This is a genomic window from Paenibacillus sp. FSL A5-0031, from assembly GCF_001956295.1.
In the GTDB taxonomy this organism is placed as follows: Bacteria; Bacillota; Bacilli; order Paenibacillales; family Paenibacillaceae; genus Pristimantibacillus.
Map to the genome: position 1 here is coordinate 346,029 of NZ_MRTD01000004.1, position 57,671 is coordinate 403,699.

The following is a 57,671-nucleotide window of genomic DNA, read 5'->3' on the forward strand; positions in this document are numbered from 1 at the left end:
GCCGATACATTAGGAAAATAATTATACTGCTGGATCACCTTCATAACTTTCTCACGCGTCTGTGTTGGAACGTTGGAGTAGTTATTAATAACTCTGCTGACCGTGCTGCGAGATACGCCAGCCAAGCGGGCGACCTCTACACTATTTATGTCTGCCTTTTTCAATTGTTGCTAGCCTCTTTCGTGAACGCGTGTTTATGCCATTATCATATACATTTCATAAATTGGCTGTCAATCCCTTTGCAGCAACAAAATTTTATTTTTTCAATGTGCTCATCCTCATCAAAAAGATTGATCTTGTATAAACACGTGTTTATGTTATACTTTGCTCAACATAAGTTATTCCTGCTAGCGAGAAAATATTCGAACAAAGGACGGGGTTTCGATGAGGCTTGGAGGTCAGGTTTTTCTAGAAAATAAAAATCCTGAAAGTTGGTCAAATGCACTTATACAAGCGGGCTTCCGCGCAACAACCTGCCCCATAGACGGCAATGAAGATATTAGCGAGCTGGATGATTACTTAGCCGCAGCAGCAAAACATGATATTCTAATTTCCGAGGTCGGCGCATGGAGCAACCCTATTAGCCGAAATGAGGAAACAAGACGCAAAGCAATTGCATACTGCACGCAGCGTCTGGAACTTGCAGAACGAATGGCTGCGCAGTGCTGCGTAAACATTGCCGGCTCACGCGGCGAACAATGGGACGGACCCGATCCAGAAAATTTCAGCGATGAAACCTTTGAGCTCATTGTAGAGACGACGCGTGAAATTATCGATGCGGTTAAACCAGAGAGAACCGTATTTGCCTTGGAAATGATGCCGTGGGTGTTCCCAGATTCAGCTGACTCCTATCTTGCCTTGATCAAAGCGATCGATCGCAAAGGTTTTGGCGTACACTTCGATCCCGTCAATATCATTAGCAGCCCTCGGGCCTATTACCAAAATGGCGAGATGATCCGTGATTTCTTTGCAAAGCTTGGGCCATATATTCGGAATTGCCATGCGAAAGATATTTTGCTGCGCGGTCAATTGACCGTTCATATGGATGAGGTCATCCCTGGCCAAGGCTTGCTTGATTACCGTACATTTCTTACCGAGCTGAACAAGCTGCACCCGGATACGACGCTCATTATCGAGCATCTATCCACCAATGAGCAGTATCAGCAAGCTCGGGAGTACATAGCAAAGACGGCTTCAGAGCTTAATATATCGCTGTAAAGGAGATCGGCATAATGAATCATGAACAACTCCTAGAGGAATTAAAGCGGGAGGAAGAGGAGCTGCAATTCGACTCCTTCACGAACGAAACCGCGCTGCAAATCGGACTTGGGCTCATTGAGCAGGCCAAATCGGAGAACAAGTCGGTAACGATTGATATCCGAAAAGGCGAACAACAGCTGTTTCACTATGCTTTTCCCGGCACCTCGGCAGACAATGATGACTGGGTCATGCGAAAAGCACGCGTCGTCAATCGTTTTGGAGTCAGCTCCTATCATATGGAAATCGAGCTGCGCGCTGCCGGTACAACACTTGCCGAGCGTTATTCGTTATCCCCTTCGCTCTACGCTCCTTATAACGGAGCGTATCCCATCTACGCTAGAGGCTTCGGGGTAATCGGAACCATTGCTGTATCCGGATTGCCGGATGATCAAGATCATAAGCTGATCACTTCTGTGCTCCGAAGTATACTTAAACGAGCCTAAATATAGGCTCCAATAGAAAAAAGGCAGCAGCGAAAGGATTTCTCCTCTAGCTGCTGCCTTTTCGTATCCAAGCATGAATGATTATGCGTTATAAAATGCTTCTAATTGGCTAACGACCGCTGCAAGCGATCCGTCTACGCGAGTCTGACGCTGTTCTTTGCTGAACAGCGAAGCGATTTGCTCAGGGAATTGCTGCTCGATGCCGCAAAGCTCGATGGCTTCGTTGAACTTAGCTGGATGAGCCGTCGCAAGCGAGATTGTGATTCCTTGTTCATTGCTGTATTTGTCAGCCGCAGCGACGCCGCAAGCTGAATGCGGATCAAGCAGGTAGCCGTTTTCCGCTTCATATTTCTTAATCGTGTTCAGGCACTCTTGACCTTGTACGCCATGCGCGCCAAACTCGGCTTGCACTCTGCTCAGCGCATCGCCGGCAATGACGATTTGTCCTTCGGCTTTGAACTGATCCATCAGACTGCGAATTTGAGCAGCATCCTCCCCAAGCACATAATACAAGTAACGCTCAAAGTTGCTGGCTACTTGAATGTCCATCGATGGGCTGTACGTGCTGCGGAAGTCTCCCGGCTTGTACACGCCCTCAAGAATAAAGCGCTCCAAAATATTGTTCTCATTCGTAGCTAGAATAAGCTTGCCTACAGGAAGTCCCATACGCTTCGCTAGGTAACCTGCAAAAATATCACCGAAGTTGCCTGTCGGTACGCTAAAGTTAACCTGCTTCGCATCCGTCTGCTTCGCCACTTGGAAGTAGGCATAGAAATAGTAAACCGTCTGCGCCAAGATTCGAACAAAGTTGATGGAGTTGATCGCCGCAAGCTGATTGTTAGCTTTAAAATCAAGGTCAGCGAACAAATCCTTAATCATGCGCTGGCAATCGTCGAAGTTGCCATCTACAGATAGATTCAGTACATTGTCGTCCTGAACCGTCGTCATTTGCAGCTCTTGTACTTTACTTACTTTGCCATGTGGATGTAGAATACAAATCTTAATGCCGTCTTTGCCTTTAACGCCCTCGATTGCTGAAGCTCCTGTATCGCCGGAAGTAGCACCGAGTATATGAATTTTTTTATTTTGCTTCGCTGCAACATACGTGTAAAGCTGGCCCATAAACTGAAGCGCGATATCTTTAAAAGCAAAGGTAGGACCGTGGAACAGCTCCAGCAAATAAAGATCATCCTTCAGCTTGCGGACAGGCGTTACTTCCGGGTCACGGAAAGTAGCATAGCTCGCGTACACCATGTCTTTCAAATCCTGTGCTGGAATCTCATCATTCGTAAAATGCGAGAATATAGCAAGTACAAGCTCTTGATAGCTAAGATTCTGCCATTCCTTCAATGTTTCAGCTGAAATAACTGGAATTTCGCTCGGAACAAGCAGTCCTCCATCGTTGCCTAAGCCCATCATAAACGCATCGATAAACCCTATTTTGCCAACATTTCCTCTTGTACTAATGTACTCCATCTGTAAATAGCCTCCTACATGCGCACAATTATCGTCAAATTTCGTTATCTAAATCATATCATCGTTTTCCATAATAATCGATTGTTTTCACAACAGTATATCATTTTTATCATCTAACAAGCTAAAACGCATTCGGCGTTCTTTAGAAAAAAAATATACTGTCTTGTATTTAAATAAACGAAAGACATCCCTTATTTAGGGATGTCTCGCGTTAAACCAGCTATTTGACGAAGTTTGCTACAATCGATGCAATCTCGGCGCGTGTAATCTTTTCCTTTGGCCGGATGGAACCATCCTCATAACCTTTAATAATGCCCGCTTCTGATAATGCTGCTATAGCTTCTTTAGCCCAGCTGGACACGCCTGGCTCATCCGCAAAGGATGGTTTGGCTGCTCCTGAGGCAACGATTATTTGGTCTTTAACCGCTCTATACAAAATAACGAATGCTTCCTCTCTCGTCATTTCCTGATTCGGCTTGAAGCTGCCATCATCAAAACCAGTTATAATTCCATTGGCATACAAGCCATTCACATATTTACTATACCAAGCCGTCGGCGTAATATCTCCGAAGCCAGGTTCGCTGTTTTCTGCTTTGAGGCCTAACAATCTGTAAATAACAGCTGAAAATTCCGCTCTGCTCATTTCCTGATTAGGCTTAAAGCTGCCATCTGGAAAACCGCCCAAAATGTTTTGGCCCGCCAGCTTGTTAATCGATGCTGCTGCCCAGTGCCCTGCTGTATCCTTGAAATGCGGCTCTGGGTCCGGACTTGGTGTTGGGTTCGTTCCAGGGTTTGGCGTCGAACTAGGCGTTGGATCTGGACTCGGACTTGGTGTAGGGTCCGGGCTAGGGCTCGGTGTTGGATCTGGAGTTGGGCTAGGTTCTACGCCAGTGTCCTTCTTTTTCTCCACCGTTACGACAACCTTAGCTGTAAATCCGCCGTCTACCGTCACAACCGTAAGGGTAGCTGTTCCTTCTTTTAGAGCTGTAACAATGCCGTTTGTATCGACTGATGCAATGGCTGCTGCATCGCTAGACCATAACACGGCTTTATTATCCGCATTCAGCGGTGCAACTTCTGCAGTCAATTGCAGCTGCTCTTCTTCCTTCAACGTAACCGCATCCATGTTCACCGTAATTCCTGTTACATGAACAGCCGTATCCGGCTGCTTTAACACAGTGAACGTGAACGTTCTTGTTACAGTCGATTTTCCATCGGATAGAACAGCGGTCAGTGTTACAATCTGATCTCCATTTTCAAAAACAGGCCGTGCAACAGTACCGCTATTACTAATGATTGACTCATGATCTGATTGCCATGTAATGGTTGCTCCATGCAATCCAGTCGTTGGCAGCTCGAGATCCGTCAGCACTGCATCCTTGCTGCTATTCTCCCCAAGGAAGCTCAGGTCGTCTAATTGATCGGCCGCATGTTGTAGCAGCAGCACCTCCATGCTTGCCAGCTTCTCATTTGCCGCCACATTAAGCTCGCTCACTTCAGAGGCAAGAAGTGCGCCATTATAGATTTGGAAGTCTGCGATCATACCGCCAAAATAAGCGTCTCCCGCATAAAAGGATTTCCCAATAAAACCGCTGATGCCGTTTTTATTGTTAATTTGATCGAGAGTAAAGCCGCCAGCATTACCAGTCGAGACTAGCTGGCCGTCTACATACAGCGACAGCTTGTTGTCTGTACCTGACATTACTGCCGTAACGAGCTTCCAATCAGCTGATTGGAGCAGCGGCGCTTTTGTCGCCACTTCATTGCGCCAGCCATTCGTTGCGATACCGAATCGCGCCGTGCTGTCTGCATTATATTTTGGCGTCATATACAAATAATTCGTATCGCCTTGTCCAAGCGCAAACAGCCATTCTGCACTGTTCTTGCCTTTCCAATTGACAAGGGCAGATACCGTGACATCCGTCAGCCCATCCAAAATACCCTGCGGCATTTCAATATAAGAGCTTGTATTTCCGCCAGCAAAGCTGATGGCTCCTGCTGCATCTGTCTTAATCCACTCCGCATTTGCAGGATTAACCCATTTGCCATTGTATTTGCCAGTCTGGTCAATGACCGAAGTACCTTCCAGCTTGCTCATGTCATAATGGACAATTAGCTCTGCAGGAGTCTCAACAACATCGCCTTTGCTATCCGTTATCATAATCCAGCTAATTTGCGGATCAGAGCTTGTTGCACCTGCGTTCGCCGCTCGATGCACCGTCAGCTCCAGCTTTCCGTTATCAACGGCTACATTGCCATAGCTAAGCACATCTTTTGCTGCGGAGAAAACATACCCGCTTGTTTTTACTTCTCCGTTCAGCAAAATATCAGCTATCCGTTTGCCGTTCGAATACTGGGACCACGGGTCGTACAAGCCTACATAAACATCGTAGCTTCCATTATCGATGTCGAAGCGGTACGAGAGATCATTGCCGGCATTGCTTTTCAAATAACGCAATCCATCAAAAATATTGCCGCTGTTCGTACCGGATGTCAGCGTATTGTCTCCGATATAACCCCAAGTTTGATTGTTCGCCGGATCGTATTTCTGATCGATAACGTTTCCGTTTAGCAAATGATCTTCGCCAATCAATTGAGTAATATCTTTATAATCTGACGTTTCCGCACCGCCTGCATGAACAAAATAAGTGCTGCCCTCTGGAATGACATACATCTGATGTTCGATGACCTTATTGGAGAGCTCTGTCAGCTTGCCGCTGACGCGCACCGTCCCCGGAATTTTGAATGACGCTTCATTTATGCTCCAGCTCATCGGTGTATCCTTTACCGTTCCATCTGATAAGGTCACTTGTACAGTCGTCGGAAGTGCTGGCGCTTTGCCAATTGTTGTACTTGCAGGAAGCGGAGTATTCAATGTCACCTTCCCCATGCTGTCAAGCAATTCAAGCGACCACTCATCATGCCATTGAAGGGCAATTTCATCATTTTGACCAAATTCAATCGGCAGCCAAATATAGCGGGAATTCGCAAGATCGTTTTGATTCCAGCGGTCACCCATATAGATGAATTTCCCAGCTGCTGCGTCTACAGTAATCACTTGAGTGCTCTGCGAGCCAAAGGTCGTTGAGCTTCCAGGCGCAACATCGCGCATCGTTTTCCACGGTCCCATCATGCTGTCGGCAACCGTATATTTGCCCACGTTCGGAGCCCAGCCCGTCGCACCGGATGAAATCATGTAATATTTCCCTTGGTACTTAAATAGTGCCGGTGCCTCGCGCTGAGCTAGCGGGAATACGCGCACATAGTCCTCGCCATGCACTCCCTTGTACTCCGTATCTCGCTCTTCGTTGCCGTCTTTATGCCAACCAACAACATCTGTATACGAATCATTGAGCTTGGAGATGTACATCGTTAAATTTTCTTCACTCGAATAAATCAAATAACCGGTGCCGTCGTCATCCTTGAATAACGTCATATCCCGAGCCATGCCTGGCTGGTTTGGCTGGCCGTTATCAGTTGCTCCCTTAGGCGCTTGGTCCATGCGATGGCTCTCCTGATAGACAAAAGGTCCGAGCGGAGAGTCGCTAAGCGCATAGCCGGCTTCTGCTTTCGCATAGTTGGCTGTCGATGTCTCACTTGGGCCATCCGTGTGCATCCACATCACATATTTTTTTGTATGATCGTTATAAATGACTTTAGGACGTTCAATGATGCGATCCGTACCGATGTCGTTCAAAATATCGGCTTGATCTGTCCGGCCAGCATATAGCTCTGAAATAAGCGGATCATTCTCAAAGTCATCTATCGAACCGATCGCTGTCAGGGCGAGTCCATGATCCTCCCAGTTGTACAAATCCTTGGACGCGTAAACCCTTACCCCTCTGGCAGGCAAATAACCGTAGGTTTTATCCTCACCGTACCAGTAATAGGTTTGTGTATTCTCATCAAACATCATGCCAGCGCCGTGCGCTTGAATGAGCGCCCCGTTCGTATCTCTCCAAACCGCACCGGGCTTAAAAGAATTGTATATCTCTTTAACCGCCAGCTCTGATATCGCCTTTGATAATGCTGCGATAGCCGAAATAATCTGCTCTTGAATTGCGAGATCCGTAATATCCGCACCGCTGCCCACTAGGGATTGCAGAACGGAATCACTCTCTTGAATGACCTCGTTCAGTACTGCGAGACTGTATGGCGTATATTTCGTGTTTGCTGCTTCAGCTCTTGCTGCTGCAATCTTGTCTTCTAAATCAGAGAGCGGAACCGTTCTGTTCTGTCTAATGATGAGATAATTAACGAGTGGATCGTTATAGTTTGAGAGCGCAGCTGTTGCCGGCCCTTGTATCCTTACGTTTAACATCCCATCGGTAACGCCGATTTTGCGATAAGTAACCGATTTCTCAGCCCCTTCACCGCCAATTGCAAAATCACCGCCAGAAACGTTATTCCCTTCCAGCAGCAAGTTCACGCTTCTTCCGCTCCACGGATTATTGAAGCCAAAGGTCACGTCATATTCGCCTGTTGGCAGCTCAAAATCATAAGCCAGCGCCTTCTCTCTAACCTGCGTACCGTTATAATATCTTAACGTTCCGGATTTGGTCGTTGCATCCCAGACGTTTGTGCCGCTCGTTGTCGTCACCAAGCCCCATGATTTAGAGGTTAGGGGATCAATTCCATATACCTGCTCCGTAACCGAGCTATACAAGCCCAGCTTGTCGTTCCCTTCAACCGTCTTCGGGGTTGAATCACCTGCATTAACGAAATATAAAATATAATCGTTATCCTTCAGCTCCTGCTCTGTAAAATCGTCGGTGACAGCTAAAGCTTCCTCTAGCCCTTCACTTGCTGCATTTACAGGGGCAAGCGAGGTTAGAAAACTTGCTAATAGAGAGAAGCATAGCGCCAAAGACAGCCATTTCTTTCTTTTCAACAATTGAATTCCTCCTTTGAGTTTGGGTATCCGCTCTTTATGTATGCGTTTGCATATCATGCTGCTTAGAACGTCTCCATGAATGTTAGCCTAGGTGTACTGTCTCTTCAACTGAACAATTTAGACAGCAATGAACTTCCATTAGACCGCCTAATTCTCCCGGAAATGAAGCGGTTATGTTCACTCAGGTATGATTTTTTCACCTGCTCAAAACGGTGTGCACACATGTAAAAAAAGAAAAAAGACTGCCCGCGGGCAGCCTCTACTTCTATCCTATTTATGCAAATCTCGTCTCTTGATAAGCCTTCGATTATTGGAAACGATACGAATAATACCATAAACAAACAACCCAACAACGATCATATACAAACCTAAAATGATTAATGACCATGGGTTGAACATTTGTAACGGAAAAATGTTAATCAGTATAATGGGAAACTGTGCGAATAATACGACTGAAAGCAGTGACAAAATTCTTTTGTTGCGATCAATTAGAGAGTCCAGATCGGAGTAGATTTCAGGCCGCACCTCACTGTAGGGCATTCGCCAAATATACCAGCCTGCGCCGGAATATACGAGCTCCCAGCCTGCTTCTTTAAACAGCTGCACATAGTTTGGGTCTTTGTTCATCTGATAGTCGAGGCAATATCTTAGCTTCCTAGTCTCACCCTTCTGGAAATGGAAACGAACGACATTGCCGCTTACTTTCCTCAGATGCCATCCTTTAGCTTCCTCTTGCTCAAGCCATCTCTCTATTTTTTCCGAATCCCAGCTTACCCACCATTTCGTCACCCGTTTCTCGTTATTCATGAAGTTTCCCCTCCACTTTTAAACTATTATGATACAGCTCTCCGATCCGGTTCATCTCTAGTTTGAGCAAGGTTTTACCGTCATCCGTGATGCGATAAAATTTACGCCTATCCTCTTCAAGCACAACTTCAATTAATCGGTCTTTTTCCATGCGCGCCAGGCTTCCGTACAAAGTCCCGGCGCCTAAATGAATTCTGTTGTTCGTCAATTCATCTACATGCTGCATGATCCCGTAACCATGACGAGTCTCTATAAGCGACAGCAAAATATAAAAAGCCGTTTCCGACATTGGCAAATAATTGCGAAGTAATTTCTCCATTGTGACTCGGCTCCTTTTGTGTGGAACTACCGAAAGTGTATATCACCCGATGTTATATCGCACCTCGATATATCATGATGTGATTGTATCACGACACGATATATAAGTAAATCATTTCCATGCAAAAAAAAGACCACTGCTCGTACGCAGTGATCTTCTTTGTTACCATTTTGGCGTTAATATGCTGCTCGCCATTATGTTCCATCATTCACAACAAGCCCCAAAATTGTCGCCATTGTAATCGCCTGTGCAGGCGAGATGATGCAGCGCCGCAAATCCTCTAGCGAAGCGCCTAAGCTGTTAAATTCACAGCTGCTAATATCGACGCCGCCAAGCTTCGTCTGTGAAAGCTGCGCTTGATCGATATTTGTTTCATGCAGATAGAAATTAACTAATGTCATATTGGACATGTCTGCTTTGGCTAACGAGCTTTTCTCGAATTTAACGCCTTTGGCATTGGCGAAGCGCAGTACGGCATAATCCGCAACACATTGCTCGAACCTTACGTTGCGCAGCATTGAGCCAGTCAAATCCATGCCAAGCAGCTTGCAATTAAGGAATGTGACCCTATGAAATACCGCTTCGCTTAGATCGATATTTGATAAATCGCAGTTGTCAAAACGAACATCGGTAAATTCCGCTTTTCGCAGGCTTGTCGCCCGAAACGATACGTTATTAAACACTACGCGATCAAAACAAGGCTTATAAGCCGATTGATTATGAACACCGCTGTCTTGAATGATGCTGTCGCTAATCTCGATCTCATCCGCCCATTCGTAATCAGGAACGTCTAAAGATTGCAATTCGCTTGATATTTTAGGAGCTTCAATTTTCTCTTTTTTGCTGGACATAAGTAGGAGGACCTGCCTTTATTATGAAATAAAATCTATACAACCTCAGCTTCTTTATATTATACACTTTCAAATCCTGATAGGACGAATTCGTTTTTTAAGCAACAAATCTTAAGGATGCGGATTGAACATTATGAAAAAACGGGTAATGAGTTGTATAGTTTGGCATCGCTAATGACTTCTTGTGCTCCCCCATCTATAATGTGAATAAATAAAGTATGCCATAAAGGGGGACTTCACTCCCTTTTTAGACGGAATAGAGGTGTGTTATGAAATACGAGATGTCGCTGGAGCAGCGCGATAACATAATGGGAACGCTCACGGAGGAGCAGCGTCATTTTTTGCACCATGAGCTAGTGAGAGGCAGAAGAACGTTGTTCGCACGACAGCTTGCCCGAAAAAAATGCCAGTTCATTCCCGAGGACGCTGAATTCGAGGATATTGAATCGTTTATTGAAGAATGGGACTATATCGGGTTCACCGATAGCGGCGAAGTGTCTCCTCATACAAAATGTGAATGCGGCCGATCCTTGCGCTACCAGCATCAGGTGCTTCATCTCCCTACCAATACGATTCGCTACTTCGGTATCGAGCATTTACAGCTGCATACCGGAATTGATGCGAAAGCCATATCGGATATTATGAAAGGTTTCGACATCCTCGATGGCGAGTTGAATGAGATGTTATGCAAATATAGAGATGGCTGGCAGCTCGATCAGCATCTTTTTTTGCCGCTGCCATCGGAGCTTGAAGTGCCTGCCGACATTCAAGCACATATCGATGCCAATCTTCCGCTGCTGGAGAGACAGCTGTCTCGGATTCGCAGAAGACTGCATGAGCTCGACCTTGCAAGCAGGAAGAAGCGGATAGCAGCTGCTTTAACCTATTATGATCAATCGTCTTCAGAAGACGATCAACAGCAAATACCGGAGACCACGAACTTTCATAGCGACTACCGTTCCGACAAGGACATCATGGAGAACAGTATTCAGCCTGTTGACCATCCAGAACATTCACAAGGCTCCTTCGATTTTGGAGATAACGATGTAACGCAAGGCGTACTCAGCTTTGACAATTCCAATGATGGCCAAGGTGCATTTGTATTTGATGAAATCGAAAACAGTCAAGGCGCATTCGTCTTTGATGAGATTGAGGAGAGTCAAGGCGCGTTTGTGTTCGATGAGCCTCCGGTGAACCAAGATGCGTTTGCATTCGAGGAGGCTGGCAAAAAATTAGGCGCTGCCGCAATGCGAGAATCTGAGCTAAGCAGCTCGAATGCCAAAACTACAAGTCCCTTTTATTTGTCGCAGCCGGCTCAGCGTGTCGTTGATGATGCGCTCAAATACGGACGTATCAGCACATTAGCGATCTCTAACTTTTTAATTGAACAGAAGCTTGTACAAGATTTACGAATGTCTACTGGAAAACCAAGCATCTACATTGCAGTGGCAGCCTATTTGGACAAGCTTTCAGCTGCAGGCCAATGTGAGCTCGTGCTCGGCAATTCCGAGGATCGCGTTTATTCGAATTCGAAGACTTCGTAATTGCTTTTTGTACCGAGCGTTCATCCAGCTTTCTTCCCACAACGAATTTCTATTTTTGAGTCCACTTTATCGACCTCGTTTTTTGTGAGAGCTTGACCATCGATATATCGAAAAGCATTGCTGCATGGTCAAGCCTCTCCTCTATGGCAAAAACTCCGCGTAATCACTCATTTTTCTCGTTTAATAAATAATCATATTCTTATGAATTATTAACGTTATTTTTTACCATAATAATTAAACCTGCAACATTAATTTAATAATTTCCGTTTTTAAACTTGATAACAAAAATGACACCGAGGAGATTGATTACGATGAAAAAAAGATATTTTGCATTTATGCTTGTCATTGCTTTAGGTTTGGTGCTGACGGCATGCTCAGGTTCAAACTCAAATTCAGGAGCTAACTCCAATACATCAGGCAACAAAGAAGAGCAATTCGTAACAACAAAAACGACAAAAGAGATGGTTGACGGCATGTTGGCCAAAATCGAGCAACCCGCGTTAGCAGAAATGACAGGCGACATGGTGAAACAAATGTATTACTTCGATCCATCTATTCTGGAAGAATATACAATTATGTCACCTTTAATGAATGTTAAAACAAATGAAATAGCTGTTTTCAAAGTGAAGGATGCTAAAGATATTGCTGCTGTTGAGGACGGAATCAAGAAACGTGCTGCGGATGTTCAAAAATCTTTTGAAACTTATTTGCCAGATCAGTACGAAAACGCCAAAAACTATAAGCTTGTAGCGAAAGGCAATCACGTCTTTTTCGTCATTTCTGAACAAGCGGATAAATTTGTAACTGAATTCGATTCCTTCTTCGCTAAAAAATAAGCAATATGGTATTCAGCAGTCTACTTTTCCTATTTCTATTTCTGCCTGCTGTATTGCTGCTGTATTTCGTGTCTCCGTGGCGAATTAAAAACTTCGTTTTGTTCGCCACAAGCCTCGTATTCTACGCATGGGGCGAGCCCGTGTACATCGCAATCATGCTGCTCTCGACGGTTACTGACTACAGCTTCGGACTTGCTCTTAGCAACCCGAAGCGGAGCAGCCTGCAGCGGAAATGGATTGTCGTCGCCTCTGTCGTCGTAAACTTAACCTTGCTAGGTTATTTTAAATACGCTGATTTTCTCATTAACAATGTGAATGCACTATTAGGTACACAAATACCATTAACTGAATTGGCGTTGCCAATCGGTATCTCCTTTTATACTTTTCAATCGATGTCCTACATTATTGATGTTTATCGAGGTACAGCAAAGGCACAACGCAACTGGATTGATTTCGGTACGTTTGTCGCTTTGTTCCCTCAATTGGTCGCAGGACCAATCGTGCAATATTCTACAATTGCGGAGCAATTGCGCCATCGCACAGTGAACATCGAGCTGTTCGCTGAAGGTGTTAGACGATTTATTATCGGTTTAGCGAAAAAGGTACTGCTCGCAAACAATATCGGACTGTTATGGAATACGATATCAAGCACAGGCGCAGATACGATGCCTGCCTTGACCGCTTGGCTCGGCATTATCGCCTTTGCTTTCCAAATTTATTTTGATTTCAGCGGTTATTCCGATATGGCCATTGGGCTTGGCATGATGTTCGGCTTCCGGTTTAACGAAAACTTTAATCGTCCTTATACGGCGCAAAGCATTACTGATTTTTGGCGCCGCTGGCATATATCGCTCAGCACATGGTTCCGCGACTATGTGTACATACCGCTTGGCGGCAACCGCAAAGGTCCGTGGATACAGCTTCGCAACATTATGATCGTATGGCTGCTGACCGGTATTTGGCATGGAGCCAGCTGGAACTTTTTACTTTGGGGCTTATACTTCGGCGTCGTTCTTGTATTCGAGAAATGGTTCGGTCTAAAGCTGCTGCAGCGAATGCCAGCTTGGGTTAGGCATGTGTACGCGCTGCTGCTTATTTTGATCGGTTGGGTATTTTTTGCCTTTGACGATTTAGGCAATATGGGTACTTACTTTGCTGCGATGTTTGGCGCCAATGACCAGCCATTATGGAATAATGAAACTTTCTATTTGTTGTACACAAATGCCATTTTACTCGTATTATTAGTGCTCGCATCCTTGCCTAAGCGCAAGCTCAAGGAAGACAGAAGTGCGCGACCCGTTTTACAGCTTGGCTGGCATGCTTTGTTGTTCTTTATGTCCGTTGCTTACTTGGTTGATGCGACGTTTAACCCATTTCTTTACTTCCGTTTCTAATGTAAAAGGAGGCTGGCGGTTTTGAGCAAGAAGACGGACCACGTTTTTGTGTGGGGCTTCGTCGGTGTCCTATTTGCTATGTCGTTATTATTTTTTTTACTGCCCGTACAAGCCTTCTCGGACGTTGAGAATCGCACGCTCCAGAAGTCGCCTGAGCTGACTTGGGATAATCTTTGGTCTAAGAAGTTTGCCGATGATACGGAAAACTACGTAACCGATCATTTTCCTTTCCGAACCAACTGGGTATGGACGAAGTCTGTATTTGAGCAGCTTCGCCTGCAGCAGGAAAATAACGGCATCTACAAAGGCTCTGACGGTTATTTGTTCGAGAAATTTAATGAACCGAACGATAAAGATATAGAAGAATACACTGCTGCGGTGAATAAGTTTGTACAAAACCATCCAAACGCCAACATCACCTTTATGCTTGCTCCGACCTCCATTGGCCTGTATCCAGAACGGCTGCCGTGGCTGGCTGATGCTTATCCGCAAACGAAGGTAAACAGCTTTATCGCCGATCAGGTTAAAGGGAGCTTGTCATTTATCGATGGATTCGAATTTCTGAAGCCTGAAGCCGGCAGCAGCAGACCGCTTTATTACAAAACAGACCACCACTGGACGACTTATGGCGCCTATCTAGCCTATGTTACTTACGCAGAGAAGATGGGCTGGACGCCAATGGCCGTAAAGGATTTCGACATCGAGACCGTTACCAACTCTTTTTTAGGCAGCTATCATACTCGCGGTCAGTTCAGCGGTTTAACACCTGATTCCATTGAAGCGTACAAAGCTAAAAACGGAATTAAAACAGACATGTATGTCGCTGATACGGACAAAACCTTTACGACCATGTATGATTCAAGCTATTTGGAAAAAAAGGATAAATATTCGTATTTTCTTGGCGGCGTGCACGCTTTAATGACGCTTCACAGCGAGCTTCCTCCAAAGCAAATCGATAAGAAGAAGCTGCTTGTCATTAAAGATTCATATGCGCACAGCTTCCTCCCTTTCCTGACGCAACATGTCGAGGATATCCACGTGATCGACATTCGCTACTATAACGGCAACATTAGTGACTATATGGAAGCCAACGGGATTGAGGATGTGCTGCTGCTGTTTAATACAACGACCTTCATTGCGGAACGTAATTTATTGAAGCTGAAGTATTAATGGTGGGTGTAAGTTCAAATAATAGATTCGCAAAACAAAGGAGCAACCGTGGTGGCTGCTCCTTTGTTTATTTGGCGTTCCTCTCAGAGGTAATTTGGCAGCTGCTGAGCCGTTTAACAGGAAATACTCCCGTTAATTAAAACGATTATTCTCTCTCAAAGCCATTAGATGGAAAAACTCCTGTTATTTTTAGCAAATCCTTATCAAATGGGCCTATTTGACGAATATAGCAGGAGAAATTCCCGCTAATGGGGCAAAAAGCAATTTATTTATCGAATTAACGGGAGGTTTTCCTTTAAATAAGCTTTGGTCTCAAACGCTCGAAGCAAAGTTTAGTTACCATTCCTAGTGAAATAAGCCTCACCAGAAAAAGGGAAATGAATAAAACGAAGCGAATTTAATGTTAGAATCCAAATGTTTGGAGGTATAACAAGTGAAAATGAACGCAAATTTCAATTTTTGCTGTCTGAAACCAAGAATGATCCGTCCTTATTCATTTTAAATTTAGGGAGGATCTGTACATGAGCAAACAAAAAAGATTAATTATTATTGACGGTATTCCTGGCTCTGGAAAAACGACAACAGCTAAATCCATTTTAGATAAACTAAATTCAAAGCAAGTAGCAACAAGGTGTTTTTTAGAAGAGGAAGCACTGCATCCCCTGCTCTTACAAGGACCGGAGTTCAGTTCTTTCACAAATGAAGCAGAAGCAGATCAGTTCATACAGCTTCTCACCACTCGTTATCTTGACTTTGTTCAAGCTGAGCTAAACAGTGCCCATGAAGTCATTATTATTGAAAGTGTGTTTCTACAAGACACCATTAGTGTCGCTCATCTCATGGGCATGGATAAACAGAAGCTTCTCACTTTCTCTTCTTCCTTACAGCAGATACTGGCACCACTGGCACCAAGCCTTATTTACTATTATCAAGTGGATGTTGAGAAACAATGGCGGTTTATTTGCAGCGTAAGAGGAAATGAATGGGGTCCCGTCTCCTTGCATACGGATGAGGATTTCAAACAAGCTGCAGAGGTGTGGTCACGGAGTCAGTCCTTTGTCCGTGCGATTGTTAATGCGTGGGACATCCCGAAATTAATCATCGAGAATAAAGACTATCTCTGGGATGAGTATCACCAGCAGATTAGTGAATTCATTGATTCTCTGCTTCCAGTTCAATAAATAAGCTCCTCTAATCCCAAAAGAGGCTGTTCTAAAAGTAGATAAATCTACGTTTAGAACAGCCTCTACTTCATTTAAAGCAGCTATAGTTTAGAAGAACCTCTTCTTCCAAAAGATAACGGCTGTGACACTCGATAAAATAACAGATATGGTCATCGCGATAAAAAAGGCATGAGGGTAATCCTGAAACGGTATTTTAACGTTCATCCCATAGAAGCTTGCGACCATCGTAGGCAGCGATAAAATAATCGTAATCGAGGTCAAAAACTTCATAACAATATTCAGATTGTTGGAGATGACCGAAGCGAAAGCATCCATCATACCGCTTAATATCGTCGTATGCGTTTCAGACATTTCAATAGCCTGTTGGTTTTCTACAATGACATCCTCCAGCAATTCTTGGTCATCCTCATACATTTTCATGTATTTGCTTTTCAACATTTTTTGCATGACGATGTTGTTTGACTTTAATGAGGTTGTAAAATAGACCAAGCTTTTCTCCATATTCAATAAGGAAAAAAGTTCTTTGTTTTTCATCGACTGATGCAATTTTTTCTCTATTTCGTCTGTCATTTTGATAATTTGCTTAAGGTACTTCAAATAAGAAGTCGCTATTAAATATAAAATTTGAAATGAAAATCTTGTTTTTTTGTACGTGTAAAATTGCTTTATTTTATTTTGTGCAAAAACGTGGAAAATCGGATTGTCTTTTAGACACACTGTAATAAAACAATCGTCCGCTATAATCATCCCTAGTGGAATCGTATCGTACATGGGAATACCCTTGTCATCCGTCGAAACCAAGGGGAGATTTACAACGATTAGCACATTGCTATTATCATTTTCAATCCTTGATCGTTCTTCTTCATCTAATGGGTCCTTTATAAAATCCAAAGGAATTTGTGCTTTAGCAGCTACTAGATTCATTTCTTGCTCCGTTGGAGCTACAAGATTGACCCAGCATCCTGAAGTAATCTCATCCGTTTCTTTCAGTATTCCGTGCTCGTCAGTAATATAAATATTCAACATGGTTATAACCTCCTCAGATTAATGAGGAAGCCAGAAATGCCCCTGCCATACAAAAGAGTTGACCTTCAGTTCAGTAATCAATCTTCTGAAGATTGGTTTGTTCATGACTTCCCCCTGCAACAAGCTTGGCTCGGGTTCGGCGCTACTTCGACTATCCATTACAGAACTCAACTCCTTTTTTTTCGCTATGGTTAAGCACGCTCATTATAATACGCCAAATAAATGAAAATGTCATGAAATTAAAAAAATCATAAAAAAAGATGGCCCCGCGCTTGCAGGGACCACCTCTTGTACGCCTAAATATGGCATTTGCTTATTCAAGCGCTATCCTCCGACAGCGCTGCTTTTCACGATTCAACCTATTCATTTAACGCTGGAATTTCCGAAGGAACCCATAGATTAGCAACGTCGATCCCTTTTTCATCTCTACTCTTTAAGTCTCTCAAAAATTCAAGAAAACCGTATGCCGGTTTCCATCCAAGCATCTCCTCTGCCTCCGATAGATCATGCTGCTCAACTTGTTTTGGCAGCGTCAACTCATACTTCTTCAATAGGCGGCTTGCACCCGGCACTTGTGTCTCACACCATTCTGCGCCAAGCTCGCTGAAGATCTGAACAACCTCTTGCGGCATATGATGATTGGTATGTACGATTGTGCGAAATAGCCCAATCTTCTTTTCCAAAGCTGCTTTGACCGATGCCACTGTGGCTGCCGCCACATCCCGTCTATCTACCCCATTGCGAAGCAATCGTTCCCCAAACTCTAAATATGGCCGAGGAATAAATTCATGATAACGCAGCATTGCAATCGATGCGCCTGTCATTTCATGATAAGCCTTGCAGAGGTCTTCCCCGATGACTTTGCTTACTCCATAAACCGAGCCCCATCCGAATGCCATCGAGGAGGCATAGACAATCGCTTTTATACCAGCTTGCTTGCATGCTTCTAATAGATAAAAAGTACCATCGACATTAACAGAAAAAATAGTTTCATCACTAACTGGCGGATTGTGTGCACAATGCCATGCTGCTAGGTGAACAACGGCATCCATGCCCTCCACCGCACGCTGTACATCGCCTGGCGTTCTAATGTCACATCTAACAAACTCAAGCTGCTTCAAATCTTCAGACTGAGGAGGCATAACGTCTGCCATCCGAACGGTATAACCAGCTTGGGCCAATGCTTTGCATACGGCCTGACCTCCATTGCCCGCAGCTCCTGTCACAACAACTTTCATTTCGTTCACCTCGTCAGTTTTATCGTAATTTAAAATGGTATAGCTTGGTTGGTTACTATCATGATAACGCTTCCAGAAATATCAGAATCATTTGTTTATTCATCTGCTTAAGCCTTACAAGTCTAATAATAGTACAACGATATACAAATATGAAGTACGCAATTTCTTTTTACTTAGTAACCTAAAAGTAACCTATGAACACGCATGACAGTTACCAAGTATGCAAATCAGAGGAGATTCTCATCTCCCCCTGGTTTAATGTCCGTTGGATTGGACGGTTCCCATACTTGAATTTCCTTATCTTGTTTAAAATATTCAATAATTTTTTTCTTCTATTTTATTAAGATCCCCCTAATTTCATCCGGTTGATCGACTAAATAATTTGGATCCTCACCCAGCAATGATTCTTTTGTATCCAATCCCCAAGACACTGCAATGACATCGATTTCGCATTTCTTGCATGCAATAATATCCCGTGTTTCATCACCGATATAAATTACATCTTCACGATTTAATTGATTATCTTTTAAATATTTTTTTAGCGTTTGATGTTTTCCGAATAGTCCATTTGACGATCGAACTTCATGGATACCCTTGAAATTTTGAGTATGTAAAAAATTAGAGACATTCGCTGCCGAGTTCGATGTAATGATTGCGATTTTATAACCTTCACTTTGAAGTGCATTTACCACTTCTCTCATCTGATCAATAAATAATATCGAGTTAAGATGCTGTTTGTAGCGCTCCTTAAATTCCTTTCCTATTTTTCTAATCAAAAGGAACTTATACATCGGAACGTTTAAAGCTTTAAACCGTTCTTTTAATGATAAATGGTTTAATAATTTGTATTCTTCATGATTTACGTTTTTAAAATTATATTTTACTGCTAATTCGTTATAAACCATCATAATTTCCGACGTTGAATCTACTAGTGTGCCGTCAAAATCAAATATTATATGTTTATACATCTATTAAATGCACCCTCAATCTATCACTGCTGCTTTAGGTAGTTGAACCTCAAATTCATTAACGTAAATAGCGATGCCAGTAATCTCAATATCGAGCTGATCAACATTCCTTGTTACCGATACACCAACTCTGCCATTACGGCCAATCTCTTGCCCTTGTTCAACAACAAGATGAATTGTTTTTTCCGAGTTGTTATCTATGTACTTCGCGTAGTATGCACCCATTACACCGGAAGCCGTACCTGTTACGGGATCTTCAATCGTTCCTGAAAATGGCGATGAAAAATGACGGGCATGCATCTGCGCATTCACATCGTATGTTTCTAAACAAAACGGATGGATGGACGCTCTTGGCATTTCTTTTAAAATATGTGGAAACAATGAATTGTTTGGCTTCATTTTACTGAAAGTGCTCAGGCTTTTTATAGGAATTAATAAGGTCCACGCACCGGTACTTCCATACAAAGTGGGGAGCCCCGTCTCGATCTCACTTTCATCGATGCCCATAGAATGAGCCAGCTCCAAAAAAGAACCATGGAATGGCTGAAATTGAGGAGCGGCTTGCCGCATCGTAACAAGAGGTTCACCATTTGCATCAAAATCGATTTTTATCGGCAATACTCCAGCTTTTGTTTCAATCGTGAATGCTGAAGGATGATCCAGCAGCCCTTTCGTTTGCAGCGCATAAATGGTTGCCATCGTTGCATGACCACAAAGATTTATTTCATGGCCTGGCGTAAAATAACGAATTCGAAGATCAGCCTTATCCGATTTCAGCGGAAATGCCGTCTCATTGAAGCCAACTTTTTCTGCAATGGTCAGCATCTGTTCTTCGGAGAGATCATCACCATTAAGTACGACTCCCGCAGGGTTTCCCATGTTTGGAATATTGCTGAATGCGTCATAGTGATACACATTGATCGTTCTCATAACAGTCCCCCCGCCTACTCAGCTACTCAATTTTTATTAAAGTGGAGAATAAAGTTGTACTCGCTTATTGTAGAGAATCGGACTCAAACCAGTTGGTTATACTTTTCGTTTTCGTAAAACCTAAATATTTGTACGTGATCGTTACGTTCTGTATGGGTTGATGTTCATAGCGAATTCGGAGACCGTATTGCATTGGTGTATGTTCTTTTCTCTCTAGTGCTGCTTGAATCTCACCCCGAGAAAGCGCTGGATAAATAGAAGAGGCCGATAGTTCCATAAACTGGGTAGCAGGATCTAAACTTGGTAGAACCTGCACCATATGAGTAGAATCATAAGAGATGCCCAGTTGAACGTCATCCGAGCGATCTTCACCATTCACACTGACCTTCTTAATGTCGATTTTCTGAAACCCTTCATTGCTGAGCTCAACGACATACTCTTCTACCTTACCATCATGATTATTGATTCGTTGAAGTCCGTTATTTACTAACGGGTCCGTTATTCGATACCAAATAATTACGGATAAAACCAATGCGATAAGAATGAACAAGCTGAAACTTACAACTGTTCTCTTCACGCTCCATCTCTGGTTCATATCAAGCCTCCTATCACATTAATTGGATGATTTTGTATTTATTAAATTATATTCGTCAATCTAAAATAAATCCAACTGCTCAATAATCGGGGGCGGCGGCCCATTCGGACTTTCGCCGTTCGGGCGAGTCAGTCCCAGTATCTCCATCATCCGCTTCGCGTTGTCAGCTGCGTCCCCTCCGGAATTGTTATTAAAAATGACGTAGATATGCTCGCTCTGCTGCTCCAGCAGCCGCAGCTTATTCGCCCAATCTTGCAGCTCTTCCTCGCTATAGCGATACAAATACCGAACTTCGCGCCAATTCGGCGCACTGGCTTGATTCCAGCCAGACACATTGCGTCCATGGAACCTGACAATAGTTGATTGTGCATCGGTTGCTGTGAGAACGATCGGTATGGAGCCTATTCCTGCCTGCGGCTCATCACAAACACTATGCATCCACTGCTCCTGCCTCATGAAATCCAGCGTTTTCTCACAGTACTCCTGTGTAAACCAGCTTTGATGACGGAATTCCAGCGCGCAAGGAATGCCGTTCATTCTTGCTTTCGTCTCCCGCAGAATTCGCACATTGGCTGCTGTACAATCAAACCACGGCGGATACTGGAACAAGGCTGCCGTCAATCGGCCAGTCTCCATCACGGGCTCCAGCATTTGCCGGAATGCACCGAACATTTCATTTGTCTCCGAAGCCGGAACTGTAGGCCCGCGTTGATGTCCGGTCATCCCTTGATAAGCTTTAACGACGAAGTGAAGGGATTCCGGCGTATCTGCCAGCCATTTGCTGAATCGCTCTTTAGATTGTATGGCATAAAAGGTGCTGTCTACCTCTACAACCGGAAAATGTTTTGCATATTGCCGCAGCTTGCTGCCCGCTTTGCTAACTGGAACATACAGCTGGTCATGATCGCCCCATCCTGCAAGGCCTATTGAAATCATATCTTCACCTCTTTTATACGTTCATTCAAATCTAATGATTTCTATTAAACGAATACAAATACTCATTTTTCACTTCCGCGATCATCGTTGTGAGCATTAATAGAATAAATGGTAAAAGCGAATAAAGCAAAATCTGTCGGATTTGGATATTTAGTTGTGCGTTGATCGTACTCATTTCGGAATACACTACAATTCCCCATTTATTTTCCGGCACATAGGAATATCCCGCCAATAAAACCGCGATAGATTCCTTTTTCGTCATATAAAGACTCATTGATAAATACGATAAGCTGCTTCGTACTGATTCATCTACGACCATAATCGAGTTAAAATAGTTGCTGCTTTTACGGATGAGATCAAGATAGCCCGCGTCTGCCGCATTAACCACTGAATAAAAAGCAGCAGCTTTTTGAGGCTGCTGCTCATGGATATAAATAAAGAAAAAGAAAGCCACGTTTCGGAAACGTGGCTTAACCTTTATATCAGCAAATATTTAATTACAACTATCGCTTCGCCTTGCTTTTTTGAATAAGCTTGATCTTCTCATCCTACCCTAGTTACCCTGCTTTTTCACTCGTCCAATTAATCCGTGCAATGTTTGAATAAATCCATGTCCAGTTAGACGCCCCAATCCCCCATACGCACAATCTATTTCATTATAATGTTTGGTTCGATCTATTCGAATACTTGGTCCATTGATTAAAATAGGCACTGGATCGCCGGAATGCTCACCGATTTCACAAGGGGTAGAATGATCAGCCGCCACAGCCAAATATACATCTTCAGATATTCCCTGCGCTATGATTCCTACCATTTGATCAAACAATTCAATCGCTTTTGCTTTTTCAAACGGTTTATTATCATGCCCCTTAACGTCGGGTGCTTTTAGATGCACTAATACAAAATCATTTTCAGAAATTTCTTCAAGTGCCAGCTTAGCTTTTAGTACAATGTCCGTATCCATATTTCCTGTCATTCTACTATTTGTTACCGGTTTAAAGCCAGCCAATTTGGCAACGCCAAGGACGGTACTTTCTCCAGCAATGCAACTGCCCTTCATATGAAGAGCATCGGTTATGGGATCAAGCTGAATCATCTGTCCAGCTCCACGCGTGAGAATAAAATTAGCTGCTAATTCACCTTGTTTCATACGCTCTACATTAACAGGATGATTGGATAAGATGACATGCGCTTTATGAAGAAACAAATTTAGAACCATCGCTGTTCGTTTGGACTCCGCCGAGGAATCAAGCGAGACTATAGTATGATATGGGCAGCCATCGTTTGGCGCCTTCGGATCAGAATCGCTGATTTGATCACTGAGCCCAGTTCCTCTTAATATAAGTACAGCACGATGCTCTGTAGCCGGCTTGAAATATATGCTCACTCCCATTATTTCTAACCCATTAATCGCGTCAGCAAGCTCTTCTGTTCCATTGCGTATCCTTCCTGCCCTGCGGTCAACGACAATCCCGTTCTCATCCACTGCAGCAAAGTTGCACCTCAGCACGATATCGCCCGGAAGAACATCCATGTTAATTCCTAAAGCCTCAATGGGCCCACGTCCCGGATAATGATGAGGCTGATAACCAAACAAAATTAGATGCCCCATATCGGTGCCTACTGGAATGCCAGGGCTAATCAAATCCATGATGCCTGTAACCCCCGCAGAAGCTAATCTATCTAGATTAGGTGTATCTGCATATTCCAATGGCGTTTTGTTTTCAAGCAAAGGATGTGGAAGATCCCCTATTCCATCTGCAATAGCTAAAATAACTTTTCTGTTCAATATGGCTCCCTCCTGCTCTCTCTATATTCCGATTACTTTAAACCAAGTAAAGATCGCCAAGCTAATTACGCATGCCCCGACGAAACAAGTAACTACCGCATATTTCACTTGATCCAACACCGAGAAGTATCCTGTTCCAAAATAGATCGTATTTACCTTCGAATGCGGCGGAAGTGTAATGGTATAAGTCATGGTCATAGCTGCTGCTAATGCGAGAGGCACAGGGTCCATGCCGAGCGTTTTTGCTAAAGCGATGAATGCTGGTATTAATATAGTGACCCTCACTGTTTTACTCGTAAATATAAGATGACTGTACATGCTAAGGAATACGACAACGACATATACCCAAACATGATTCATGCTTTCCAATCCGAGCGCAGCAACTACTTTTCCAATAATCCATTCTGCGCCGCCGGATTTATCCAATGCATTCCCTACTGCATAAGCGCCTGCTGCAAAAATCATGAGCTCCCATTTGATGTTCGTTTCTTTCCAGGTCAACAAACCTACTCTTGGAAGCAAACAGAGAAGCGCTGCGAGTACAGCTGTCTGTTCCGTACTGAGTTCAAAGCCAAACCAAGCGCTATGGTAATCTCCTGTAGCCCATAATGCCACCGTAAGGAGGAATATCGTTACTGCCTTTTTCTCATCTAAAGAGAAGGAGCCTAATTTTAGCAACTCATTTTTTAACGTATCCCTCGCATGATCGAAGTGGGATTCACTTTTGATGGAAAAGAGCTTTAAACCAATGAAAAACGTAATCATCATCGTAATAATTGCAGTTGGCATAGAGGCGAGAAGCCAATCCATATAACCAATATCGCCGCCCGCTTGTTCATTGATGAAACCAACAGCTATGATATTGCCAGAAGTAGCTGTCATAACACCCGAGGTAGCAAGTGCATCTGCTTGCACGCCTTGAAGCATCATTACTTTTCCAAGATTGCTCTCACCCGGCAGCGCTTTATATACCTCTAATAAAATCAAGCATATAGGCACCATGAGCGTAGCTCTTGCTGTAGTTGAAGGAACAAAAAAAGCTAAAATAAAATTAATAACGATTAATAAAAACAATGTCTTTTTTGGCGTTTTACCAAACTGCGTGACCATCCATAAGGATAAGCGTCTACCCAAATTTGATTTTATCATGGCGGAAGTGAGGATGAATGCGGAAACCATCAGCCAGATCACATCAAATCCTAACGTACCGAATGCCACTTCTTGATCTTCAACTGCTCCTACTAACGGAAGAAGCAAAATAGCGATGATAGATGTTAAGTAAATAGGCAGCGGAGTCGTAATCCATAAAATCAATGCTCCTGTAAATATTGCAATTGCTCTTTGGGCTTCTAAGCTCATGCCTTCCGGTGTAGGCATAAAGAACAATAGCAGCCCCACAATAAGTGCAAGTGGAATACCAAATCTTTGCATCCCTTCTTCAAGCTTCCCTTTTTTCTTCATAGGCGGCTTTTTAGTCTCATTTTCTACATCTCGCGAGACTTCACTCATCTTGCATCCTCCTCAAACTAATAATGTTACCGTTTTCATTTTATAAAACCGGAAAATATAATACAATTTGATTAACTTTGAATAACCATAACGTTTTGTTATAGATTGATTTTAAATGATAAGTCGAAAGGTGTCGTGGAAATGAACATCAATAAACTTCAGACCTTTATTACGCTAACAGAATGCTTAAACTTTACAGAAGCAGCGGAACTTCTCTACTGCTCACAACCATCGGTAAGCATGCAAATTCAAAGTATAGAAGAAGAGCTTGGCGTTCCTCTATTTGATCGAATTGGCAAGAAGCTTTATTTAACGAAACAGGGAGAGAATTTCAAGCCATACGCAGAGCAAATTATTAACCTGCTTCATACAGCCAAAGACCATATTAAGCAGCTGGAAGACTTGTCATACGGAACTTTATCGTTTGGTGCGAGCAACTTTGTAGGCGTTTATTTGCTTCCTATGATCCTTAGAGGTTATACCAAAAAATTTCCGCAGATTAAAATAAACATGAACATTACAGCTTCAAATCACCTTGTTCATATGTTGGAATCCAACAAAGTAGAGTTCTTAATTATTTCTGATCGTATTGAAATCGATGAATCCCGTTTTCAGCGTAAAACCTTTTACGAGGATGAGCTTGTCTTAATTGTGAACCCCTTGCACCCGCTTGCCCATAAACAAGAGTGCACACTCGAAGATTTGGTCAACGAAACGTTAATTATTAAACCCGATAAGTCAGCAACACGCATTTACTTAGAGAAAAAATTTGCTGAGTACGGGCTTGAGTTTCCTACACAAATGGAAATTAGCAATTTAGAAGGAATTAAACAAGGGGTTATTCATGAGCTTGGGGTATCTATTGTTTCTAGCTTTGCTATTCAACAGGAAATCAAAAGCGGCTTATTGGTGAAGGTGAACATTAAAGGAGTACAATTCAATAGAGGAATTAGTTATGTTTATCATAGGAATAAGCATCTTTCCCCTGCGGCCAAACAATTTATTACTTTGCTTGATACTAATTATTTATAAGTGCGGATAACAGATTGCTTTCTATAATTTTTGCTGCTTGCTTCCCGCAATACACGAATTAAATTTTGCAGCTGTTTTACTTATTCGCTTGTAGACGTATACTTAGTCTATACCAAATGTAAGGAGCAACTATCCAATGAGCTATGAATCCTATTTTCAGAACCTAAGAGAACAACATTTGGATGAGCTGAAGCAGTTTTTGACGATTCCGAGTATTTCAGCTTTATCCACTCATAAAAACGACATGAATGAAGCGGCCAAATGGGTTGCAGCCAAATTAGAGAAGGCTGGTCTTGAGAATGTGGAGATCCATCCTACCGCTGGGCATCCCATCGTGTACGCCGAGCATATCCATGCACCAGGCAAACCGACAGTACTTATCTACGGCCATTATGATGTGCAGCCTGTAGATCCGCTTAACCTTTGGGAGACTCCTCCTTTTGAGCCAACCATCCGCGATGGCAAATTATATGCTCGTGGTGCAACCGATGATAAAGGCCAGCTTTTCCTGCATGTAAAGGCGGTTGAGGCGCTTCTAAACCAAGAAAATGCGCTTCCAGTCAACGTTAAATTTTGTATTGAAGGCGAGGAAGAAATTTCAAGCCCTAATCTGCCAACCTTTATGGAGACGAATGCGGATAAGCTGAAGGCTGACGTCATTGTCATCTCAGATACATCGCTTCTTGAAAAAGGAAAACCTGCTATTTCTACTGGGCTGCGCGGACTGTGCTCCCTTGAAGTAACGATACTTACTGCCAATACCGATCTGCATTCGGGTACATTCGGGGGCGGCGTTCCGAACGCCCTTCACGCCATGATTTCCTTGCTGAGCTCATTGCATGATGATCAAGGCAGAGTTTCAATCGAAGGTTTCTATGAAGGTGTGCCAGAGCTTTCCGCTGCTATGCGTGAAGAGTTCCTAAAGCAAAATCATAATGAAGAAGAATTAAGAAAAAATCTCGATCTTGACGCTTTGTACGGGGAAGAAGGTTATTCCTTTGTTGAGCGTACAGGCGCAAGGCCAACTCTTGAACTAAATGGCGTTTATGGCGGGTTCCAAGGCGAAGGTTCGAAAACGGTCATTCCAAAAGAAGCTCACGCCAAAATCACTTGTCGTCTAGTTGGCGATCAGAACCCTGCTCAAATATTAGAGCGTATTGTAACTCACCTGGAATCGCATGTTCAGTCCGGTGCCAAGCTAATTATAAAACGCGGCGAAAAAGCACGTGCCTTCGACATGGACCCATCCAATCCAATGCTCCAAAAGGCAGCCGATGCTTACGAAAAAGTATATGGCACTCGCGCGCTCTTCACGAAGGATGGCGGCTCGATTCCAATCGTCGAGACATTCTCCCGTGTATTAGGCGCTCCTGTCGTCATGATGGGCTTCGGGCTTCCAGACGAAAATCTGCATGCTCCTAATGAGCATTTCAACCTTGAGAACTTTGACAAGGGACTTCTGACGATTGTTGAATTTTTGAAACAACTTTAAGCCGAGGCGTAAACGGAGCTGTTCTAGGCGTAGATTGATCTACGCTTGCAACAGCTTCTGCTTTTTTTTAATGGAGCTTAGGCAGAACAATGTCCTCCCCTTTTCATCCATATAGCTAACGAACCTAGTAAGTCTTAATTAAACCATTTGTTATGGATTAAAATTGTAACGAACTCCAGAATCTTTATTTTGAGAAAATTGACTCATGACACCCTATAAATCAACCTATAGCGCTAATACGGTTCGTTAAAATGAAAGAAAAGTAGTTTTCATCATAATAAGCATAATACAGTTCGTTAGAGAAATGATTCTGCGACGATATGCGCTTAGCCTAATAAGCAATCACAATAAAGGCAGCTGTGCACTCAATTTTTTGAGCTGCTCAGCTGCCTTTTTCATGAAATTATGATTGTTTATTTAGCTTCTTCAAGCGAAGCAGCGCCGTCAAAATGATCAAAAAAGCCACGAGAGCCAGCATTGGAATGGTAATAAATCCAAACCAGTTCAAATAGTCACCCTGACAAGAAACGGGGCCGCATGCGGCAAGCGGAGAATTATGCGGCAGCTTTTGCAGCACCGTATGATAAAGCGAGAAGCCTCCACCAATTACAACTAAAGGCAGTGCGTACGATACGATGCCTTCATCGCCCTTAGAATAGGCTATCCCTAGTATTAGTGCCAATGGATACATAAATATTCGCTGGAACCAGCATAAGCTGCATGGTGCAAAATGCATAACCTCACTCAAATACAAGCTTCCCGCCGTCGCCAAAACTGCTGCAGCCCAAGCCACAAACAACCAAAATGATTTTTTCTTAGCCAAATCCTCTTCCACATCATTCGCCTCGGCTTCCATAGGTTATATTACTTTTTTTCTATCTCCTATTCTCCCTCGATAGGGAGGGTAAAAACATGACTCGAAAGGGCTATTGCATGTGAATTATATTTGTGAATTGTAAGAATCAATGCGTGCTTACAGCTTCTTTTCGGTGTCGGCGAACGTGCAAACCATTGCTGTAAGAACCTATTTGTGCTTACAGCCACAAAGTAATCTCAGTTTGTCCGGTGTAAGAACGTATACGTGCTTACAGCTTCATTTCGGCGTTGGAGAACGTGCGAACCACAGCTATAGGAACCTATTTGCGCTTACAGTTGCAAAGTAACCTCAGTTTGTACGCTGTAAGAACGTATGCGTGCTTACAGCTTCTTTTCGGCGTCTGCGAACGTGCGAAACACTGCTGTAAGAACCTATTTGCGCTTACAACAACAAAAAGAAGGCCCACCCCCAGGTAGATAATCCTACCTAGGAGCAGCCCTCCTGAGCTCGCTCATTTACAACAATTACTTGCCGTTAATCAAAGCAAGGTTTTCTTGCCATCTTGCTGTACGGTATTCGTTAACTTTATCGAAGCCAAGCGAGGTTGTAGTCTTTTTCGCTTCCTCGATCAAGCTAAGCACCTCTGCATCGCTTTTCGCGAACAGAATTTTTCCGAAATACTCGTTAGCTGTTTCCGTCACTTGCTGATTAATGATTCCTTCATCCGTTTCTGGAGCCGGATCAATGTTATTGAATTGCGTCATATTCATCGATGTTTTCCATGCAATGTTAAGCTGTGCCAATGAACCCCAGTTGCGTTGTTCTTCCGGCAGCGTTTGCTCGATCTTTTGCTTGCTCGTATCTACAAAGGTTGCATTTCCTGCCCATACATAGGCTTCCAGCTTATCTTTGTCCTTCTCTTCTTGCGACGTGCTGAACCATTTGTCGTTCGGGATCGGTGCGCCATCCGCATCAAATTCATCCCAATACAAGCCTTTTGGCCCGAAGAACATGATACGAGTGCCTTCCTCGCCCGTCATCCAATCCAAATACGCAAAAATACCTTCTGGATTTTTAGCGCTTGTTGTAATGACGTTAACGTTCCAGCCTAGTGCGTTATAACCGTTTGGATATATTTTGTTTTTATCCAATCCTGATTTAGCAATTGGCCAAATAAATTCATAACCTGCATTTGGATCTTTTGCTTTTAATGCGTTATGGCCTTCGCGTCCCACATTAGTCGCATTACCGCCAACAAATACAGCTACTCTGCCCGTTGCAAGCTTCTCTTTTACCTGATCATCCTTTTGAGTCATCGCATCCTGTGTCATAAGGCCTTCTCTAAATAGCTTGCTTGCGAACAGCATCGTTTCTTTCCAAGCTTCGTTGTTGTAAATCGTATCAAACTTATCCCCGTTAGGATATGCTTTCATCGAATGGAACGCACCGTTTGCACCCTCCTGGAAGCTAGGGAACATGACCTCAACGCCCGAGCCGTTGCCGCCTACCTCTAATGGAATCACGTCCGGATATTTATCTTTGACCTGCTTTAAGTAAGCATACAAATCATCGATTGTTTCAAGCTTCGGTGAGCCAAGGTCTGCGTAAATTTTCTTGTTCACAAACCAGCCGCCGTTACCCGTAGGCGCTGCTGTATACCAGTTCGGGAATTGATAGATTTTGCCGTCGCTCGAGCGGAGCATGTTTAGCGTCTCTTCACCCGCCCATTTCTTCAGGTTCGGATATTTGTCGATATAATCATCCAGCGGAACAAGTGCTCCCGCAGCTCTCAATCGTTCTACTTCAGGTCCCCGGTCCATCATAATTGCACCCGGAAGCTCCTTCGACGCAATTATCGTGCTCAGCTTTTGCGCTGCAGCGCCGCCAGATTGAATAGGCTCTACGGTTACTTTTAGATTATCTTGTACCCATTTACTATTCGGATTAGCACCCCACGGCTCCGTAGTCCACCAATCATAATGAACATAATAAGAAAAGTTTACCGGTGTTTCTCCCAAAACAAATCCATTGCTAGTCTCTGTTTTATTCGTGCCTTCCTTACCTGTATTGCCCGAATTGCTTGATTTTCCGCCGTCGTTGCTGGAACAGCCAGCTAGAAGCACAGTCCCGGCAAGACCAGCGGTCATCAGCACAGTTAACAGCTTTTTTCCTTTCATGTTCGTAAACCTCCCAATTTTTAATATATATACTCATACCCAACACCAAAGCGCTAAGGTCGAATACCCGCATTACTCCTTTAAGGAGCCGATCATTACGCCTTTTACGAAAAAACGCTGTACGAACGGATACACCAAAACGATAGGAATCGTCGCTACCATCATCGTAGCCATCGTTAAGGATTTGCTCGTCACACTCTGCATTCTGCTTAACGCATCTGAGGCAGCGCCGCTTCCTTGTGAAGCGATCGAGAGCTGCTCGCTCATCGTGTTGGAGTTCATAATTTGCTGCAGTAAAGTCTGAATCGGATATAGCTTAGCGTCATTAATAAAAATCGTAGCTGTAAACCAGTCATTCCAGTGATAGACAGCCGTAAATAGTGAAAGCGTTGCCAATACAGGTCCAGATAAAGGCAATACGATTTTGAAAAAGATCCCAAATGTACTGGCTCCATCGATCTTCGCAGATTCCTCTAGTCCATCAGGCAGCCCCATAAAGAAGGTACGGAATATAATCATATTCCACACGCTTACCGCTGTCGGAATGACCATAACCCAGAACGTATCCATTAAGCCAAGCTCGCGGTTCAGCAGGTAAAAGGGAATAAGCCCCCCGCTGAAATACATCGTAATAATCGCAAAGATCATATAATACTTTTTGCCGATAACGCCTTTAACGGACAAGCCATAAGCGAAGATAGCCGTTAAGAAAATAGAGATCAACGTGCCGACAACGGTACGGGACACCGAAATTAGGAACGCATCAATAATCCGGTTATTTTGAAATACGATTCTATAATTATCAATCGTGAACACCCTTGGCCATAACGTTATTCCGCCTTTTGCCGTGTCGAGCCCTTCGTTAAAGGAGATCACCGCGGAGTTCCAGAACGGGTACAGCGTAGCGAGCCCAAGTAGCACTAGTAAAATATAAATCCAAACCTGCAATACTTTATCGCTGCTGCTCAGCTTCACTAGGCTTCACCACTTTTCTGAATATTAATAGAAGTTCGCTGAATTACCATAGGCTTGAACCTGCTCTCCTAGCCATGTAGTTTGCCATCGTCAGCAAGCCTACACTTATAATCGCTTTAAACAGACCAACTGCCGCCGCATACGAGAAGCGATTATTAATAATGCCTACCCGGTAAGCATACGTATCGATGACGTCCGCCACGTCTCGAAGCATTGCACTCCTGCCGAGCAAGAGCAAATCATCAAACCCTGCATTCAATAAACTTCCGATGTTCAGAATTAGAAAAATAATAATAACAGGAGTAATCGATGGAAGCGTTATCAAAAATATTTGTTTAAATTTGCTGGCACCATCAATAGAAGCCGCTTCATACAAGCTGGGATTCACGCCAGCGATAGCTGCTAGATAAACAATCGTTGCAAATCCGATTTCCTTCCACAAATTCGTCGTCACGATAATTCCCCAGAAATATTCGGGCAACGACAAGAAATTAATCGGCTTATCAATAAGACCAAGCGCTTGCAGTGAAATATTTAAGCTGCCGTTATCCACGGACAATATGGAGATCGTAAAGCCAGACACGATAACCCATGACAAGAAGTGAGGCAAATAACTAATCGTTTGAATGATTCTTTTGAAAGCCATGTTTCTTACTTCGTTTAGCATCAGGGCAAGCAGAATCGGAGCCGGAAAGTTAATGACCAGCTTAAGCAAGCTGATCACAATCGTATTCCGAATGACTCTATAAAAATCCGGCGAGTTAAAAAACATTTCGAAATGTTTAAAACCCGCCCATGTGCTGCCAAAAAAACCTTTAAATAAGCTGTAGTCCTGAAATGCCATCAAGACACCGTACATCGGAAAATAATTAAAAACGAGTATAAAGATCAGTGCTGGAAATATCATGAGCTGTACTTGCCATTGCGCAAGAAACCGCCGCCACAGCGGTTTCTCTCTTCGCGAGCTCTTTACTGCTGCATTTGCCGTAACAGGTGTTTGCACGCTTCCTCAGCCTCCTTATACTCTCCTCATTTAACCCTTAACTGCACCAGCCGTAATTCCGCGTGACATTTGCTCTGTAAACAATAAATAGATAATAACTGTCGGCAAAGCGATAATGGTCATTACCGCGAACTGTGCGCCATAATTGGATGAGTACTGACCGGTAAACTTCATAATGGAAAATGGCAGCGTCTTGAAAGTCTCGGATGTTAGAAACGTATTGGCCATAATGAATTCATTCCACCAGCTGATGAAGTTCATAATACAAACCGTCGCAATGGCAGGTTTCGTCATCGGCATAATAATTCGGAAAATAACGCCATAGACCGAACAGCCATCCATAACCGCCGACTCCTCTATGCTCTTCGGAATGGTTTCAAGAAAACCCGAAATAATGAGCAAACTTATTGGCAGCGAAAAAGCAATGTAAGGAAGGATCAAGGACAAAGGATTATCGATGAGATTCAGCTTGTCGAACAAAATAAAGTTCGGCAGCAAGGTCGCATGAATCGGTACGATCATACCGAGCATAATGAACGCCATCGCAGGGCCGCGCAGCTTCCATTCCATCCGCGTGAACGCGTACCCGAGCATAAGCGCCAGAAAAGCAGCAACCAAGATCGTTACAGTCGTAATAAAAATACTGTTTAATAGAAACTTTGGAACGCTCCCGTAATTGAATGCATTCACATAGTTATTCCACTCAAATGTTTTGGGCCACTTTAATATGCCGCTGCCAAAAAAATCTCCGCTCTTCAGAAAGGAATAATTGATGAGCCAAATGAGCGGAAAAATTTGCAGAAGCGCTACGACCCATAAAACGAGATGAAGAATGACCTTTAATGCGGGCGATGCGGCGTCCTTCTTCTTGCCGTTTTTCGCTTGGCGATTGGTCTTAGCTGCAAGAGCTTCCACGGGCATGCCTCCTAAAATAATTCATATACCAAATGTGCATATACAAGGGTGAGTATTAAAACTCACCAACATCTTTTTTGAACGCTTTGTTCATCGCTACCGTAATAATGAGACAAATGATAACGAACACAACGGATATTGCGTTTCCATAGCCGTACAGCGACGAGGAAAACGCCGTTTTATAAAGGTAATTACCAATAAACTGTGTCGTATTGGCAGGTCCTCCATTCGTCATGAGGAATACGGTTTCCATCTGCTTCAAGCAAGCCGTAACCGCGATGACGACTGCAACTCGAACCATTGGCGAGAGAAGTGGAATGATAACGCGCGTATACAGCTTCACTCTTCCAGCTCCATCAAGCTCTGCCGCCTCATAAAGATCCTTTGGTATGCCTTGAAGACCGGCGTAATAAAGCAGAAGCGCATAACCAAAGCCTTGCCACATGACCACAACGATAATGCACCAAATGGCAATATTTGAATCGCCCAGCCAATCCTGTTTCCAGGTGCTTAGGCCGGCGCCCTCAAGCAATTTATTTAACATCCCAAAGTTCGGATGAAATACGCTTACCCACATTTTCGAAGTAACAACGATTGAAATCACTGCTGGTATAAAAAAGATAGCCCGAAACCATTTCTCTAGCTTTCCTGCATGCATCACAAATATGGAGAACAAAAGCGCAATCGGGTGTTGAATCAGAAGCGTAGCTGCAAGCAGCAGTAGGGCATTAAGCAATGAACGCCAAAAAACGCTGTCATGAAACAAAATCTTTTGGTAATTCTCGAGTCCAACGAACTCGTAAGCACCGATTCCTGTCCAATTCGTCGTACCGTAATATGCACTCATAATGATAGGAAAGCAAACCATGAAGAGAAACAGCATAAAACCCGGTGCGACTAGCCAAAAAATGGTGATGCGATTGCTCATCAGTTTGTGCATGGTTCTCCCCGCTCTCTCTTTGGTAGAAGGCGGGGCAGACCGAATGAATTCGGCTGCCCCATCAGCTAACTAGCTCATTTGTTTACTTCAGAACACCGACAGCTGCGTCCATTTCTGTTAAGAACTGCTCAGGTGTAATTTGTTTTCCAAACAGCTTTTGATGAGCTTCCATTACTTTTGTCTTGAATTCATCCGTACCGTTATCATGTACCGGTGTACCGCTGGAAGAAGTCATTGCGCTGAAAATGCCAACCAATTGTTTTTGAAGCGCTGTTTCGTTGCCTGTCAGGAATTGATCAAACTTCTGAGCCGGAGTGCCTGATCCTGTTTGCCATACTTGCTTCGCCCAGTTCTCAGGCTTGAAGAAATATTGCAAGAAAGCGACTGCTGCTTCAGGGTGCTTCGATGTTTTCGATACGGAGTAACCGCCGCCATACCATGCAGCTACATCTGTTGCTTTACCTTTGTCAGAAGCCGGGTAAGAGATCGCTCCTACGTTATTGCGGAAATCTTCAGGGAAGTTTTCGTCTGTTGCAAGACCTGCTTCCCAGTTACCCATCACGAACATTGCCGCTTGGCCTTGCCCGAACAAGTTGCGGGAAGTGCCGTAATCTGCTGTCATGAAGCCGTCTGCAAGTGCTTTGTTCTCTGCCAGTGCAGCGATGTCTTGTGCTGCTGCAAGGAAGTCAGCGTCGCCTGAGAATTTAGCTTCACCCTTCAATACCGTATCCATTTTGTCAAAATTGCCTGTGTGGCGCTGTGCTGCATACTCAAACCAGATTGGCAGTGACCAGCCTTCCATTGCGTTCGTTGCAAGCGGGTTAATGCCTTTTGCTCTCAGCTGCTTGGATACTTCAAGCAATTCTGCCGTTGTTGTTGGAACCGTTAAGTTATTGTCGTCAAAAATTTTCTTGTTATAGTAGATAACCAAGAAATCTGTACCGCGCGGCAATCCGTATAGCTTGCCGTCTTGGGAGAATCCATCTTTTGCACCTGGTACAAAGTTGCTGCTCTCAAAATCTGCTTCATTTAACTCAAGCAGCATGTTGTTATCGATCAAAGGTTTAATAAAAGAAGTTTGGCCCCACGCCTGGATAATGTCAGGTACTGCATCTGTTGATGCATATACTTTAATTTTCGCTTTATAAGGCTCATCTTGAAGCGCTTCTACTTCTATTTTCACATTTGGATTTTCTGCCATATAACTATCAATGATTGCTTGCTCGATTTTACCTGCTCCGTTAGAGCGGTCAGCCAGCGCTGTGAAAAACTTAAGCGTTACCTGCTCCGGCTCCTTCTCTTTCGGCGCTTCCGTTTCTTTTGCTGCATTAGTTGGACTATTCGTCGCTTCGCTGCTTCCGTTTTTTCCATTATTGCCGGAGCATGCCGCTACTGTAAAAACCATCATTATTGCTACTAGCGAAATCCATATTTTTCTCATCGCTACCCCACCTTTTTTTATTTGAGCAGGCGTTCCCTGTTCTGTCCCCATTATAACGTGTTATATCTGCGACAAAATATGATCCAAATTTAAGAATAGATGCCTCATTTTTTGGATCATTCCCAAAATCAGCCTAACTGGATTTATTTCTTGGTATACTGAAGTCACAAATCTGAATGCTACAGGTGAACATGATGCGATCCTTTTTTACTCCCTTTCGACATATTACGCTGCAACGGAAACTGCTTACCTTAGTCATTCCCCTTCTGATTGCAACCGTTGGGATTACCGGGCTGTATTCTTATTACATTGCCTCGGGAGAAGTGGTCGATAAGCTTCATCAATCTCAAATGAACATGGCGATCAAGACAAAGGATCAACTCGACTATTTTGCCAAAAACACGTTAAGCTTCTCTAATTACTTGTTTCTAAATCCGACCGTTCAAAGCATGGTTATGAATGGCGACACGCAGCAGCGCCGTGATCAAGTGTTCAAAAATTTGCTGCCGCTTATGGTTACCGGCGAAACGATCCAATCGCTAGTGCTTTATCCCTCTACGAAGGATGATGTGCCCGCTCAGCCGTTTGCGATTACACAGACCGGTATTGCAAGCGCTATCAGCCTTGAGCGTTTTATGAAAACGCGTTACTATGAGAGGCTCGCTAATACAGAATCAGGACAAATATGGGATATGTTTTACCCTTCGGATGGTATTCTGCTTGGTGACACCCATCACAAGATCGTTTTAGTGAAGCCGTACAAAAACTTTTACAACTATGTTCGAAGCGGCCTTTTAATTATAGGGATGGACGCAGATAAGCTAAGCAAATCCTTATATCATGACGATGAGGAAGCTACACAGTTTGTAATGAATGATCAAGGCACCCTACTCGCCTCAACTGATTTGCGCATGATTGGCAAACCGATAACAATGCTGCCCGTATTCGATCAGATGGATACAGCTGCCATCGAACCCGCAGAAGGATTAGCGCTGCTTAAGGAAAACGATCATTATATCGTTTCAGATTCCTTATCGGATATTACCGGCTGGCGAACTGTCGTTATTCAAGATCGCAGCAAGCTGGTGCTCGAATTGAAGCATATCGGCTCCGTCACCTTCTCGATCATGGCGATCGTTACGCTCATCACGATTATTGTCTCTTGGGTCATTGCCCGCATTATTACGAATCCGATGAAAAAGCTGATGTTCTCCATGAGGGCTCTCCAAACGGGGGATTTTACGCAGAGGGTACACTTCAACGGCAACGATGAGATCGGCAGACTAGGTCATTTGTACAATACGATGGTTGGACGAATTAAAACCTTAATTGATGACGTATATGCTTCGCGACTGAAGCAGAAGGAAGCCGAGCTGAAGGCGCTGCAGTCGCAAATTAATCCACATTTTCTATACAACACTTTAAATATGATAAACTGGAGCGCCGTGCAGAAGGGGGATAAAGAAATATCCGAGATGGTCCTCTCACTCTCCCAAGTGTTCCGACTAAGCCTGAATAGCGGCAATGATTTTGTAGAGCTGAAGCACGAGATTGAGCTGGTACGAAACTATTTATTTTTGCAAAAGAAACGATTTACGACGAGGTTTAATTTTGAGATTGATTTGGAGCCCTCAATTGAGCACTTTCGTATGCCTAAGCTGCTCCTGCAGCCGCTCGTCGAGAATGCGATTATCCATGCCATCGAGCCCTCAGGCGGAAATGGACATATACACATCAAGGCTTATACAGAGGACTCGCTTATTATTCTAGAAGTCACCGATAACGGACCTGGCATGCCGGAGAAGCAGGTACATCTTCTTAATCAACCAACCGTAGAGGAGCCAATGCGCAACTTGCAAACGGATGACGCTCACTCTGGGATGGCACTGGCTAACATCAAGGAAAGGCTCGCTTTATTTTATGAACAGGCAGAATTCGAGATCGTAAGCAAGGAAGGCTTAGGCACAAGGGTGCAACTTCGAATTAAACAAGGAGGCAATGGAAATGGTGCTTAAAATGATCGTTGCAGAGGATGAGCAATCGTTCCGAGAAGGCATTCTTACACTTGTCGACTGGAAGCTGTATGGCATTGAGATTGCCGGAGAAGCGGAGAATGGCAAACAGGCTTTGGAAATGATTCATAACAATCCCCCTGATTTGCTGCTGACCGATATCCGTATGCCTTTTCTAAACGGTCTTGACCTTATTCGTGAAGCCAAAGCAGCCGGCCATGAATTTCATTCTGTGCTACTGACCGGCTACAATGAGTTTGAATATGCCAAGGAAGCGATCAAGCTTGGCGTTTCCGACTACCTCTTAAAGCCTTGTATGCCGCATGATATTATTCGTGTAATTATGGACTTAAAGCAAAAAATTGAACAATCCGAAAATGAAGATAAAGCTTTAAATGCCATTAACCGCAGCTGGAATCGCAACCTTCATCTGCTCAAAAATCAGATTTTATCGCAATGGGTTCAGCATCCGCTCATGCCTCTGGAGGATCGGTCCAGCGTAATGAATGAAGTGGACATGACGCTCTCGTGCGGACCCATTCAAGTCGGTCTGATCCGCATTGACTCCAACAAGTCGCAGAACGTCACCGCATCCAAGCGTGACTTAGAGCTTATACGATATGCGCTGCTAAATATTGCAGGTGAAACCCTTCGGCCGTTGTACGATGGCAAGCTTGAGGTGTTTCGCCATGGCGACGAGATGTTATGGATCGGAAATTATCCAGAAAACACGACCAACGAGGCGATTGAAGGTGCTATGAAGGAGCTCCAGCTTAATCTTGAAGCTTATCTAAAGCTCTCGATTAGCATATCAATCAGCTCAGCTGCTGCTTCGGTTGATAATGCGCATATCGGTTACCAGCAAGCGATTGAAGCGATGGAAGCCAGATTCTATCAAGGAAGAGGCGGCATATTTTTTCATGCCGAGGCTGGTAAGCAGACCGCTGCCAAAAGCTCCATTCTAGACGATGCCTATTTGCATCGACTCGAGAAAGATCTGCTTCTCGCTTTGCAGAACGAGCATTATGAGCAGGCAGTCGATGCCATTGAAGCGAGCATGTCGCATATTCGGAACAATTCGAGCTATTCCAAAGCTGAGGTTCATCTGCGCTCCACAAGTCTTATTTTAGAGCTGCAAAAATTTGCCCAAGAGCGCAAAGTTGCCTCTATTGAATGGCAGGACAGCTTCGTGAACTGGATCGAGCAAATCCCTAACATGGAGACGCTTGATGACTGCTCCGTCGTCCTGCAAAAAATCGTGCAAAGCATCGTCGAGGCTGTATCGAACCAGAAGTCACTGCATCGTACTGTGCATGCTACCATTGAGCTGATTAAGCAAAAGTACAATACAAATCTCACACTAGAGCTTGCTGCCAAGGAAACCTTCGTCAGCAATTCCTATTTAAGCTCGCTGTTCAAGCAAGAGCTTGGCGTTAACTTCCTTGACTATTTGCATCAATACCGCGTAGAGCAATCGAAGGAGCTGCTGCGCCAAAGCTATAAAATTTATGCGGTTTCCAAACTGGTAGGCTATCAGGAGGAACGTCACTTTAGCTCAACCTTCAAGAAGTGGACGGGGCTTACGCCGCGGCAATATCAAAAAAACTACAATGCAGGTTGACTCAAGCCGTGTGCCGCATAACAAAAAAACTACGACGGCAGCTTATAGCAGCCTTCTCCGCTACTACCAATTTCAAGCTGTGAGAGTTAAGTTAAAAAGTCCCAGTGAACTCTTGCTTCACTGGGACTTTCTTGTTTCCTATTTACATTAAGCTTTCAAAAAAACGGTTTTAATTGAGGTGAAAAATTCGATTGCCGCTTGCCCCTGCTCTCTCGAATGCGAGCTGGATTGCTTCATTCCGCCAAATGGTGCCTGCAGCTCCACACCTGCTGTTTCCGCATTTATGCGTACCAAGCCTGCATCCATATCAGAGATAAAGGTCAGAATATGGCTAATATTTTGTGTATAAATAGAGGCACTCAGTCCATATTCCACGTCATTGGCCAGCGATAAAGCCTCCTTCAAGTCCACAAAAGGTATGAGCGCCAGAACCGGGCCAAAAATTTCCTCCTTGGCAATCGTCATATCCACAGTTACCTTTTCGAAGACGGTCGGTTGCACGTAATAGCCATTCGACAATTCCTCATCCTCCGGTATGCTTCCGCCATAGAGAAGGCTCGCTCCTTCCGCGATTCCCTTATTAATGTAGGAAAGAACGGTATTACGCTGCTTTTCATTGGCACAAGGCCCCATCCATGTGGTGGAATCCTTCCCATTTCCCAGCTTCAATTGTTTGACTTGATCCAGCAGCTTCGCCCGGAACGCTTCATAAATAGAGGCTTGCACGAGGACCCTGCTCGTAGCCGTACATTTTTGTCCCGTGGATTTCAAACCGCCGCTAATCGCTGCTTCTACCGCAAGATCGAGGTTAGCATCTTCAGCGACGATAAGCGGATTTTTACCGCCCATCTCCAATTGATACTTGGCTCCACGCGAAAGAGCCGCTTGGCCAATCTGCTTCCCTACTTTATTGGACCCCGTAAAGGTAATACCTTGAATATTGGAATGATTGGCAATACCGCCTCCAATTAAGGCACCGTCACCTGTGACCATATTGACAACACCAGGCGGAAAGCCTGCTTCCTCAAAGCATGCAAGCAGCTTTGCTGCCGTAATCGACGTTTCAATGGCTGGTTTTATGACAATCGTATTACCATAAATAAGCGCCGGTGCCATTTTCCACATCGGGATCGCAACCGGAAAATTCCACGGCGTTATGACACCTACGACACCTAGAGGCACTCGAGTGGTGAACATGATCGCCTCATGATCAGTTGAAGGAATAACGTCTCCTGTCTTCCGCATGCCTTCCCCGGCATAATAACGAAGAATGGCAACTCCACGAGCCGTTTCACCTTTACATTCCGCAAGGGTCTTGCCCATCTCGCGCATCATAGTTCCAGCTATATCTTCCAGTCTTGCCTCCAAAAGGTTGGCTGCCTTGAACAGATAATCGCCCCGCGCTGCGCCCGAGAGCCTGCGCCATGCTTCTTTGGCACGATTAGCGGCATTCACCGCATGATCAAGATCCGCTTCATTGGAATCTTGCACATATCCGACGATCTCAGACGAATTCGCAGGATTAATGCTTTCCGTCAACCTTCCGGTTGCGGATACGCTCCATTTTCCATCAATAAAATTCAAATAAGTCTGCTCTATAGTCATTTCTCTATTCACTCCATCCCTTGGGTTATCGCATTAGTGCACTGAGGGAATTCCCAGCCCTTCGGCAAACTTGTCGGATTGAATGGCAGACGAATGATATCGATCGAGAACTTGAATGCCCAAATGAGCTCTGCGCACTTTCTCCCTGCACTGCGCGATGGCCAGCTCCTTGTTGTGAATACCCGCCGGATACACGCTAACAGCATTTCGAAGCCTGAATTTCAGATAAACTGGCGAAGCGATTCTTACAATTTCCGGAATTTCATAGTTGCGGATAAAACCGCCCATATCGTCCGGCGACTCAATATAGAGATCGATCGGAGCATCAACCACGGTTCGAATCGATGACAGCTGCGGCAGAGTAATATCGCCAGGCAAATTCAAAGTAGTCCCGCCAAGCTCCGTAAAAATCCGAGCATTTACAGGGTTGGTTGGGCTCATCAGCGCTGAAATCTTAACGACTAAATTGGCTGGCAGCTGTCCCTTGATTTTCGCTTGATTGATCAGCCATAATAAGCCTTCATCCGCCACAAGAACGCTTCGAATGCCTAATTCAGCCGCACGAAATATTTCTTCCAGTCCATAGAGCAGCTGATCCATTCCGGCGTGCCGCCCGCCTAGCAGCTTTCCGCTGCTGCTAAGAGACATCGCTCCGATATCGAAGCTCATTCGCGGCCCAACGAAGAGGCATACCTCCATCCCTTCCGCCATGCCCATTTGAACCATATCGTTAATTTCGGAATCGCTTAACAGCATAATTCCGCTGCCCTGAGAGACGCGGTTGACCGTTAGTCCAAATTGCTTGGCTTCTGCAATGACGCTCTCCATAATTGCAGGGCCCTCTACCGAAGGGATTTCCACACGGTAATGGGCTCCATCTTCAAATGTTTTTACGCTTGTCGCGAGCTGATACTGTTCTTTGTCCGGCAGGCCCAGACTAGCCGCAAACGCTTGAGCTTTATTCATCGTTGTTTCCCCCTTCACTCATTCCATATAGGTGAATGACTAACTTCTCTTAACCTCGTCCGACGATTGGTTCTATAAATTTAGCTTCCTCTTTCGAATTTGGACGCAGAAAATCAAGGTCGCAGCCTTGGTCGGCTTGCAATACATGATCCGCATGCAGCTTCATAAACCCTCGCTTATGCGAACGAACAGGCGACCAATCACGCAGACGCTCACGTATTTCCACATCCGCTAGCTCTACGCTAATCGTACCGTGATCCAGATCGACCACAATCCAGTCCCCGCTTCGAATGGCAGCGATAGGCCCTCCAAGCTGGGCTTCCGGCGAAACATGCAAAATATTCGTACCAAAGCTTGTTCCACTCATTCGGGCGTCGCTGATTCGTACCATATCCCGAATTCCCTGCTTTAACAGCTTCTTCGGAATCGGCAGCGCTCCCCATTCAGGCATCCCTGCTCCCACCGGTCCGCAGTTTCGCAGAACTAACACCGAGGTCTCATCGACCTCCAACTGCTCGCTATCAATGGTTTCATACATCTCTTCATAACTATCGAATACGATGGCTTGGCCTCTATGTTGATGATTAATTAAGGAACTAGCTGCTCGTTTCAGAATAGCTCCCGAAGGCGCCAAATTACCTGTTAGTACAGCAATGCCCGCTTCCACTTTATAAGGTTCGGCCAGAGAATAAATAACATCATCCCGGTAAGCGGGATAATCGCGATAACTTTCTTCAAGCGTAGTTCCAAGCGCGCTCAGACAAGTCGCATCCAGCTCGGGCAGCAGTCTGCTGATCACCGCTCCAAGCCCGCCTGCTTCAAAAAAATCATCCATGCTGTACTCTCCGCTCGGCTGGAGATTGACCAAAAGCGGGATGCCCTTAGATTTTTCTTCATAGCGCTTCAAAGGGATATGGATCCCGAGCCGCCCTGCAATCGCAGTTAAGTGGATAACCGCATTGGTAGAGCCGCCAAGCGCTGCCAGCAGCTTGATGGCATTATCGAATGCAGCTTCCGTCATTAGACGAGCCGGAGTCAACTCTTCCCTAACCATCGCAACAATTCGTTTACCCGTTTCTTCGGCTGCCCATTTACGGCTGGCATGCGTGGCCGGATTCGTGGAGGTGCCTGGCAGCATCATGCCGAGAATCTCCGATAGGCATTTCATGGTAGAGGAGGTGCCCATGACAGGACATCCACCCTGCGTGCATGAAATGCATTTTTCCAGCTCGCTCCATTCCTCGTCTGTCAGAAGGCCCGCATTGTAATCATCCATCAGCTTCCAAAGATCCGTCCCATAATTCACTTTCTTCCCGCGAAAGGAACCTGATGCCCGGTGTCCAGCAGCAAGCTGCAGCGAAGGAATATTGCTGCTCGCTGCACCCATAAGCTGGGCGGGTGTTGTCTTATCGCATTCGCAAAGCAGCACTGCACCGTCAATTGGCAATGCCCGAATAGACTCCTCGACGTCCATCGCCATCAAATTGCGATAAGGCAGATCGGAAGGCTTCATAAAATCAGCAGGCGTCGTGATCGTGTGCATTTCAAGCGGATATCCTCCGGCAAGCAGCACTCCGCGTTTGACAAACTCGACTAATTCTTTATGGGGCGCATTACAGCTATTCAAATCACTCCAGGAGTTGAAGATGCCAATAATCGGCTTGCCTACAAATGATTCGGGAACATGTCCATTAGCCCTCATGGCCGACAGATGCTGGAATCGCGTTTCCTTCGACGGGTGTTTAAACCATCGGTCACTGCGCAAAGACATGCTCAAATCACCTCTTCCATCCGAATTCGTGTTGTTGTTGTCACTTGCTCGCCAGGCTGAAGAACACGGAAGCCCGTCAGCTCCTGCGGAAGCTGCAAGTTTGGTGCATTCGTTATCCAAGTATAAGGCTCTGGGCACAAATAACCCTGCCGTGCATCATGGTTGTAGACCACCCAATGCTTAAATTGCTCGTCCGCGCTGTACACAACGCGAATGCCGGAATTCAGATCGGTCAGCACTGCCTCATTGGCTCCCGATTCTGCTGTCTGAAACGCATCGTCCAGCGCGTGCTCGACTAAGCTTTTCCCCTCGCGCAGCTCCTCCAAATAAGGAATATCCACTAGTTCGCCGGTTGGCAAGAAACGTTCGTCCAGCACCCACTGCTTATCCGCATTGAGAGAGAATTGACATTTCGCCAGATCTCCAGAGCGGTCGAACGGATAATTAAAGGTCGTATGATAGCCCAGTCCCCAAGGAAATGGCGCGGCATCCTGGCTGCTGATTGTCGCTTTAATCGTGAGCGTTGCCCGCTCCAAGATGTAACTCATTTGAACACTAAATGAATGTGGAAACCGAGCTAAAATCGCTTCATGCTCATCGGAATGAATGATCGTCTCCAGTACGATCCTCTCTCCCTCTGCCTCCGCCCGTAGAAGCTTCCACGGCGCATCAAATAATAAGCCATGGGTATGATTGTGTTCAGCAGCATCATTAATATCAAACTGATAGTCCCTGCCATTAAAAGCGAACCTGCCATCGGCAATGCGATTGGGAGGGAAGAGGATCGGCAGGCCATACAAGATAGGATCTGCCTTAAACATCTCCTGACTTTCCGGAAATCGCAGCAATTCAAGATCTTTATTTTTTAATCGCAAAGATAGTAGGTTACTTCCCCAAGCCGGTACCAGCGTGAACTCCAGCTCCTCATTTTGCACCCTTATTGCTGTCTCCCCATAAAGCTCATACTGTTCGATAGCCAATTCCGCCTGCCTCCTTAATTAAAGTGCTGTCTCATCGCAGCAAGGCTAGGCAATTTAAGAATATCATCCAGCAGCGCACGAGCCTGTTTCTCGGAACGGGTCCACGGATCCATCATAACTAACTGGACAAGATCTTTAAGATTCCCGCTATCATAGGCCTGCAGCTCAATCTCTACGGGTGCGACACGATCGCGAAGCGCAAAGTTAATCAGAGGCTTAGGCAAGCCTTTGGTCTTAATGCCTTGAACGCCGATTCCACTGACGTAACAAGGGATTTCCACCTGAAAATCGAGCGGGATGCCCGGCACGTAGTTGCTGTCATTCAATATATTAAGGATCATCACTCTAGGCACATCACATGCTATCGCTTCAATAAAAGGAATCATCGGCTCTGACGAATGCACCGGCGGGAAATGATCCATAACTGCTTCTGTCGTATTTTCAGAAACCTTCCGGATTCTCTCTACGCCAGCTGCACCTCCCGCAAAGTAAAGATCCCGCCACCAAGCCTGAGGGTCTTCCTTATAGAGATGCTCCGTTTCTTGATCCGCATGGTGCCAAGCCGGCCAAGAGCCGCCGCCCGGATTTCCCGTATCGCCAATTGGAAATACGCCGAATTTCTTATAGAGATCAAGCGCTTTGGGGCCTAACCAGTCGCAGGTAGCGCAGTTCTCAATATAAGCAGCCGATTTTTCTTCGATCCAACGATCCAAAATAGGAAATGCATTTTCCCCTTTGTATCGGAACTCGGTCAGCCAAATAAAGTGATTCACGCCTGGAATCTCATACGTAATATGATTTGGATCAAGTCCGATCACCTCAGCCACAGCTTTTACCCCGTTAGAACCATGGCAGAAGCCTGCCAGCTTGGCTTGTGGATACTTGCGCTGCAAGTAGGTTACGCCCGCCATGACCGGGTTGGACACGAGCATATACCAAGCGTCCGGACAAATTTCCAAAATATCCAGCATAACCGATTCCATCAGGCGCAGCTGATCGAAATTAATCCAGAAACCTTCGTCATGCATCACATGCAGGCTCCCGCCAAACCGATAACCGTGCTTCTGGGCAATATCCCATCCGTCCTTCAAACGCTGATGGCCTCCGACCAGCGCAGCAAGCACGACGAAGTCGGCTCCACTAAGCGATTCTCTCCGGTCCGTCGTTTTTTCCAGCACCAGATGGATATTAGCTTCTTTGGCGTAGCGTTCGCAAAGGGAATATGCGCTTTCCAATCTCTGCTCATCGATATCCATAAAACTGACGACACTGCCTTCAAGAGAAGGCGTCAAGCAGATGTCCTTGATTAGGCTGAGGGAGAACATCGCAGAGCCTGCTCCGATAATACTAATTTTAGCCATAGGTATAACCTCCATATGAGAGTGAATGATTTTGAATGAGGGCTTGTTATCAAATCGCAGCCGATGCTGCTCCGTCAATGCTTAGATTAGAGCCATTAACGACGACCGATTCGTCGGAGGCTAAAAATAACACGGCATACGCGACCTCGCGCGTCGTTGCCATTCTTCCGAGCGGCTGCTGCTGTTTAATGATCGGGTACAATTTATCTATTCCGCCCAGGCTTTCGGCAAGACGGACGTTCATATCCGTCTCCACCCAGCCTGGCGAAATCGAATTGCAGCGGATGCCTTTCTCGGCATAGGAGACGGCAATCTCTTTGGTTAAACCAATAATGCCTGCTTTGGAAGCAGAATAAGCGGTATAGCCAGGCTCCGTTAAGGAGGCCATGACCGAAGAAGTATTAATGATGGAACCGCCATTTCTCTTGAGCATCTCAGGGATCGCCTTTTTACACATTAAGAACATCGACTTTAAGTTAACCTGCAGCACTTCATCCCAAGTTTCTTCCTCATAATCCAAAATATCGCCAACAGGCATAATGCCCGCATTGTTAAAAACGATATCAAGCCCGCCGTAAGCGTTGACCGCGCTTGCCACCGCATCTTCAGCCGTCTTCATCAGGCCCACGCTGCCGCATACGATCTCGCAGCTTCCGCCCATTTGGCGAATTTCGGCAGCCACCTCGTTTAATTTCTCCTCGTTGATGTCGACCAGGATAAGACTCGCGCCTTCTTCAGCAAAGAGCAGCGCCGTTCCTTTACCGATTCCTGATGCCGCTCCTGTAATAATCGCTACCTTTGAAAAGAGGCGTCCTTGCTTCATACTCATGTGATGACATCCTTTCCTATCCTCATTCGATATCGTTTATTTAACAGCTCCAATAACCAGCCCTTTACGAATATAGCTTTGAAAAATAATATAAATCGCAATGGGCGGTAGTGAAGCAAGCAATAGCCCTGACAATAACAGCGGGTAGTCTGAGCTGAACCGATTGAGTACAGTCGCCACCGCAACGGTTACGGTCTTTAAGCCATCCGATTGCAAATAGATGAGCGGGGTTAACAAATCGTTCCACCAGTTCGTCGCATTAAAGATCGAAACCGTGACCACGCCTGGCAAGCTCATGGGCAAAATCACTTTGAACATCGCCTGATAATATTTGGCACCGTCTATTTTTATCGCTTCGAGCACTTCATCGGGCATGGCTCTCATTAGTGAAGTGAGTAAGAAGACCGTGCTCGGAATAGCCGAGACAGACCAGATGGTCACCACGGATATGATATGGTCGGTCCAGCCGATCTTTGACATCAACAAATAGTTTGGAATGATAAAAGTAATACCCGGTATGGTCATCGTAGCGATCATAATAATATAAAACCCGTTGCGGTATTTGAATTTTAATTTGGCAAAAGCATAGGCCGCTGGAATAGACAAGGCTAGGGAAGCAACTAAGCTGAGTCCTACGTAGACGAGCGTATTGCCAAACAACCGAACAAGAGAGAAACGATAAATGAGTGCGATGAAGTTATCAAAATACCAGGTTTTTGGAAGACCCATCGGATGTTTGATATATTCTATCGTCGGCTTCATACTGCTGATGGCCATGTAGAACAACGGATACATCGCCATGAAGGCAATGACAGCGAGCACGATAAAAATCAGAAATCTAACCATTCTTCTAGAGGCTGTTTTCATAATGTCCTCCTATTGCTCCAAGCGCTTGGATATTTTCAACTGAATCCAGGTAATGAACATAACAATGAAGAACAAGAATACCGAAAGCGCGCTCGCATAGCCCATATTTCCGCTTCGGAAGGCTTGAATATAAATCATATAATCGATTGGTGTTGTCTCGTAACCGGGCCCGCCGCCTGTGATCGAATAAACAAGGCCAAACAGCCCGACAAAAACGTAAATAACATTGACGATCGTAAAGTAAAATATCGCTGGATATAACGACGGGATGACGATGTACATTAATCGCTGACGCCAATTGGCTCCATCTATTTTGGCCGCATCAAACAATTCATTGGAGATCGAAGATAACCCCGATAAAAAAATGAGCGTTCCTTGGCCCAGCGTCTGCCAGTAAAAACATAAAATCAAGATCATAAATTCGGTCGGCACCGTATTCAGCCAATCCGTCGTGAACGCGCCAAGTCCGGCATTTTCCAGAAGCGTATTCACGATCCCTTTGTTCGTAAACATGGATTTTGCCAAAAAACCGATAACGACCGAGGAGAGGATCGCCGGCAAGTAATACACCGAACGAAACAAGCGCCACCCCGGAACCTCCTCATGCAGCAGAACCGATACCGTAAGCGATATGAACAAGATGCCCGGTACCGATAATAAAAAGATCAGATTGTTGCGCAGCATAAGCGGCAAATCGCCATTACTAAGGATCGTCTTAAAATTATCCCAGCCAACAAACGTAGAAGTGACCCCATCCCATTCTGTAAAGCTATGAAAAAAAGTGTTAAACATGGGATAACCTACGAATACAGCTAGTAACAGAAAAGCCGGCAGCAAGGAGAACAAACCTACCCATCGTTCTTGCTTGAGACCCATCCTTCTATTCCTCCTTGCCTTTTGGTAGAAAGCGACCTCCTTTCCTATGAAGGCCGCTCCTTAACCGCCTATTTATTTTTCAGAAGCGAATCGCGTTTCTGGTCGATTTTTTTCATAAATTCCTCTGCCGTCATTTTCCCGCTGGAAACCAGGGATTGCAGCGACATCATCTCGCTTGTCAGCTCCGCTGGGTAAACATTGTCCGGCCAGAAAATAGTGCTAGGTTCGTTGGCCATATCCTGCATCGTTTTCACTAGCGGATCGGATACGTACTCGTTCACATCCACATCGTTGACGACTGTAATGCGTGCTTCGCCCGACTTAATTTTGTTGATTTGCTCTTCCTTGCTCATCAGGAATTTGACGAAATCAGCCGTTTCTTTCTTGTGCTCCGAGTAGTTCGTCACCACAAACGCAGCGCCCACCCCGCCAGGACCGCCATCGTGGATTTTGACATCCTCGCTGAAGTCTGGAATTTTCATAAAGCCGACCTTGTCGCCCATCTCCTTGCTGAAGTTCAAGATGTCCGCATTTGCTCCAACCGTCATGCCGAGCTGCTCTTGAATAAACAGTTGTCGAACTGAATCATCGGCAATGACCAAGTTTTTCTCGAACAGCTCGCGCCAGCCCTTCATGACATTCACCAGCTTAGGATCGGAGAAATTGGTTGTGCCTTTGACCAAGCTGTCGAGGCCCGGAATATCCACGGTTTGAGCAATCCAATAGTCCGGTACATGAAGGAAGCTGTCTTTAAATAAACCAAGCGGTGTAATATCCTTCGTCTTCACTTTCTCCAGCATAGCCACAAACTCTTGAAAATTTTTCGGGCGCTGGGCAATCGGATCGATTCCGGCATCCGCAAAAATTTTCTTGTTATACGCTAGAAGAAAAGTTCCGTCTGTCCCAAATGGAACGCCATAGGCTTTGCCATCGGCCGTAAAGTCTTCCGTTGTTGCACTCCATCCAACGATTCTGGATCTTTCTTCACCTGAAAAGTAACTATCCATCGGCTCTAAAAATTGCTTAAACCGAAGCATATAGGAACCTGACCAGAGTACCGTTAAATCAGGACCGTTCTTGGCAATGCTGGCCGTTTGGAATTTAGCAAATAGCTCATCTCCGGAAGGAACATCCTGCACATCAATCTTCACATTTGGATGGGCCTTCTCATACCTTGCAACAGCCTGAGAAATGTAGAAGTCTTCTTTTTTCTTCGCTTTGTTATTTTCATCAATGGTCGCAAACCCTGAATTCCAGAAAACAATGTTGACTTTCTCCTGTCCTTCTCCACCTGTAGAAGCGCTTTCATTTTCATTCTTGGAACATGCAGAAAGCGACATTGTAACCAGCATCATTAAAGCTATACTTAAAACAGACCATCTTCTCATTCTCATGGAAACCTTCCTTCTTTCGTTAGTTGATGTCTTGCTTCCTAGTATAGAAGCTTTCCATAAGCAGATGAATCTCCTAAGCCAACCATTTGATTTATCACTTTATATCCGAAGAGGATGCCATTTATCATTTTTCAAGCCGCAGTTAACATCTTTTAATTCTTTTCAGCATCTGCATAGTGTGAGGGTGCAATCCCCTTAATTTTCTTAAACATGCGGGTAAACGAGCTCAAGTTTAAGTAACCCAGCTTGTCCGAAACCTCAGTTAAGGTCATCCCGCTGCGGATCATCGTTTCGGCCTGCTCCACCTTGGCTGTCAAAACAGCGGTGCTGAAAGAAATCCCTTTCTCTTCCTTATATATTCTGCTGAGATATACAGGGCTTACTTTAAGATGCATCGCGATGGCATTTAAACTAATTTCATCAAACCTGTGCTCTTGAATAAACATCTCGGTGGCTTCAACAAACTTCTTTCTTTCATGGCCGTTCTTCTCTTTGAATGCCGGTTCCTGCAGCACATGGATAGCGTTGTATAACAAATGCACCGCTTGCGTTAATGAAACGCAGTCCAGCAGCTCAGATCTTTGGAAATAAGTCTCCGATGGACGCCGTCCCGACATTTCGCAGATTTGCTTCAGCTGGAATAAAATATCCTCCAGTACATTGTGCAGCAGGTTTGGTTTGGGATATGGCGGGCCGACGACCTGTTTGAGGTTTGCCAGCAGATCTCCTGCCTGCTCGTATTGAAAGCTGGACAGTTTGTTCATTATCGCCTTTTTCCAAATAAACACGGCATCGGAAAGCGTTGCTTCAGGCAGCTCGCCCTGAAACAGGTGGTCATTTTCGCAAAAATATTTGAGGCTTAGCAGATCGCTAGCTGAACGATCATACACGGTCCACTCCCGCCAGTCTGTAAACCTTTTACTCACAGCAATGGATAGAGTATGGCCCAAATACTGCGAAACCGAGTCGATCAACTGCTTCGGGTCAATATCCGAGCTATTCGTGCTGCTTACCAATACATGCCATCGGTTATCATTTATGTTTTCCACGAACCCAATCAGCCTGCTGCGGTAAAGTTCAACAGCCATATGGTCAATCGAATGGCCTATTTTAACGATTTCTTGGGAAGTTAATTTGGATTCATCCTGAGAAGGATCTAATGCCACAACCCATGCCTCATATTCTCCCTTTTGCAGAAAATATTTATACTCTCCCAGCTTCTCGGCAAACGCTTCTGTCTCTTCGCTGTTATACAAGCCGTGCAGCCAATCTCTTAATAAGCTGGCTTTACGAACGAATCTTGAACCCGCTTCCGGTGTCCCTTCTTCCTGAAAATGATGCTCCAGCAGCTTTGCTTTCATTTTGGCTGTCAGCTGCTTCAAAATAAGCTGAAGCTCCTCAATTTCCATCGTTGATTTTACAATGAAGTCATGAACGCCCAGGCGCAGCGATTTGCGTACCGTTTCGAAATCTTGGTTGCAGGTCAAAATAACAAATTCCCCGTCCGGATTTAAGGGCTTTACCTTCTCAATAAAATCAAGCCCATTCATTCTGGGAAGCAAAATATCCACAAGTGCGATGTCCGGCAGAAATCTCTCGTACAGCTCAACAGCTTCAACTCCGTCTCTGGCTTCGCAGACGACCTCCAGCCCCATTTCAGACCAAGGAATTAATGATTTGATCCCCATTCTAACTAGCATATCGTCTTCAATAATCATCACTTTCATTCCGAATCTCCTCCATTATGATCGATATAGGGAAAGGTAAGCGTTACGGTCGTCCCTTCACCCACTACACTTCGAATTTCGATGCCATACCTCTCACCATACTCCAGCTGCAAGCGACGATGCACATTTTTAAGCCCGATCCCCGAGGTTCGTTCCTCATCCTCATACTCATTGGAATCCGTTATCAGCATACCGGCAATGGAGCCTTCTTCAATTCCGACTCCGTTATCTATAACCTCCACCCGTACCTGCTCCCCTTCCATCGCGCAGGTAATCGTCAGCTGTGGCGTAATTCCATCAAGATTAGTAAATCCATGCAAGATTGCATTCTCGACAATCGGTTGCAGCGTCAGCTTCAATATTCTTGCACCCTGCACCTCATGCGGCACATCCCATATCGTTTCAATTTTGATGAACATCCGTTTTTCCTGGAACGCAATATAGCTTCTGACATAATCCATTTCCTCGCCGACCGTGCTCCATATGGTTCGTGATTTGCTTAGTGTATAGTTCAGCATGCTGCTTAAATTAACAAGGGTCTGGGCAATCATCTTCTCGCCCTTCATTTCCGCCATCCAACGGATCGAATTAATCGAATTATGCAGGAAATGAGGCTTGATCTGGGACAGCAAGAGATTGAGCTCCAGGCTCGACTTTTCCCGTTCATCTGTTTTAATTCGCTCAATCTGTTCATTAATCCGGCTTAGCATTTGCTGAATGCCCGAGAATAAAATCTCGATTTCCTCCAAGCCTTTGTATTGGAAATTTCCAATGACATCCTGCCCCTGCCCAGCATCATTAAAGCGTATTTTCCGAACCATCCTCGATAAATTTAGCACAGGTATCATCGCTTTTCTTGTGAATATATACAGGATAAGTGAAATCAAAAGAATGGACGACACGGTTACCGTGAGCGTATGGCTCCACAATTGCTTAGTGGGACTTGCCAAAAGCTCTTCCGGCGTTAATGCAATTAAATACCATCTTAAGAAGGGAATGTTTTGGATGGAGCAAAAGTAGCTTTGGCCGTTCCACTGAATCAGAAAGCTTTCATATCCCCCGCCGTCCACCTTCGCCTTCGATATGGCCTGTCTGGACAGCTCCTGCAGACGGTCGTCATCGTCTTCACTAGAGATCAGCAATTCGCCATCTTCTTGGCTTATAAACGCAAGGGTTGAGCTGTTCAGTTGGATTTTGCGCAGCAGCCGCTGAAATAAGCTCTCGTTGATCTCTACATTTAAGAGGCCTAGCGCCGAATTGCCTTGTACAATATTTTTCGTAAAATAAAAGGCGTTCTGCCCCTCCGAGAGATCGTGAAAGTTAGGGCCTACATTGCGATACATGATGTTATTATCATAAGGTATCCTCTCGGAAGGCCAATTAAACTGCTGCACCACTTGCTTTAACCGTTCAACTTCTGTGTCATGCAAAACGCTATTGCTGAATACTTCCCCTTGATCGTTAATAATTTGTACGTATAAGGGCACTCTTAACCGATACGCAGCAGTGAACGACTTCAGCCGGTCTCTGACCGCCTGTTCATTTATGGGAGCGTTATCATTTCGACTTAATAGCCTCTGTAATTCCTGATCCTGCGACAAGGTGCGAATATAATCCTCGATATGGTTCACATAAAAGTCCAAGCTGATGGAGAGCGACTCCATATTGCTCGAAACCGATTTGTCGTACAACGTTTCCACTTGCGTAACCGCTCCTTTGCCCAACATATAACCTTGGATAAGAACCGGAACAATAATAATACACATGAGCAGCAAAATAAGCGTAATTAAGTTCAGCCGGCGTTTTATCCGTATCATCTATAAACCCTCCTCTGCGGCTTTACATTTATTCATGCAATGAATAATGTTTATTTATTTGTTTCTGCATTCTTATTCATTTATTTCTTATCTTGTAGTGCTATTATATCCGGAATAATAATCAATACCATGATTAATTATATTTTGCGCAAGCACAATACACGCCTCGTGTAATTTTATCGGTAGCTATGGTCAGCATCCATAATTGTTCTGTCGTAGAAAAAAAGCCCGTACGGGAATGACCCCGTACGGGCTTCTTACACTTGCTTGTCGCTTGCTCTATTAAACCATTACTTTGCAAATATCGTTCGTAAACGCAACTGGATCTTGAATTGGCAAACCTTCGATGAGAAGCGCTTGGTTGTAAAGCAGGCTTGTATAAAGAGCCAGCTTCACTTTATCCTGCCCAGCAGCATCCTTCAACGATTGGAAAATTTCATGGTTCACGTTAATTTCGAGCACCTTGTCTGCTTTTACATCTTGGTTGTTCGGCATCGAATTCAATATTTTTTCCATTTCAATCGTTACTTCGCCTTCAGTAGATAAGCACACAGGGTGTGTTTTAAGGCGTTTTGAAGCTTTTACGCTTTTTACTTTATCGTTAAGAATTTCTTTCATCTGCTCGAAAAGCTCTTTATTGGCATCCTGCTCTTCGGTCGTTTCCTTGTCCTTCTCGTCCTCTTCAATACCAAGATCGCCGCTTGATACCGACTTGAATTCTTTATCCTTATACTTCGCAACCATCTTGATAGCAAATTCATCAATATCGTCCGTGAAGTACAAGATTTCAAAGCCTTTATCCGTTACCAGCTCGGTTTGCGGAAGTCGATCAATCCGCTCAATCGATTCACCGGAAGCATAATAAATGTACTTTTGATCCTCGCTCATTCTTGACACATACTCGTCCAGTGTAACTAGCTTCTTCTCTTTCGAGGAGTGGAACATAAGCAGGTCTTGAAGCACTTCTTTGTTCACACCGTAATCATTGTATACGCCGAATTTCAGCTGTCTGCCGAATGCTTTGTAGAACGATTCATACTTCTCTCTGTCATCCTTCAATATGCCAAGCAGCGCGCTCTTGATCTTGCTGTTGATGTTCTTCGCAATCAGCTTCAGCTGACGGTCATGCTGCAGCATTTCACGAGAAATGTTGAGCGATAGATCCTCCGAATCAACCATACCTTTAACGAAGCTGAAATAATCAGGCAGCAGGTCTGAGCATTTATCCATAATTAGAACGCCATTTGAATAAAGCTCCAGCCCCTTCTCATATTCCTTCGTATAATAATCGAAAGGTGTGCTCTCCGGAATATACAAAATCGCATTGTACACAACAGCGCCATCCGCACTAATATGAAGATGCTTGATCGGTTTATCGAAACCGTAACGTTTTTCAAAATAAAACTGATCATAATCTTCCGATGTCAGCTCATTTTTATTTTTACGCCAGATCGGCACCATGCTGTTAACGGTTTGCTCTTCTTCATATTCCTCAAACTCGTTTTCTGCATCTGCTTTAGGCCGTTGGCCTTTCACATCCATCTTAATTGGGTAGCGAATGAAATCAGAATATTTTTTGATGATCGACTTCAAACGGTACTCTTCCAAGTACTCATCGTATTGATCATCTTCGGTATTTTCCTTAATATTAAGTACAATTTCCGTACCAACGGAATCCTTCTCGCATGACTCAATCGTGTAGCCGTCCGCGCCAGTTGATTCCCATTTGAACGCCTCATCGCTGCCAAGAGCTTTGGTCACAACGGTAACCACATCCGCCACCATAAATGCAGAGTAGAAGCCTACGCCGAATTGGCCAATAATGTTATGTCCATCTTTAAGCTCATTTTCCTTCTTAAAGGCAAAAGACCCGCTCTTCGCAATAACACCAAGGTTATTCTCCAGCTCTTCCTTCGTCATGCCAATCCCTGTATCGGTGATCGTTAATGTTCGGTTTGCCTTGTCGGCAACGACTTTAACATAATAATCCTCTTTGTTAAATACCATTTGGTCATCAGTTAGCGCTCTGTAATATAGCTTGTCGATCGCATCGCTGGCATTCGAGATCAGCTCTCTCAAAAAAATCTCGCGCTGCGTATAAATGGAATTAATCATCATTTCCAGCAATCGTTTCGATTCTGCTTTGAACTGTTTTTTGGACATGGATAGATCCCCTTTCCATTCATCAATAATTAGTAAGCCTAAAGGTAACGCAACAGGAAGGCTTGTTCAACGTTTATTAAACCGCTACCTTATATTTTAGCACTCAAACTCTTTGAGTGCCAATCCTTCTTTTTATATATCATAAACTATTTTTCGATGTCAACCTTCTTCCTATAATATCCATCCTTTGTCTATTAAAAAAAGAGCTGCCCCGAAAGGTAATAAACCTTCGGGCAGCTCCTTTTACGCTGTTGCAGCTATTTCCTTAAAACAGTTGTTCTTGAAATGGCTTTTTCAGCAGCTCGCGATAACGGCTCTGATGCGAATAAAACTTTTCGCGAATCATATCCGTTTCTTTTTCAATTTTGGCTACTCTGTCCAGAATGCTTTCGCCAAGTGCCGTATCGCCGGTGGAGAGCACATAATCCTGAAGATCCACCGAGCAGCCAAAGTCTATGCATTTGAATCGATATCCAAGGCTTACGAACGGCACCCCTGCTGCTGCTGACAGGTAACTAGCATGCAATTTGAAATTGATCGTCAGCGCATAGGACTTTAGCTTCTCCATCAAATCCTCATGATGGTACAGCTCCAAATCAAGATCCACATTCGTCTGGTTTCCCAGCTTCGCATATAGACGCTTGCAAGCTTCTCTATCAGGACCCCAAACGGAGAAAATATTGATGCGATAACCTTGCGATATTAGTATACGCAGCGCCTCTACCAATTGCTGCTCTACCTTTTCCTCATTGCCGCCGAATATTCGATTATAAGCAGTTCCCCAGTTCACACCAATCGTTCTGCTAGCCTGCCCATTCTTGCGTGGCGACGGTGCAGGCAGCAGAAATGCCGGGTCACCGCTTATGATCGCCTGCTCCATTCGGACGCCAGAATCCTCGAGAAACTGATAGGACAACGGACCTCGGACGCCGCAATACTTTGACATCTTCACTAGCTCAGCTAATTTCTCATTCGTTGCCAGGTTCTCCTTGGTGTAGGCCAAATGGGCTGCGACCTTTCCCGAGGCATCCATTACAGGAAACTCCTGTCTGTCATGACCGCTGCCCCAAATCATTACTTTTTTATGGTTCCTAGCCGCTTGGTAAGCAACATCGATATAACCTGGAATGAGCAGCGAGCCGCCGCCGAGCACAACAACATCATACGGACCCGAATTCCGAATATCTACGCCCGGTATTGACGGAATGACATCATATTTTTTCTCAGGCAGATAAGCTCTGCACAGGTCGCGAAACAATAGCCACATTAACTCATCACCAACATTGTTAAACCCTAACCAGCCTACATACAAAATTCGTTTCATTGCGTACCGCCCTTCATTAAATCTCTCCTATTGCTGAACGATACACGCTCATAATTTGATCAATGGAATGATCGATATGAAACTCACGTTCCACCCACCGTCTTCCCTCTATTCCATTAGCGCGTAGCCCTTCCAGCCTGCGGCATCCATCTGCAATCTCGCTTGCAAACAAATAACGGGAATAAGCGGCAAACGAACCGTGGTCTCCAAAATAGTTAAGCCAAGCCTGCTCATAATTGCTCGGCTCCACCCAGCCAAAATAGCCATGGTTGCCAATGGCAAGCACTGGCTTCTCGCAAGCCATTGCCTCCAGCGCAACGCGTCCCGTACCGACAACGATATCTGAAGCATTGTAATACTCTCGCATTTGAGATTGTTTTCCAACCATATGAATGAA

At 44.6% G+C, this 57,671-nt stretch carries 48 protein-coding genes (2 of these 48 cut by a window edge); 11 read left to right on the forward strand and 37 right to left on the reverse strand.

All coding sequences use genetic code 11. From position 1 onward, the window contains the following. On the reverse strand, positions 1-164 hold the beginning of the coding sequence (locus BK120_RS09940; protein ID WP_083681815.1) for a LacI family DNA-binding transcriptional regulator. The gene continues 877 nt to the left of window position 1, outside the view; 164 of the gene's 1,041 nt are visible here — the first part of the coding sequence; its start codon is at positions 162-164; the stop codon falls past the left edge of the window. A 220-nt stretch (positions 165-384) separates the two neighbouring features. Here BK120_RS09940 and BK120_RS09945 point away from each other — a divergent pair, with 220 nt between their 5' ends. Together BK120_RS09945 and BK120_RS09950 are read left to right on the forward strand one after the other, a co-directional pair. Continuing rightward, entirely contained in the window at positions 385-1,218 is an 834-nt protein-coding gene (locus BK120_RS09945) for a sugar phosphate isomerase/epimerase family protein (protein WP_076267320.1), read from the forward strand. Between the two features lie 14 nt (positions 1,219-1,232). Continuing rightward, positions 1,233-1,703 carry a heme-degrading domain-containing protein gene (locus tag BK120_RS09950; RefSeq protein WP_076267321.1) on the forward strand — a complete coding sequence of 157 codons (471 nt, stop codon included), beginning with the start codon at positions 1,233-1,235 and terminating at the stop codon, positions 1,701-1,703. An 81-nt stretch (positions 1,704-1,784) separates the two neighbouring features. Here BK120_RS09950 and thrC read toward each other — a convergent pair whose 3' ends face one another. The 5 genes from thrC to BK120_RS09975 form a co-directional block, all read right to left on the reverse strand. After that, a complete protein-coding gene (gene thrC / locus BK120_RS09955) occupies positions 1,785-3,179 on the reverse strand; it encodes a threonine synthase (protein ID WP_076267322.1) in 1,395 nt (464 codons plus the stop codon). Positions 3,180-3,399: 220 nt separating this feature from the next. After that, positions 3,400-8,073 (reverse strand): S-layer homology domain-containing protein, encoded by a 4,674-nt coding sequence (locus tag BK120_RS09960; RefSeq protein ID WP_076267323.1) that lies wholly within the window; start codon positions 8,071-8,073, stop codon positions 3,400-3,402. Positions 8,074-8,343: 270 nt separating this feature from the next. Then, the gene (locus tag BK120_RS09965) at positions 8,344-8,880 is read right to left on the reverse strand and encodes a DUF2812 domain-containing protein (RefSeq protein ID WP_076267324.1); all 537 of its coding nucleotides are present in this window, start codon (positions 8,878-8,880) and stop codon (positions 8,344-8,346) included. Continuing rightward, positions 8,873-9,199, reverse strand: a complete 327-nt coding sequence (locus tag BK120_RS09970) for a PadR family transcriptional regulator (RefSeq protein WP_076267325.1) — start codon at positions 9,197-9,199, stop codon at positions 8,873-8,875. Before BK120_RS09970 ends, BK120_RS09965 begins: the two co-directional genes overlap by 8 nt. 194 nt (positions 9,200-9,393) lie before the next feature. After that, positions 9,394-10,050 (reverse strand): pentapeptide repeat-containing protein, encoded by a 657-nt coding sequence (locus tag BK120_RS09975; RefSeq protein ID WP_076267326.1) that lies wholly within the window; start codon positions 10,048-10,050, stop codon positions 9,394-9,396. Between the two features lie 269 nt (positions 10,051-10,319). Between BK120_RS09975 and BK120_RS09980 the strand changes: the two genes are divergently transcribed. The 5 genes from BK120_RS09980 (at position 10,320) to BK120_RS10000 (ending at position 16,175) form a co-directional block, all read left to right on the forward strand. After that, positions 10,320-11,594, forward strand: coding sequence for a DUF3895 domain-containing protein (locus BK120_RS09980; protein ID WP_076267327.1), 1,275 nt, complete (start codon positions 10,320-10,322; stop codon positions 11,592-11,594). Positions 11,595-11,905: 311 nt separating this feature from the next. Continuing rightward, positions 11,906-12,430, forward strand: a complete 525-nt coding sequence (locus BK120_RS09985) for a DUF4358 domain-containing protein (protein ID WP_076267328.1) — start codon at positions 11,906-11,908, stop codon at positions 12,428-12,430. A 5-nt stretch (positions 12,431-12,435) separates the two neighbouring features. Continuing rightward, the gene (locus BK120_RS09990; protein ID WP_076267329.1) at positions 12,436-13,824 is read left to right on the forward strand and encodes an MBOAT family O-acyltransferase; all 1,389 of its coding nucleotides are present in this window, start codon (positions 12,436-12,438) and stop codon (positions 13,822-13,824) included. Between the two features lie 21 nt (positions 13,825-13,845). Continuing rightward, a complete protein-coding gene (locus BK120_RS09995) occupies positions 13,846-14,994 on the forward strand; it encodes a DHHW family protein (protein ID WP_076267330.1) in 1,149 nt (382 codons plus the stop codon). 521 nt (positions 14,995-15,515) lie between these two features. Next, on the forward strand, positions 15,516-16,175 hold the full coding sequence (locus BK120_RS10000) for a P-loop NTPase family protein (protein WP_076267331.1): 660 nt from the start codon (positions 15,516-15,518) through the stop codon (positions 16,173-16,175). A 90-nt stretch (positions 16,176-16,265) separates the two neighbouring features. Here BK120_RS10000 and BK120_RS10005 read toward each other — a convergent pair whose 3' ends face one another. The 10 genes from BK120_RS10005 to BK120_RS10045 all read right to left on the reverse strand — a co-directional run bounded on the left by BK120_RS10005 (position 16,266) and on the right by BK120_RS10045 (position 25,169). Then, positions 16,266-17,204 carry a magnesium transporter CorA family protein gene (locus tag BK120_RS10005; protein WP_076267332.1) on the reverse strand — a complete coding sequence of 313 codons (939 nt, stop codon included), beginning with the start codon at positions 17,202-17,204 and terminating at the stop codon, positions 16,266-16,268. A gap of 18 nt (positions 17,205-17,222) precedes the next feature. After that, on the reverse strand, positions 17,223-17,363 hold the full coding sequence (locus tag BK120_RS35220) for a hypothetical protein (RefSeq protein WP_179089775.1): 141 nt from the start codon (positions 17,361-17,363) through the stop codon (positions 17,223-17,225). 200 nt (positions 17,364-17,563) lie between these two features. Then, entirely contained in the window at positions 17,564-18,442 is an 879-nt protein-coding gene (locus tag BK120_RS10010) for an NAD-dependent epimerase/dehydratase family protein (RefSeq protein ID WP_076267333.1), read from the reverse strand. 332 nt (positions 18,443-18,774) lie between these two features. Beyond that, complete coding sequence (locus BK120_RS10015) at positions 18,775-19,410, reverse strand: HAD-IA family hydrolase (protein ID WP_076267334.1); 636 nt, start codon at positions 19,408-19,410, stop codon at positions 18,775-18,777. Between the two features lie 15 nt (positions 19,411-19,425). After that, positions 19,426-20,340 (reverse strand): PhzF family phenazine biosynthesis protein, encoded by a 915-nt coding sequence (locus BK120_RS10020; protein WP_076267335.1) that lies wholly within the window; start codon positions 20,338-20,340, stop codon positions 19,426-19,428. A gap of 64 nt (positions 20,341-20,404) precedes the next feature. Next, entirely contained in the window at positions 20,405-20,935 is a 531-nt protein-coding gene (locus tag BK120_RS10025; protein ID WP_076267336.1) for a hypothetical protein, read from the reverse strand. A gap of 60 nt (positions 20,936-20,995) precedes the next feature. Then, on the reverse strand, positions 20,996-21,871 hold the full coding sequence (locus tag BK120_RS10030) for a DUF72 domain-containing protein (RefSeq protein WP_076267337.1): 876 nt from the start codon (positions 21,869-21,871) through the stop codon (positions 20,996-20,998). A 31-nt stretch (positions 21,872-21,902) separates the two neighbouring features. Beyond that, on the reverse strand, positions 21,903-22,325 hold the full coding sequence (locus tag BK120_RS10035; RefSeq protein ID WP_076267338.1) for a hypothetical protein: 423 nt from the start codon (positions 22,323-22,325) through the stop codon (positions 21,903-21,905). Positions 22,326-22,424: 99 nt separating this feature from the next. Further along, positions 22,425-23,660: a 2,3-bisphosphoglycerate-independent phosphoglycerate mutase gene (apgM, locus tag BK120_RS10040; RefSeq protein WP_256710840.1), complete on the reverse strand. Its 1,236-nt coding sequence runs from the start codon at positions 23,658-23,660 to the stop codon at positions 22,425-22,427. Between the two features lie 21 nt (positions 23,661-23,681). Beyond that, complete coding sequence (locus BK120_RS10045; protein ID WP_076267340.1) at positions 23,682-25,169, reverse strand: SLC13 family permease; 1,488 nt, start codon at positions 25,167-25,169, stop codon at positions 23,682-23,684. A 141-nt stretch (positions 25,170-25,310) separates the two neighbouring features. Between BK120_RS10045 and BK120_RS10050 the strand changes: the two genes are divergently transcribed. Both BK120_RS10050 and BK120_RS10055 read left to right on the forward strand, forming a co-directional pair. Beyond that, on the forward strand, positions 25,311-26,201 hold the full coding sequence (locus tag BK120_RS10050; protein ID WP_076267341.1) for a LysR family transcriptional regulator: 891 nt from the start codon (positions 25,311-25,313) through the stop codon (positions 26,199-26,201). Between the two features lie 136 nt (positions 26,202-26,337). Next, positions 26,338-27,693: a dipeptidase gene (locus BK120_RS10055; RefSeq protein ID WP_076267342.1), complete on the forward strand. Its 1,356-nt coding sequence runs from the start codon at positions 26,338-26,340 to the stop codon at positions 27,691-27,693. Positions 27,694-28,096: 403 nt separating this feature from the next. Here the strand turns inward: BK120_RS10055 and BK120_RS10060 are convergent, their stop codons facing one another. The 7 genes from BK120_RS10060 to BK120_RS10090 all read right to left on the reverse strand — a co-directional run bounded on the left by BK120_RS10060 (position 28,097) and on the right by BK120_RS10090 (position 35,961). Continuing rightward, positions 28,097-28,549 carry a disulfide oxidoreductase gene (locus tag BK120_RS10060; protein ID WP_076267343.1) on the reverse strand — a complete coding sequence of 151 codons (453 nt, stop codon included), beginning with the start codon at positions 28,547-28,549 and terminating at the stop codon, positions 28,097-28,099. Positions 28,550-29,034: 485 nt separating this feature from the next. Beyond that, positions 29,035-30,687, reverse strand: a complete 1,653-nt coding sequence (locus tag BK120_RS10065) for an extracellular solute-binding protein (RefSeq protein WP_076267344.1) — start codon at positions 30,685-30,687, stop codon at positions 29,035-29,037. Between the two features lie 72 nt (positions 30,688-30,759). Continuing rightward, positions 30,760-31,662 carry a carbohydrate ABC transporter permease gene (locus BK120_RS10070; protein ID WP_076267345.1) on the reverse strand — a complete coding sequence of 301 codons (903 nt, stop codon included), beginning with the start codon at positions 31,660-31,662 and terminating at the stop codon, positions 30,760-30,762. A 43-nt stretch (positions 31,663-31,705) separates the two neighbouring features. Beyond that, positions 31,706-32,569 (reverse strand): ABC transporter permease, encoded by an 864-nt coding sequence (locus tag BK120_RS10075; RefSeq protein WP_083681842.1) that lies wholly within the window; start codon positions 32,567-32,569, stop codon positions 31,706-31,708. 126 nt (positions 32,570-32,695) lie between these two features. Next, positions 32,696-33,580, reverse strand: coding sequence for a carbohydrate ABC transporter permease (locus BK120_RS10080; RefSeq protein ID WP_256710841.1), 885 nt, complete (start codon positions 33,578-33,580; stop codon positions 32,696-32,698). Positions 33,581-33,635: 55 nt separating this feature from the next. Continuing rightward, positions 33,636-34,520: a carbohydrate ABC transporter permease gene (locus BK120_RS10085; protein WP_076267347.1), complete on the reverse strand. Its 885-nt coding sequence runs from the start codon at positions 34,518-34,520 to the stop codon at positions 33,636-33,638. Positions 34,521-34,602: 82 nt separating this feature from the next. After that, positions 34,603-35,961: an ABC transporter substrate-binding protein gene (locus BK120_RS10090; protein ID WP_076267348.1), complete on the reverse strand. Its 1,359-nt coding sequence runs from the start codon at positions 35,959-35,961 to the stop codon at positions 34,603-34,605. A 191-nt stretch (positions 35,962-36,152) separates the two neighbouring features. Here BK120_RS10090 and BK120_RS10095 point away from each other — a divergent pair, with 191 nt between their 5' ends. Next, positions 36,153-37,976, forward strand: coding sequence for a sensor histidine kinase (locus BK120_RS10095; RefSeq protein WP_179089776.1), 1,824 nt, complete (start codon positions 36,153-36,155; stop codon positions 37,974-37,976). Beyond that, on the forward strand, positions 37,966-39,594 hold the full coding sequence (locus BK120_RS10100; protein ID WP_076267350.1) for a response regulator transcription factor: 1,629 nt from the start codon (positions 37,966-37,968) through the stop codon (positions 39,592-39,594). The genes BK120_RS10095 and BK120_RS10100 overlap by 11 nt, the downstream gene beginning before the upstream one ends. Before the next feature lie 147 nt (positions 39,595-39,741). On the opposite strand, the gene gucD is transcribed toward BK120_RS10100, so the two are convergent. From gucD to BK120_RS10170, 14 genes are all read right to left on the reverse strand, one after another. Beyond that, positions 39,742-41,199: an alpha-ketoglutaric semialdehyde dehydrogenase GucD gene (gucD, locus tag BK120_RS10105; protein ID WP_076267351.1), complete on the reverse strand. Its 1,458-nt coding sequence runs from the start codon at positions 41,197-41,199 to the stop codon at positions 39,742-39,744. Between the two features lie 33 nt (positions 41,200-41,232). Further along, complete coding sequence (locus BK120_RS10110) at positions 41,233-42,165, reverse strand: hypothetical protein (RefSeq protein ID WP_076267352.1); 933 nt, start codon at positions 42,163-42,165, stop codon at positions 41,233-41,235. Between the two features lie 49 nt (positions 42,166-42,214). Continuing rightward, positions 42,215-43,936: a dihydroxy-acid dehydratase gene (locus tag BK120_RS10115; protein WP_076267353.1), complete on the reverse strand. Its 1,722-nt coding sequence runs from the start codon at positions 43,934-43,936 to the stop codon at positions 42,215-42,217. A gap of 2 nt (positions 43,937-43,938) precedes the next feature. Continuing rightward, a complete protein-coding gene (locus tag BK120_RS10120) occupies positions 43,939-44,916 on the reverse strand; it encodes an aldose 1-epimerase (protein WP_076267354.1) in 978 nt (325 codons plus the stop codon). 14 nt (positions 44,917-44,930) lie between these two features. Then, the gene (locus BK120_RS10125; RefSeq protein ID WP_076267355.1) at positions 44,931-46,277 is read right to left on the reverse strand and encodes a family 4 glycosyl hydrolase; all 1,347 of its coding nucleotides are present in this window, start codon (positions 46,275-46,277) and stop codon (positions 44,931-44,933) included. 49 nt (positions 46,278-46,326) lie between these two features. Further along, positions 46,327-47,106 (reverse strand): SDR family NAD(P)-dependent oxidoreductase, encoded by a 780-nt coding sequence (locus BK120_RS10130; RefSeq protein ID WP_076267356.1) that lies wholly within the window; start codon positions 47,104-47,106, stop codon positions 46,327-46,329. 36 nt (positions 47,107-47,142) lie between these two features. Beyond that, positions 47,143-47,973: a carbohydrate ABC transporter permease gene (locus BK120_RS10135; RefSeq protein WP_076267357.1), complete on the reverse strand. Its 831-nt coding sequence runs from the start codon at positions 47,971-47,973 to the stop codon at positions 47,143-47,145. Between the two features lie 9 nt (positions 47,974-47,982). Then, positions 47,983-48,849: a carbohydrate ABC transporter permease gene (locus tag BK120_RS10140; RefSeq protein ID WP_083681827.1), complete on the reverse strand. Its 867-nt coding sequence runs from the start codon at positions 48,847-48,849 to the stop codon at positions 47,983-47,985. Between the two features lie 68 nt (positions 48,850-48,917). Beyond that, the gene (locus BK120_RS10145) at positions 48,918-50,243 is read right to left on the reverse strand and encodes an ABC transporter substrate-binding protein (protein WP_076267358.1); all 1,326 of its coding nucleotides are present in this window, start codon (positions 50,241-50,243) and stop codon (positions 48,918-48,920) included. Between the two features lie 152 nt (positions 50,244-50,395). Beyond that, positions 50,396-51,970: a response regulator transcription factor gene (locus BK120_RS10150; protein WP_076267359.1), complete on the reverse strand. Its 1,575-nt coding sequence runs from the start codon at positions 51,968-51,970 to the stop codon at positions 50,396-50,398. Continuing rightward, entirely contained in the window at positions 51,967-53,787 is a 1,821-nt protein-coding gene (locus tag BK120_RS10155) for a sensor histidine kinase (protein WP_076267360.1), read from the reverse strand. The genes BK120_RS10150 and BK120_RS10155 overlap by 4 nt, the downstream gene beginning before the upstream one ends. A 282-nt stretch (positions 53,788-54,069) precedes the next feature. Further along, the gene (gene htpG / locus BK120_RS10160; RefSeq protein WP_076267361.1) at positions 54,070-55,950 is read right to left on the reverse strand and encodes a molecular chaperone HtpG; all 1,881 of its coding nucleotides are present in this window, start codon (positions 55,948-55,950) and stop codon (positions 54,070-54,072) included. A 265-nt stretch (positions 55,951-56,215) separates the two neighbouring features. Beyond that, positions 56,216-57,274 carry a polysaccharide pyruvyl transferase family protein gene (locus tag BK120_RS10165; RefSeq protein WP_076267362.1) on the reverse strand — a complete coding sequence of 353 codons (1,059 nt, stop codon included), beginning with the start codon at positions 57,272-57,274 and terminating at the stop codon, positions 56,216-56,218. 16 nt (positions 57,275-57,290) lie between these two features. After that, positions 57,291-57,671 carry the final stretch of a glycosyltransferase gene (locus BK120_RS10170; protein WP_076267363.1) on the reverse strand. Its footprint extends 741 nt past the window's final position, so 381 of the gene's 1,122 nt are visible here — the last part of the coding sequence; its start codon lies off the right edge, out of view — the gene reads right to left on this strand; the stop codon is at positions 57,291-57,293.

Bases quoted from the DNA above. Each gene is read 5' to 3' on its own strand.
- BK120_RS10055 (WP_076267342.1), top strand. From the start codon at position 26,338: ATGAGCTATGAATCCTATTTTCAGAACCTAAGAGAACAACATTTGGAT.
- BK120_RS09950 (WP_076267321.1), top strand. From the start codon at position 1,233: ATGAATCATGAACAACTCCTAGAGGAATTAAAGCGGGAGGAAGAGGAG.
- BK120_RS10155 (WP_076267360.1), bottom strand. From the start codon at position 53,787: ATGATACGGATAAAACGCCGGCTGAACTTAATTACGCTTATTTTGCTG.
- BK120_RS10125 (WP_076267355.1), bottom strand. From the start codon at position 46,277: ATGGCTAAAATTAGTATTATCGGAGCAGGCTCTGCGATGTTCTCCCTC.
- BK120_RS10095 (WP_179089776.1), top strand. From the start codon at position 36,153: ATGATGCGATCCTTTTTTACTCCCTTTCGACATATTACGCTGCAACGG.
- BK120_RS10115 (WP_076267353.1), bottom strand. From the start codon at position 43,936: ATGTCTTTGCGCAGTGACCGATGGTTTAAACACCCGTCGAAGGAAACG.
- BK120_RS09975 (WP_076267326.1), bottom strand. From the start codon at position 10,050: ATGTCCAGCAAAAAAGAGAAAATTGAAGCTCCTAAAATATCAAGCGAA.
- BK120_RS09945 (WP_076267320.1), top strand. From the start codon at position 385: ATGAGGCTTGGAGGTCAGGTTTTTCTAGAAAATAAAAATCCTGAAAGT.
- BK120_RS10130 (WP_076267356.1), bottom strand. From the start codon at position 47,106: ATGAGTATGAAGCAAGGACGCCTCTTTTCAAAGGTAGCGATTATTACA.
- BK120_RS10085 (WP_076267347.1), bottom strand. From the start codon at position 34,520: ATGCACAAACTGATGAGCAATCGCATCACCATTTTTTGGCTAGTCGCA.
- BK120_RS10075 (WP_083681842.1), bottom strand. From the start codon at position 32,569: ATGATATTTCCAGCACTGATCTTTATACTCGTTTTTAATTATTTTCCG.
- BK120_RS10145 (WP_076267358.1), bottom strand. From the start codon at position 50,243: ATGAGAATGAGAAGATGGTCTGTTTTAAGTATAGCTTTAATGATGCTG.
- BK120_RS10045 (WP_076267340.1), bottom strand. From the start codon at position 25,169: ATGAGTGAAGTCTCGCGAGATGTAGAAAATGAGACTAAAAAGCCGCCT.
- BK120_RS10050 (WP_076267341.1), top strand. From the start codon at position 25,311: ATGAACATCAATAAACTTCAGACCTTTATTACGCTAACAGAATGCTTA.
- BK120_RS10150 (WP_076267359.1), bottom strand. From the start codon at position 51,970: ATGAAAGTGATGATTATTGAAGACGATATGCTAGTTAGAATGGGGATC.
- BK120_RS10140 (WP_083681827.1), bottom strand. From the start codon at position 48,849: ATGGGTCTCAAGCAAGAACGATGGGTAGGTTTGTTCTCCTTGCTGCCG.
- BK120_RS10110 (WP_076267352.1), bottom strand. From the start codon at position 42,165: ATGAATAAAGCTCAAGCGTTTGCGGCTAGTCTGGGCCTGCCGGACAAA.
- BK120_RS10030 (WP_076267337.1), bottom strand. From the start codon at position 21,871: ATGATTTCAATAGGCCTTGCAGGATGGGGCGATCATGACCAGCTGTAT.
- BK120_RS35220 (WP_179089775.1), bottom strand. From the start codon at position 17,363: ATGGATAGTCGAAGTAGCGCCGAACCCGAGCCAAGCTTGTTGCAGGGG.
- BK120_RS10065 (WP_076267344.1), bottom strand. From the start codon at position 30,687: ATGAAAGGAAAAAAGCTGTTAACTGTGCTGATGACCGCTGGTCTTGCC.
- thrC (WP_076267322.1), bottom strand. From the start codon at position 3,179: ATGGAGTACATTAGTACAAGAGGAAATGTTGGCAAAATAGGGTTTATC.
- BK120_RS10100 (WP_076267350.1), top strand. From the start codon at position 37,966: ATGGTGCTTAAAATGATCGTTGCAGAGGATGAGCAATCGTTCCGAGAA.
- BK120_RS10025 (WP_076267336.1), bottom strand. From the start codon at position 20,935: ATGAACCAGAGATGGAGCGTGAAGAGAACAGTTGTAAGTTTCAGCTTG.
- htpG (WP_076267361.1), bottom strand. From the start codon at position 55,950: ATGTCCAAAAAACAGTTCAAAGCAGAATCGAAACGATTGCTGGAAATG.
- BK120_RS09965 (WP_076267324.1), bottom strand. From the start codon at position 8,880: ATGAATAACGAGAAACGGGTGACGAAATGGTGGGTAAGCTGGGATTCG.
- BK120_RS09970 (WP_076267325.1), bottom strand. From the start codon at position 9,199: ATGGAGAAATTACTTCGCAATTATTTGCCAATGTCGGAAACGGCTTTT.
- BK120_RS09980 (WP_076267327.1), top strand. From the start codon at position 10,320: ATGAAATACGAGATGTCGCTGGAGCAGCGCGATAACATAATGGGAACG.
- BK120_RS10020 (WP_076267335.1), bottom strand. From the start codon at position 20,340: ATGAGAACGATCAATGTGTATCACTATGACGCATTCAGCAATATTCCA.
- BK120_RS10135 (WP_076267357.1), bottom strand. From the start codon at position 47,973: ATGAAAACAGCCTCTAGAAGAATGGTTAGATTTCTGATTTTTATCGTG.
- BK120_RS10000 (WP_076267331.1), top strand. From the start codon at position 15,516: ATGAGCAAACAAAAAAGATTAATTATTATTGACGGTATTCCTGGCTCT.
- BK120_RS10015 (WP_076267334.1), bottom strand. From the start codon at position 19,410: ATGTATAAACATATAATATTTGATTTTGACGGCACACTAGTAGATTCA.
- BK120_RS10165 (WP_076267362.1), bottom strand. From the start codon at position 57,274: ATGAAACGAATTTTGTATGTAGGCTGGTTAGGGTTTAACAATGTTGGT.
- BK120_RS10060 (WP_076267343.1), bottom strand. From the start codon at position 28,549: ATGGAAGCCGAGGCGAATGATGTGGAAGAGGATTTGGCTAAGAAAAAA.
- BK120_RS10090 (WP_076267348.1), bottom strand. From the start codon at position 35,961: ATGAGAAAAATATGGATTTCGCTAGTAGCAATAATGATGGTTTTTACA.
- BK120_RS10005 (WP_076267332.1), bottom strand. From the start codon at position 17,204: ATGTTGAATATTTATATTACTGACGAGCACGGAATACTGAAAGAAACG.
- BK120_RS09990 (WP_076267329.1), top strand. From the start codon at position 12,436: ATGGTATTCAGCAGTCTACTTTTCCTATTTCTATTTCTGCCTGCTGTA.
- BK120_RS10010 (WP_076267333.1), bottom strand. From the start codon at position 18,442: ATGAAAGTTGTTGTGACAGGAGCTGCGGGCAATGGAGGTCAGGCCGTA.
- gucD (WP_076267351.1), bottom strand. From the start codon at position 41,199: ATGACTATAGAGCAGACTTATTTGAATTTTATTGATGGAAAATGGAGC.
- BK120_RS09985 (WP_076267328.1), top strand. From the start codon at position 11,906: ATGAAAAAAAGATATTTTGCATTTATGCTTGTCATTGCTTTAGGTTTG.